The sequence below is a fragment of the Nonomuraea guangzhouensis genome (assembly GCF_019396345.1).
GTDB classification, from domain to species: Bacteria; Actinomycetota; Actinomycetes; order Streptosporangiales; family Streptosporangiaceae; genus Nonomuraea; species Nonomuraea guangzhouensis.
In genome coordinates this window covers 112,065-169,735 of record NZ_JAHKRM010000017.1, presented here as the reverse complement: position 1 = coordinate 169,735, position 57,671 = coordinate 112,065, and the positions used below count along the sequence as shown (strand labels likewise).

39 protein-coding genes and 1 pseudogene (2 of these 40 cut by a window edge) are annotated in these 57,671 nt (G+C 69.1%); 28 read left to right on the top strand and 12 right to left on the bottom strand.

Going from position 1 to position 57,671, the window contains the following annotated elements; translation table 11 throughout:
* The 3 genes from KME78_RS33045 to KME78_RS33035 form a co-directional block, all read left to right on the top strand.
* Positions 1-2,103: the 3' portion of a helix-turn-helix transcriptional regulator gene (locus KME78_RS33045; RefSeq protein WP_219533323.1), read on the top strand. Its footprint begins 753 nt before the window's first position; only the last 2,103 of its 2,856 coding nucleotides appear in the window; its start codon lies off the left edge, out of view; the stop codon is at positions 2,101-2,103.
* Positions 2,104-2,129: 26 nt separating this feature from the next.
* Positions 2,130-4,460 (top strand): FHA domain-containing protein, encoded by a 2,331-nt coding sequence (locus KME78_RS33040; protein ID WP_219533322.1) that lies wholly within the window; start codon positions 2,130-2,132, stop codon positions 4,458-4,460.
* 62 nt (positions 4,461-4,522) lie between these two features.
* A complete protein-coding gene (locus KME78_RS33035; protein WP_219533321.1) occupies positions 4,523-5,284 on the top strand; it encodes a peptidylprolyl isomerase in 762 nt (253 codons plus the stop codon).
* A gap of 192 nt (positions 5,285-5,476) precedes the next feature.
* Here the strand turns inward: KME78_RS33035 and KME78_RS33030 are convergent, their stop codons facing one another.
* Positions 5,477-7,390 carry a DUF8189 domain-containing protein gene (locus KME78_RS33030; protein ID WP_219533320.1) on the bottom strand — a complete coding sequence of 638 codons (1,914 nt, stop codon included), beginning with the start codon at positions 7,388-7,390 and terminating at the stop codon, positions 5,477-5,479.
* 626 nt (positions 7,391-8,016) lie between these two features.
* On the opposite strand from KME78_RS33030, the gene KME78_RS33025 reads away from it, so the two are divergent.
* Complete coding sequence (locus KME78_RS33025; RefSeq protein WP_219533319.1) at positions 8,017-9,036, top strand: LacI family DNA-binding transcriptional regulator; 1,020 nt, start codon at positions 8,017-8,019, stop codon at positions 9,034-9,036.
* Between the two features lie 41 nt (positions 9,037-9,077).
* Here the strand turns inward: KME78_RS33025 and KME78_RS33020 are convergent, their stop codons facing one another.
* The 3 genes from KME78_RS33020 to KME78_RS33010 form a co-directional block, all read right to left on the bottom strand.
* Complete coding sequence (locus KME78_RS33020; protein ID WP_219533318.1) at positions 9,078-9,911, bottom strand: carbohydrate ABC transporter permease; 834 nt, start codon at positions 9,909-9,911, stop codon at positions 9,078-9,080.
* On the bottom strand, positions 9,908-10,786 hold the full coding sequence (locus tag KME78_RS33015; RefSeq protein ID WP_219533317.1) for a carbohydrate ABC transporter permease: 879 nt from the start codon (positions 10,784-10,786) through the stop codon (positions 9,908-9,910). Before KME78_RS33015 ends, KME78_RS33020 begins: the two co-directional genes overlap by 4 nt.
* 66 nt (positions 10,787-10,852) lie before the next feature.
* Entirely contained in the window at positions 10,853-12,130 is a 1,278-nt protein-coding gene (locus KME78_RS33010) for an ABC transporter substrate-binding protein (protein ID WP_219533316.1), read from the bottom strand.
* 438 nt (positions 12,131-12,568) lie between these two features.
* Between KME78_RS33010 and KME78_RS33005 the strand changes: the two genes are divergently transcribed.
* From KME78_RS33005 to KME78_RS32990, 5 genes and pseudogenes are all read left to right on the top strand, one after another.
* Positions 12,569-13,747 (top strand): aldose epimerase family protein, encoded by a 1,179-nt coding sequence (locus tag KME78_RS33005; protein WP_219533315.1) that lies wholly within the window; start codon positions 12,569-12,571, stop codon positions 13,745-13,747.
* A gap of 41 nt (positions 13,748-13,788) precedes the next feature.
* The gene (locus KME78_RS33000; RefSeq protein WP_219533314.1) at positions 13,789-14,949 is read left to right on the top strand and encodes a sugar ABC transporter substrate-binding protein; all 1,161 of its coding nucleotides are present in this window, start codon (positions 13,789-13,791) and stop codon (positions 14,947-14,949) included.
* 1,037 nt (positions 14,950-15,986) lie between these two features.
* Positions 15,987-17,150, top strand: a pseudogene (locus KME78_RS68145) (golvesin C-terminal-like domain-containing protein); the annotation flags it as partial.
* A 483-nt stretch (positions 17,151-17,633) separates the two neighbouring features.
* A complete protein-coding gene (locus KME78_RS32995) occupies positions 17,634-24,125 on the top strand; it encodes a DNRLRE domain-containing protein (RefSeq protein WP_372454988.1) in 6,492 nt (2,163 codons plus the stop codon).
* 21 nt (positions 24,126-24,146) lie between these two features.
* Positions 24,147-24,518, top strand: coding sequence for a hypothetical protein (locus tag KME78_RS32990; RefSeq protein WP_219533312.1), 372 nt, complete (start codon positions 24,147-24,149; stop codon positions 24,516-24,518).
* A 3-nt stretch (positions 24,519-24,521) separates the two neighbouring features.
* Here KME78_RS32990 and KME78_RS32985 read toward each other — a convergent pair whose 3' ends face one another.
* The 3 genes from KME78_RS32985 to nac all read right to left on the bottom strand — a co-directional run bounded on the left by KME78_RS32985 (position 24,522) and on the right by nac (position 27,332).
* On the bottom strand, positions 24,522-25,550 hold the full coding sequence (locus KME78_RS32985) for an L-idonate 5-dehydrogenase (RefSeq protein WP_219533311.1): 1,029 nt from the start codon (positions 25,548-25,550) through the stop codon (positions 24,522-24,524).
* 10 nt (positions 25,551-25,560) lie between these two features.
* The gene (locus KME78_RS32980) at positions 25,561-26,328 is read right to left on the bottom strand and encodes an SDR family oxidoreductase (RefSeq protein ID WP_219533310.1); all 768 of its coding nucleotides are present in this window, start codon (positions 26,326-26,328) and stop codon (positions 25,561-25,563) included.
* Between the two features lie 86 nt (positions 26,329-26,414).
* Positions 26,415-27,332 carry a nitrogen assimilation transcriptional regulator NAC gene (nac, locus tag KME78_RS32975; protein ID WP_219533309.1) on the bottom strand — a complete coding sequence of 306 codons (918 nt, stop codon included), beginning with the start codon at positions 27,330-27,332 and terminating at the stop codon, positions 26,415-26,417.
* 261 nt (positions 27,333-27,593) lie between these two features.
* Between nac and KME78_RS32970 the strand changes: the two genes are divergently transcribed.
* The 8 genes from KME78_RS32970 to KME78_RS32935 all read left to right on the top strand — a co-directional run bounded on the left by KME78_RS32970 (position 27,594) and on the right by KME78_RS32935 (position 36,427).
* The gene (locus KME78_RS32970; RefSeq protein ID WP_219533308.1) at positions 27,594-28,400 is read left to right on the top strand and encodes a LamB/YcsF family protein; all 807 of its coding nucleotides are present in this window, start codon (positions 27,594-27,596) and stop codon (positions 28,398-28,400) included.
* Between the two features lies 1 nt (position 28,401).
* The gene (locus tag KME78_RS32965) at positions 28,402-29,121 is read left to right on the top strand and encodes a 5-oxoprolinase subunit B family protein (protein ID WP_219533307.1); all 720 of its coding nucleotides are present in this window, start codon (positions 28,402-28,404) and stop codon (positions 29,119-29,121) included.
* Positions 29,114-30,097 carry a 5-oxoprolinase subunit C family protein gene (locus KME78_RS32960; RefSeq protein ID WP_219533306.1) on the top strand — a complete coding sequence of 328 codons (984 nt, stop codon included), beginning with the start codon at positions 29,114-29,116 and terminating at the stop codon, positions 30,095-30,097. Before KME78_RS32965 ends, KME78_RS32960 begins: the two co-directional genes overlap by 8 nt.
* Positions 30,098-30,108: 11 nt before the next feature.
* The gene (locus KME78_RS32955) at positions 30,109-31,419 is read left to right on the top strand and encodes an MFS transporter (RefSeq protein WP_219533305.1); all 1,311 of its coding nucleotides are present in this window, start codon (positions 30,109-30,111) and stop codon (positions 31,417-31,419) included.
* A gap of 40 nt (positions 31,420-31,459) precedes the next feature.
* The gene (locus tag KME78_RS32950) at positions 31,460-32,203 is read left to right on the top strand and encodes an SDR family oxidoreductase (protein ID WP_219533304.1); all 744 of its coding nucleotides are present in this window, start codon (positions 31,460-31,462) and stop codon (positions 32,201-32,203) included.
* Position 32,204: 1 nt separating this feature from the next.
* Positions 32,205-33,404, top strand: coding sequence for an aspartate transaminase (locus KME78_RS32945; RefSeq protein WP_219533303.1), 1,200 nt, complete (start codon positions 32,205-32,207; stop codon positions 33,402-33,404).
* A 16-nt stretch (positions 33,405-33,420) separates the two neighbouring features.
* The gene (locus KME78_RS32940; RefSeq protein ID WP_219533302.1) at positions 33,421-34,095 is read left to right on the top strand and encodes a 4-carboxy-4-hydroxy-2-oxoadipate aldolase/oxaloacetate decarboxylase; all 675 of its coding nucleotides are present in this window, start codon (positions 33,421-33,423) and stop codon (positions 34,093-34,095) included.
* A gap of 91 nt (positions 34,096-34,186) precedes the next feature.
* Positions 34,187-36,427 (top strand): polysaccharide lyase 8 family protein, encoded by a 2,241-nt coding sequence (locus KME78_RS32935; protein ID WP_219533301.1) that lies wholly within the window; start codon positions 34,187-34,189, stop codon positions 36,425-36,427.
* Between the two features lie 8 nt (positions 36,428-36,435).
* Here KME78_RS32935 and KME78_RS32930 read toward each other — a convergent pair whose 3' ends face one another.
* Positions 36,436-37,014 carry a helix-turn-helix domain-containing protein gene (locus tag KME78_RS32930; protein ID WP_219533300.1) on the bottom strand — a complete coding sequence of 193 codons (579 nt, stop codon included), beginning with the start codon at positions 37,012-37,014 and terminating at the stop codon, positions 36,436-36,438.
* Positions 37,015-37,108: 94 nt separating this feature from the next.
* Here KME78_RS32930 and KME78_RS32925 point away from each other — a divergent pair, with 94 nt between their 5' ends.
* Both KME78_RS32925 and KME78_RS32920 read left to right on the top strand, forming a co-directional pair.
* On the top strand, positions 37,109-37,735 hold the full coding sequence (locus tag KME78_RS32925; protein ID WP_219533299.1) for a class I SAM-dependent methyltransferase: 627 nt from the start codon (positions 37,109-37,111) through the stop codon (positions 37,733-37,735).
* Between the two features lie 4 nt (positions 37,736-37,739).
* Positions 37,740-38,237 carry a DinB family protein gene (locus KME78_RS32920; RefSeq protein ID WP_219533298.1) on the top strand — a complete coding sequence of 166 codons (498 nt, stop codon included), beginning with the start codon at positions 37,740-37,742 and terminating at the stop codon, positions 38,235-38,237.
* Between the two features lie 9 nt (positions 38,238-38,246).
* On the opposite strand, the gene KME78_RS32915 is transcribed toward KME78_RS32920, so the two are convergent.
* Positions 38,247-39,977, bottom strand: a complete 1,731-nt coding sequence (locus KME78_RS32915) for an L-aspartate oxidase (protein ID WP_219533297.1) — start codon at positions 39,975-39,977, stop codon at positions 38,247-38,249.
* 80 nt (positions 39,978-40,057) lie between these two features.
* On the bottom strand, positions 40,058-41,233 hold the full coding sequence (locus KME78_RS32910) for a low temperature requirement protein A (RefSeq protein ID WP_246652511.1): 1,176 nt from the start codon (positions 41,231-41,233) through the stop codon (positions 40,058-40,060).
* A gap of 275 nt (positions 41,234-41,508) precedes the next feature.
* Here KME78_RS32910 and KME78_RS32905 point away from each other — a divergent pair, with 275 nt between their 5' ends.
* From KME78_RS32905 to KME78_RS32870, 8 genes are all read left to right on the top strand, one after another.
* A complete protein-coding gene (locus tag KME78_RS32905; RefSeq protein WP_219533295.1) occupies positions 41,509-42,150 on the top strand; it encodes a sigma-70 family RNA polymerase sigma factor in 642 nt (213 codons plus the stop codon).
* Between the two features lie 91 nt (positions 42,151-42,241).
* Positions 42,242-45,013 carry a helix-turn-helix transcriptional regulator gene (locus KME78_RS32900; protein WP_219533294.1) on the top strand — a complete coding sequence of 924 codons (2,772 nt, stop codon included), beginning with the start codon at positions 42,242-42,244 and terminating at the stop codon, positions 45,011-45,013.
* A gap of 215 nt (positions 45,014-45,228) precedes the next feature.
* Positions 45,229-46,854: an ABC-F family ATP-binding cassette domain-containing protein gene (locus KME78_RS32895; RefSeq protein ID WP_219533293.1), complete on the top strand. Its 1,626-nt coding sequence runs from the start codon at positions 45,229-45,231 to the stop codon at positions 46,852-46,854.
* Positions 46,855-47,127: 273 nt separating this feature from the next.
* Positions 47,128-48,621: a M20/M25/M40 family metallo-hydrolase gene (locus KME78_RS32890; protein WP_219533292.1), complete on the top strand. Its 1,494-nt coding sequence runs from the start codon at positions 47,128-47,130 to the stop codon at positions 48,619-48,621.
* 619 nt (positions 48,622-49,240) lie between these two features.
* The gene (locus KME78_RS32885) at positions 49,241-49,597 is read left to right on the top strand and encodes a hypothetical protein (RefSeq protein WP_219533291.1); all 357 of its coding nucleotides are present in this window, start codon (positions 49,241-49,243) and stop codon (positions 49,595-49,597) included.
* A 122-nt stretch (positions 49,598-49,719) separates the two neighbouring features.
* A complete protein-coding gene (locus KME78_RS32880) occupies positions 49,720-50,061 on the top strand; it encodes a hypothetical protein (RefSeq protein ID WP_219533290.1) in 342 nt (113 codons plus the stop codon).
* Positions 50,062-50,773: 712 nt separating this feature from the next.
* Positions 50,774-51,397, top strand: a complete 624-nt coding sequence (locus KME78_RS66445; protein WP_219533289.1) for a LuxR C-terminal-related transcriptional regulator — start codon at positions 50,774-50,776, stop codon at positions 51,395-51,397.
* Between the two features lie 466 nt (positions 51,398-51,863).
* Positions 51,864-53,570, top strand: a complete 1,707-nt coding sequence (locus tag KME78_RS32870) for an AfsR/SARP family transcriptional regulator (RefSeq protein WP_246652509.1) — start codon at positions 51,864-51,866, stop codon at positions 53,568-53,570.
* Positions 53,571-53,703: 133 nt separating this feature from the next.
* Here KME78_RS32870 and KME78_RS32865 read toward each other — a convergent pair whose 3' ends face one another.
* Both KME78_RS32865 and KME78_RS32860 read right to left on the bottom strand, forming a co-directional pair.
* A complete protein-coding gene (locus tag KME78_RS32865) occupies positions 53,704-53,862 on the bottom strand; it encodes a carbohydrate-binding protein (RefSeq protein ID WP_219533287.1) in 159 nt (52 codons plus the stop codon).
* 670 nt (positions 53,863-54,532) lie between these two features.
* Complete coding sequence (locus KME78_RS32860; protein WP_219533286.1) at positions 54,533-55,816, bottom strand: MFS transporter; 1,284 nt, start codon at positions 55,814-55,816, stop codon at positions 54,533-54,535.
* A gap of 233 nt (positions 55,817-56,049) precedes the next feature.
* Between KME78_RS32860 and KME78_RS32855 the strand changes: the two genes are divergently transcribed.
* Positions 56,050-57,671, top strand: the 5' portion of a protein-coding gene (locus KME78_RS32855; RefSeq protein WP_219533285.1) for an AfsR/SARP family transcriptional regulator. The gene runs 31 nt beyond the window's last position; the window shows 1,622 of its 1,653 coding nt (coding positions 1-1,622); the start codon lies at positions 56,050-56,052; its stop codon lies beyond the right edge, outside the window.

The following is a 57,671-nucleotide window of genomic DNA, read 5'->3' as shown; positions in this document are numbered from 1 at the left end:
GAGCGGACCCGCTTCCTCCTCCTGCTGGCCGCCACCGACCCCACGGCCTCCCTGCCCGAGCTACTCGCCGCCACCAAGACGATCCCGGCCGCGCACTCTGAGCCTTCCGCCGAGGCGATTCCGGCCTCGCACTCCGACCTTTTCGCCGCCGCCTCGGCGACCCCGGCTGATCTGGAGCCCGCCGAGACCGCCCGGCTGGTCGAGGTGCGGCAGGCCGGGCTCGTCCCTCGCCACCTGCTGATCCTGGTCGCCGCCTACCAGTCCGCGCCGGTCTCGGCCCGCATCGCCGCGCACCGAGCCCTGGCCGAGGTGTCGCCCGAGCGGCGGGTCTGGCATCTCGCCGCCGCCGCCGTACTGGGGCCGGACGAGGAGATCGCGCGCGACCTGGCAGCCATCGGGACGTCGTCGGCGTTGGAACGCGCGGCCGAGCTGACCTCAGACCCCCAGTCACGCGCCCGGCGCTATGCCGCCGCCGCGGTCGCCGCATGCGACGCCGGCCAGCTGCGCCGCGCGGCGGACCTGGCGACCCGCGCGACCGAGCTGACAGCCGAACCCTCGACGCTGGCCTCGGCCGCCCGCGTGCTGGCCACCGTGGAGTCCGAGATCGGCTCGCCGACCAAGGCCGCGCGGATGCTGCTCGACGCGGCGGCCAGGATCGGCGACGACGACCATGCCATGGCCATCGTGATGATCGCCGACGCGATCCGGCTGTTCGGCTACAGCGGCGACGAGGGCCTCGCCGCCCAGATCGCCGCCGCCGTCTGGGCGTCCAGCAGCGCGATCGAGGGCCGGGCGACTCCGGCGCCGGCGGCTTCGCAAGCCTCTTCGCAGGTCGAGCGATCACGAGCCTCTTCGCAGGTCGGGCGGTCGCGAGCCCAGCCCTCATGGTCCGCCCCGCTGGCCCGGTCGCTGCCCACGTTGGCGAAGATCATGGCCGGTGACCCGTTCAGCGGCTTCGCCGCCATCGGTGAGCTGGTCGAGCACACGCCCGCCCTGGCCACCCAGCAAGCCATCACCGCCACCTCGCTGGGCCTGATGGCCGCCGACGCCGGCTCGGCGCTGCGGCTGACCTCCACACTGGTGACCGACTGCCGTCACCAGGACCTGATGGGCCTCCTGCCGTACGCCCTGCAACTCCAGGCCCAGGCCCTCCTGCTGAGCGGCCGCACGGCCGAAGCGCTCACACAGGCCACCGAAGGGCTGAAGCTCGCCGGTGACCTCGGCCAGACCCACCGAGTCGGGCACCTGAGCGGCCTGCTCGCGCTGATCGCCGCGCTGAGCGGCGACGAGAAGCGCTGCCGGGCCTACGCCGAATCGAGCCTGGCCTACTGCGCCGACCACGACGCGCCGGCCAGCGCGGCACTGGCCACCTGGGCGCTCGGCCTGCTGGAGCTGGGACGGGGCCGGGCGGGTGCCGCGGCCGACCACCTCGCGCGCGTGGTCGCCGGCCCCGCGCACCACCCGGTGATCGCGGTCCACTGCGCGGCCGACCTGGTCGACGCGGCCGTCCAGGCCGACCTGCCCGGCGCCGCCGTCGAGCCGCTCGCCCTGCTGGAGCGGTGGGCGGGCGACACGCGCCAGCGCTGGGTGGGCGCGGTGGCGCTGCGGTGCCGGGCGCTGGTCGCGCCGGACGGCGAGGCCGAGCCGCTCTTCACCGGCGCGCTCGACCTGCACGGCCAGTCTCCGGCCTCCTTCCAGCGGGCCAGGACCGAGCTCGCCTACGGGCAGTGGCTCCGCCGGACCAGGCGCAGGTCCGAAGCCCGCGCTCATCTGCGGGCCGCGCGGGCCGCGTTCGAGCAGCTCGGCAGCACCCCCTGGGCGGAGCGCGCCGCGGCCGAGCTGAGCGCGACGGGGGAGGCGAGCCCGGCGGAGCCGCTGCCGGAGGCACTGCGCGGGCTGACGCCGCAGGAGCGGCACGTGGTGTCCCTCGCCGCGCAGGGATCGTCCAACCGGGACATCGCCGCCAAACTCTTCCTCAGCCCGCGGACCGTCGGCTACCACCTCTACCGTGCCTTCCCCAAGCTGGGCATCACCTCCCGAACCGAGCTGGCGGACTTGCTGCGGCAAGCCGGCACCGGCTTTGGGACGGTCACGCCGGCGTAGGACCCTCTGTTGAGAAAGGCGGTCTCGTGACGCAGCTCGTCGTCGAAGGCCCTGGCGTATCGGTGACCCTCGATCCAGGCCGTTCGTACCGGTTAGGCCGTGACCCGGGCGCGGACATCGTCGTCGGCGCCGACCGCGTCTCGCGTACGCACGCCGTGCTGCGGTTCGAGGGCGGACAGTGGATCCTGGAGGACGCGGGCAGCAGCAACGGCACGTACGAGAACGGCCGCCGCGTCCAGCGGGTCGTCGTCGGACCGGGCACCAGGATCCACCTCGGCGACCCGGCGGAGGGCGCGCTCATCGGCTTCCGGGCGGCCGCGGCCCAGGCGCCCCAGGCTCCGGAGATGCCGGCGGCGACGCCCACGGTCCGCTTCCCGCGCACCGGGCAGTGGCGTGAGCCGGCCGCCGTCAGGAGCCTCGGCGACGCGCAGGTCGTACGCATCGGCCGGGCGCCGGACAACGACATGGTCGTCACCGATCTGCGGGTGTCCCGGCGACATGCCGAGCTCCGGATCACCGGCGGCGTCCACGAGATCGTCGACGTGGGCAGCAGCATGGGCACCTATGTCAACGGCCGGCGCGTGCGGCGCGCCCAGATCTCCCCGGACGATCTCATCGGCATCGGGCCGTCGACGTTCCAGCTCGTGGGCGGCACGCTCATGGAGTACGCCGACACGGGCGAGGTCTGCCTGCAGGCGCACGACCTCACCGTCACGGTGGGAGGCGGCAAGGTGCTCCTGGACCATGTGTCGTTCCCGGTCGGTGAGAAGTGCCTGCTGGCGATCGTCGGCCCCAGCGGCTCGGGCAAGTCCACCCTGCTGCGCGCACTCACCGGGTTGCGCCCCGCCGACCAGGGCGTCGTCACGTACGACGGACGCGATCTCTACCGCGACTACGCCGAACTGCGCTCGCGGGTCGGCCTGGTGCCGCAGGACGACATCCTGCACAGCCAGCTCACCGTACGCCGCGCCCTCATCTACGCCGCGGAGCTGCGCTTCCCCGACGACACCCGGCAGCATGAGCGGAAGGCGCGGGTCGACGAGGTGCTCCAGCAGCTCGGGCTGGACAACCGCAAGGACAACCGCATCTCCTCGCTGTCCGGCGGTCAGCGCAAGCGCGTCAGCGTCGCACTGGAGCTGCTGACCAAGCCGTCTCTGCTGTTCCTCGACGAGCCGACCTCCGGACTGGACCCGGGGCTGGACAAGTCGGTGATGCAGATGCTGCGGGGCCTGGCCGACGACGGCCGTACCGTCGCCGTCGTCACGCACAGCGTCGCCAACCTGGACATCTGCGACCGGCTCCTGGTGATGGCGCCGGGCGGGAAGATCGCCTACTTCGGGCCGCCTGACGAGGCGCTGCCGTTCCTCGGCTTCACCGACTGGGCGGATGTGTTCCTGGCGTTCGACGACCAGAGCAGGGACTGGGCCGGCGAGTACGCGCGATCTCCGCTGCACCGCAAGTACATCGCGGCCGACCTGATCGCGCCCGTCTCGCCGCGACCCGCCGCACAGCGCGAGATACCGCCGAAACCGCAGAGCTGGCCGGAGCAGCTCAGTACGCTGGTGCGCCGCTACTGCCGGGGCATCGTGGCCGACCGGTTGTTCCTCGGCATCACCATCGCCCTGCCCATCGTGATGGGCCTGCTGGCCCGCGTCGTCCCGACCGGCGACCTGAAGGGCCCCCCGAACAGCAACGGCAACGCGGCGAACCTGCTGCTGATCCTGTGCATCGGCGGCTGCCTGACCGGCGCCGCGAACGCGGTGCGCGAACTGGTCAAGGAACGCGCCATCTATCAGCGAGAACGGGCGGTCGGGCTGTCCAGATCGGCCTATCTCTGCTCCAAGCTGCTCGTCCTCGGCCTGATCACCGTGGCACAGGGCGTCGTGCTGACCTATGTGGCGATGCTGAACGTCGAGACGTACGACAAGGGGGTGTTCACCGCGCCGCTGACCGAGCTGTCGATCGCCGTCGCGCTGCTGTCGTTCACCGCGATGACCGTGGGCCTGCTCATCTCGGCGCTGGCCAAGACCAGCGAGATGACCATGCCGCTGCTCGTGCTCGTCACCCTGATCCAGCTCGTCTTCTGCGGGGCGTTGGTACACCTGGACGGCAAGCCGGTGATGGAGCAGATCTCCTGGCTCGTACCGGCTCGCTGGGCGCTGGCCGCGTTGGCGGGTACGCTCGACGTGGGCCAGCTCATCCCGCATGTCCAGGATCCGCCGGACCCCTTGTGGAGCCAGGACTTCGGCACCTGGATCCTGGACATGAGCGTCCTGGCCGTTCTCGCGGCCGGCTTCGCTTTCCTGGTGGCCCGCGGGCTGCGCCGCCATGAGCCGGCGGTGATGCGCGGCAAGTAACCTCGGACACCCCGCGCTCACTGATGGTTGACGAGACGGTCGAGATCGACTAAACGGGTGTCATGATCCGTAGAGCATGGTTACCACTGGCGGTGGCGGCGAGCTGTCTGGTGGCGTTCGCGCCGCCCGCGTCCGCGGAGCCGGACGAGCCCACGACGGCCGCGGCCCCCACCACGAACGGGGCCCGGCCGCCGAAGGTGACCAAGGGCCCGTGCCAGTACACCGAGACGCCCGACGACCCCGCCGTACGCGACGTGCCGCTGCCGCCCGACCCGCGCCGCACCCCCACCCGGCCGGTCTCCGCCGTGCTGAAGACGAACCACGGAGACATCGGGCTCACCCTCGACCCGGCCAAGGCGCCGTGCACCGTGCAGAGCTTCGTCCACCTGATCCGGCACCGGTTCTACGACGTGACCTCATGCCACCGGCTGACCGCCTACGACCGGTTGAAGGTGCTGCAGTGCGGTGACCCCAGCTTCACCGGCGAGGGTGGGCCGGGCTATCGCTACAAGGACGAGCTGCCCACCGACCTGCCGTCGTGGCCGGGGGATCCGACCGGGGAGCGGAAGACGTACGCGCGCGCTGTGCTGGCCATGGCGAACGCGGGGCCGGACACGAACGGCAGCCAGTTCTTCCTGGTGTACGGGGATTCGGGGCTGCGGCCGAACTACACCATCTTCGGCACCGTGGACGCCGCCGGGCTGGCCGTGCTGGACCGGATCGCCGCGGGTGGCATCCAGCCGACGCCCGGGGATCCGGCGCCGCCGGTGGACGGCAAGCCGGTGCTGCCGGCGAACATCGAGCGGGCCCGCGTCTGCCGCTAGGTCCCGTGCGCCTCAGCCCAGCGGGCGGACGCCCTGGCTTTCAGCCGGCCGGCCGCTGGGCCAAGATCGCCATGCGTGCCGGCTCCGCGGGTTCATCGGGCCCACCGGGGCGCCGCCCGCCAGCCGATGCAGCGCCGCCGTCAATTCCGCGGTTTCGACCAGGTCTGCAGAGGTCCGGCAACCTCCGGTGAATCAGGGCAGAGCCTCCCAGTCCCCGAACGGACTGTCGGCTCCCGGCGCCGATTGCTTGCGGGCATGAACCACGCCATCGGTCCCGATGGCGAACATCACGGCAGCCCCACTCGCATCAAGAGTGGCCGCCGGATAATCGACAATGGTTCCACTGAGGTCGGTCCACGCGCCATAACCGCTGCCGTTCGCGATCAACTGCTTGGTCATGCTGACCCCGGTCCCGGCGTTGCGCTCGAACATCAGGATCCGCGCGGCCGGACCAGCCGGTGTGGTGACGAGAGCGGGCTCACCGACCCCCGCGTGTCCCCCGATCACGGCGGGCGTAGTGCTCCAGGCAGCACCGGCGACGAGCTGGTAGCTGACGACCATCTCGGCGGTGCCGGCGCGGCGGTAGGCCACGTGCAGACGCCCGTCCTGGGACAGAGCGATCGAGGGCGGGCTGGCCGGGGTCATCGACGGGACGGCGGTGGAGTAAGTGAAACTGCCATTGGGTGTGGACTGATACCAGCGCAGCAGTCGAGTCCTGGAACTGGCGAACACCTCGATGAGACCCAGTGGCGTGGTAACGGCGGTGAGGCCGTCCTGCACGTCGGTGCCGCCCCGGTTCTGCCACGCGCCCCAGCCGCCGTTGGCCGCGGTCTGGACACGGCTGCTGACCCCGCCGTTGCCGTTCTTGACGAACATCTGCATCCGGCCGTTGGCGTTGGAGGCGACCACGGGCAGGCCGATCTGTTCTTGGATTTCCCAGTCCGTGTGGGGATTGCCGAGGTCGGTCCAGCTGCCTGTCCAGGCGCCATTGGCCGCGGTCTGGGACATGGTGACGATGTGGTGGTCGGTCATTCGCCTGGCGAAGATCGCCAACCGGCCGTCGGCCTGCTTGCCCACGCTGATCGCGGGCGCCAAGGCGCCGCCCGCGCCGGCCAGCGCGTGCGGGCCGTCCCACGCTCCCAGCGGGGTCTGCCCGTAGGTGTTCACCACACCGTTGCGCACCACGAAGATCTGGGGTCGGCCATCAGCGTTCCGGCCTGCCCAATGGGTTCCCCTGGCCCAGCGGTAGTACATCCGGGTAGGCCACACGTTCGGGTCGAACGCGTGGTCGTACTGGATGTAGTGATCGATGATCGCGCTCTTGCGGGCGCTGATCGCGGTCGTCAGGTTCATCGGCGCGTCGGCGATGTTGTAGTCGCGGTAGTTCACCAGCAGGATCGGCAGGCCTGACGCCTGGGCCGCGTCCCCGGCCAACCGTCCCGCGGCCACATGGTCGCCGTGGCCCGGGTCGTAGCGGTTGTCGACGATGGGGTCTTGGGCGCGCAGCACGTTGGGCTGGTAGTGGTTCATCAACCCCGCCAGGACGGCGATCACGTCAGCGCGCTCGTACGTGTACGACTCGCTCACCAGGCCGTCCTCGGGGATGATCGTGTGATCGACGAAGTCGTCCACCCAGTTGAACCAGCCGATCTCGTTGTCCCGCATGTTCATGAACACCAGCTGGATCTGCGGATGGTCCGTGAGCGTGTACCGTTCGACCTGCCGATCCGCGATCGTCCAGGCCACCCCGGTCCACTCCTCCTGGGCGGCCGGATTCACATCCGGCACCCCTGTCATCCGGGCGTAGGCGTCCAGCATGCCGCGCTGCCGATTACGGGCCCGCTGCTCGTCGGTATCACCGTCTCCGGTGACCTGCCCCGCGGTCAGGAAGACCGTGACGTTCGCCGCCCCCGACTGGATCGAGTCGTCGATATCGGGGTTCATGAACAAGATGTCGTCGTCCTCATGCGCGACGATCTGCATGAACGAGCCGGGTGCGATGGTGGGCGTGGCGCCGGCCACTCCACCCATCGGCACCAACACGACAAGCGCTGCGAGCGCGGCTAACAGCCGCACCCATAACGACGTGGCCCTGCCTCCGCGCATGTGCTTCCCCCCACGCAGGCCGTACCGAACAAAAGATTTCCTGGCCCAAAGTCGAATAGTGAATAGTCTGCAACCCGGGGGCAAGGGGAAGCCTGATAACAACTGCGTAACACACTTCGAAAAGGAAGATCATTTCGCTGGCTTGACGGCTTTGAGCTGGGAATATGTGCTGGCTGAGGTCGTAGCTCGACCGTTCCGGCAGCCTTCGGCGTGAACGGGCAGGTGCGCCTGGCGTATGACGACGGGCTCGCTTTGGCGGTTGAATGAACGGCGAGCATAAATTAAAAATAAAATCCATTTCGCTGTTGATGTGAATTTGACGGTGGGTCAGAAATCCGACGACATCCGGTGTCGCGTGAGGTCTCCCGGATGTAACCCTGCAAATGGTGACACGGCATCCGCGACTGGTCGCGGCTGTACTCGACGACCTCGGCATGCGCAATGGAGGGAGTTTCGGCAGGTGCTGAGTCGAGAGCCGGGATTGGCCTCGGACGCCCGCCCCGACGAACCTTGTCGCTCATGGCCACGACCGCCTCCTGGGTGGGCGAAATCGTATGCCTGCATTGTGATGCGGTAATCTCGTCTGGATGTCTAAAGACCGGTCGGCCAGGCGGTCAGTGCCTACCATGCGGGACATCGCCGCTGCGGCTGCCGTCTCGCAGAGCACCGTGTCCCGTGTCCTCAGCGGCGCGCCCACCACCGTGCCCATCGCGGCGGAGACTCGCCAGCGGGTGCTGCGGACCGCCCGGGAGCTGGGCTATCGGCCCAACCCGCTGGCTCGCGGGCTGCGCGGCGCGTCGACGAACCTCATCGGTGCGGTGGTGCGCGACTTCAGCGATCTCTTCTTCGCCGGGGCGATCGAGGCGCTCGTGGTCGAGTCGATGGCGCACGGCTACAACGTCGTTCTGGGCCACGTGCCGGGCCGGGCGGGCGATGAGGCGCTCTCGCTGACCACCGTGCTGGAGACCCGGCACACCGATGCGGTGGTGCTGCTCGGTGACATGCAGCAGCATCCGCAGTTCCTGGCCGACCTGCGCAACTCGATCGTGCCGGTGGTCGCGCTCTGGCCGGGTACGAGCCCGCGCGAGTTCCCGACCGTCGACGCCGACGACCGGGCCGGCATCCGGGCCGGCCTGAGCCATCTGGTGTCCCTGGGGCACAAGAGGATCGCCTACATCAACGCTGAGCTTCCCAATGAATATCGGGCGCGGGAGGATGCCTTCCTCGACTTCATGCGTGAGCGGTTCGGCGCCGTGCCGCCGGGCTATGCCGAGCGCAGCCTGAGCACGCTGGCCGGCGGCGATGCCGCGCTGCGGCGCCTGATGGACCGGCCCGACCCGCCCACGGCGATCGCCGCCTCGACCGATGTGGTGGCCGTGGGCGTGCTGCATGCCGCGCACAGCTTGGGCGTGACAGTGCCGGATCGCCTGTCGGTCGTCGGCTTCGACGACATTGCCATCGCGGCGCACACCGTGCCGGCCCTGACCACCGTGCGGATGCCGATATCGGAGATCGTCGGCTACGCCGTCACGCAGGCGGTCAGGCTGGCTCGCGAACCGGCCGACGTCCAGCGCCTGCCGGCTCTGGAGATTTTCCAGCCGGCATTGATAGTGCGGGATTCGACCGCACCTCCGGCGCCGAGGTGAAACCGATCATGCCCGGATCCAGACCCACACGCTCCCTACGTTCATTTGATCGCTCCGCTCATCAGACCCGACACGTAATACCGCTGAAGCAGGAAATAGAAGAGAACACACGGGACGATCGAGATGGTGACGCCGGCCTGCAGCATGCCCCAGTCCGTGCCGCCGAGGCTGGTCTCCGTCCTCGATGTGGCGAGGATCAGCGGCAGGGTGAACGTGGAGCTGCGGCTCATCATCACCAGCGCGCCAAGGAATTCGTTCCACGACGTGATGAAGGCGAAGAGCGCGGTGGTGACGATCGCGGGCACGGCAGCGGGGATGAAGACCCAGCGCAACGCCGCCCACGACGAGGAACCGTCCATGACGGCCGCTTCCTCCAGTTCCCTCGGTACGGCGCTGAAGCTGTTGCGCAGCACGTACAGGCTGAACGGCAATTGGATGGCGGTGTGCAGGATCGCGAGGCCGAGCAGCGAGTTGGTCAGGCCGATCTTCGCGAACATGAGGAACATCGGCGTGAGCAGAGCCTGGTAAGGAATGATCAGCGCGAGCAGCAACACCACGAAGATCACCTCTTTGCCCGGGACGGGGAAACGCGCCAGCGCGTAAGCCGCGGGAACGGTCAGCAGCAGCGTGAGCACAATGGTCAGCAACGCCGTGCCCAGACTGTTGGCGAGGTAGACCGGCAGGCCCTCCTGGTAATTCCACAGCCGCATATAGCTGTCGAAGCTGAGCCCGTGCGGGAAGTAGGTCGGGGGAGAGGCGGCCGCCTCTTCGGTCGGCTTCACCGAGGCGAGGAACGACATCGCCAGCGGCATCAGCATGACGGTGCAGACGGCGATGCAACACGCCGCCACCAGGTGCCTTCCGCGTCCCTTCACTGATGGCTCCGGCGGCTCAGCAGCAGCTGGATCACGGTGAAGACGAGGATCGTGAAGGCCAGAATCATCGACAGGGCGGCACCGTACCCGAGTTTCAGGTAGGGGAAGGAATTCAGATAGATGTAGAAGACCGAGGTCGCCGTCTCATTGCCCGGCTGACCGGCGGTCATGATGTAGAACTGGTCGAAGGCGAGCAGTGAGCCGATCACACTCACCAGGGTCACCAGCAGGACGGTGCGCAGGGTCAGCGGCAGGATCACCCGGGCGACCCGCTGCCGGTGGCTCGCCCCGTCGACGAGGGCGGCTTCGACCACGTCCGCCGGTACGGCCTGGATCGCGGCGACGAAAAGGATCATCCCGAAGCCGATCACCTTCCAGACCACGGAGGCGCTGATCGCGAAGTTGGAGACGCCGGCGTCCACGCCCAGCCACAGCACGGGCTTGTCGATGATCCCCAGATCGAGCAGCGCCCGGTTCACCAGGCCGAAATCGGTGCTGAAAAGCCAGTACCACAGCAGGCTCGACACCCCGAGACCGATCACCACCGGGATGAAGACCACCGTCCGGGTGACCCGGCGCAGGGCGGTGTTCCGGGCGGTGAGCAGCGCCAGCAGATAGCCGCCGATGATGAGGAACGGAGTGATGAGCGCGGTGTAGAGCAGGGTGAAGCGGAAGGAGACCCAGAACTGGGTGTCGTTGAATGCCCGCTCGTAGTTCGCCGTCCCGACGAATCTCGGCGGGGACAGCAGGGACCAGTTGTGCAACGACATCCACGCCATCTGCACCAGGGGATAGGCGGTGAAGGCGAGCACGAAGAGTAAGGCCGGTGCCAGATAGGCGAATCCGACCAGACGGCGCCGTGAGCCGTGGCGCATGACAGCTCCTCCTGGCGAGTAAGGCGTCCACCGGGCGACGGGCCGCCCGGTGGAAACGGCTCTCATCTACGACCGGCCGGCGATGGCCTTCATTTCCTTCTTGGCATCGGCGATGACGGTGTCGAGGCCGTCGTTGCCGTAATAGGCGCGCTGCAACATCTTCAGCCACGGTCCCTGCGGCGAGTTGATCTGCTCGAAGAACGTGACCGTGTACGGCGTGCGGCCCACCGTGAGCGCTTTGGCCACGTCGCGAACCAGCGGCTCGGCCTGGAAATACTTGTTCTCCACCATGTCGGTTCGCGTGGTGAGGTTGAGCGCCTTGGCATAGACCTCGACCTGTACCTCGTCGGAGAGCAGGAACTTCATCACGTTGACCGCGTCGTCGACCCGCTTGCTGCCTTTGGGCACCACGACCAGGTCGCCGCCGATGAAGGAGGCCGAGGAATTCGGCGTCACCCCGGGCAACAGGGCGATGCCGAACTTCATCCCCGGATTCTGCTGGCGCGCCAATGTGATGTTGAAATTGCCGGTGCCCATCATGCCCACTTTGCCGGAGCCGAACTGGAGATGGAATGTCTCGCCGTTCTCCGTGCGGCTTCCGTCGGGGACGTTGCCGGCCTTGACCATGTCGCGGGTGAACTGCAGCACCTGCTTGACGCCATCGCCGACCAGCGGCTCGTCTCCCGGGCCTTTCGCCTCGATGGTGGCCCCGGAGGCCCACATCAGCGGACCGACGGTGAAGATGTTGCAGCCGGCGCAGTTGCCGGGCAGGTAGTAGCCCTTGACGCCACCGCCCAGCGCGGTGATCTTGTCGGCGTAGCTACGCAGCTCGGCCAGGCTCGTGGGCGGCTTGTTCGGGTCGAGCCCGGCCCGCGTGAAAAGATCCTTGTTGTAGAAGAGGGCGGACACGTCCGCATAAAGGGGCACACCGAAGAGTCGATTCTGGTACGTCGCCACGGTCATGTGGCCTTTGCTGGCGGTCTTCAGTTCCGGCCAATTCTTGGCCCGGTCGGTGATGTCGACCAGCTGCTGTTCCTTTTCGAACTGCGGGGCGTAGATCAGGTCCATGCCCATCAGGTCGGGCACGTCGCCCGAGGCGACACCCTGGGCGATCTTCCCCACCATCTCGGTGTGGGGAATGTAGGTTAAATTGATCTTGCAGTCGGGGTTCTTGGTGTTCCATGCCTCGACCAGCATGTCCACCATCTGCTTGTTGCCGCCTGAGCGCTCCCACATCGTCAGGGCGCCCTTGCCGGCACATGCCGTCGTCGCGGTCTGCGCTTGGCCGGCCGAGGGGGGCGACTCCGCCTCCTGGCCGCAGGCGGCGGCTGCGAGCAACAGCACGGCTGCGGCCGCTCGGACAGGCCACCTGGGATGGGTCCTCATGTGCCAGGCTCCTCTCTTCGGAGTGGACCGGTGTTGACACGACCCCCTGCTGATGGGAACGTAACCGATGATGAATACGATTGCATTCAATCGTTTTCATTTTGTGATTCGGGAGTCACCGGCTCACCGGTGGAGCCAGGTGTGGTCATATTGCGCCTCCCCTCTGGCGGCCTCTTGGTTCTGCGAGGTCGCGACGGCATTGCTGGAGCACCACGCAATTCCCGCGCGTTCACGTGATCTCCGCGGCCGCGGCAGGGTTGCCGCGCTCAACCGCTCGCCGGGCGAACTGTTAACGCAACCACGGCCAATCGTCAGGTGACATATGACCCAAGGCACCCTGGGGTCCGCGACTTACCGACGATGACGAAGATCAGCGCATCTGAAGGGAGATCGTCCATGCCCAGCAGCGCCCGCATCCGAAACAGACTCGCCACCGCCGTCAGGGCCGTCCTCGTGGCCGTCCTCGCCCTGGCGCTGAACCTGGCGGCCGTGCCCCCGGCGCAGGCCGCCGGCGGGCCGAGCATCACCAAGAAGCGGTTCGGGATCCTGCCCAACGGCGAGAAGGTCGACAGCTACACGCTGCGGAACTCCAACGGGATGCGGGTGAAGATCCTCACCTACGGCGGCATCCTTCAGTCGATCGAGGTCCCCGACAGCGGGGGCACGTTCGCTAACGTGGCGCTCGGATTCGACAACCTTTCCGATTACGTGAAGAAGAGTCCGTACTTCGGGTCCATCACCGGCCGGTACGCCAACCGCGTCGCCAAGGGGCGGTTCACCCTGGACGGCAAGACGTACCAGCTGGCCACCAACGACGGCCCCAACCACCTGCATGGCGGCAACAAGGGCTTCGACAAGCGGGTCTGGAAGGCCCACCCGTTCAAGCGGCACAACAGCGTGGGGCTCGTGCTGACCTATACCAGCCCGAACGGTGAGGAGAGCTACCCGGGGACGCTGCGTACCAAGGTCGTCTACACGTTGACCGACGACAATCAGATCCGGATGGACTACCGAGCCACCACCAGCAGGCCCACGATCGTCAACCTCACCAACCACGCGTACTTCAACCTGCGCGGTGAGGGCAACGGCACGATCCTCGGCCACGAGCTGCAGATCAACGCCTCCCGCTACACGCCGGTCGACAAGACGCTCATCCCCACCGGAAAGATCGCCCGGCTGGGCGGGACGCCGCTGGACTTCCGCCGGCCCACCGCTGTCGGTGACCGCATCAACAGCGAGAACCAGCAGATCGTACGAGGCGGCGGGTACGACCACAACTACGTCCTCCAGAGCCGCGGGCGGGGCCTTCAGCCGGCGGCCAGGGTCGTCGAGCCGGACAGCGGGCGCGTGCTCGAGGTCATCACCGACCAGCCGGGCCTGCAGTTCTACTCGGGCAACTTCCTGGACGGCACGCTGCGTGGCACCAGCGGCCGCCTCTACCCGAAGCGGTCCGGGTTCGCTCTGGAGTCGCAGCACTTCCCGGACTCGCCCAACCACGAGAACTTCCCCTCGACCGTCCTGCGGCCGGGCGAGGTCTACCGGACCACGACGATCTACGCGTTCTCCACGGTGTGACAACCGCGTGAAATCCGCCAGTGATCTTATGAGGCAGGATCATGAAAGACATCCATCCGAAGGTCGAGGAGGCCCTCGACACACTCAACCTGAACCGGGTCGCGCGCCGTCGCCTCCTGTCCGGGGCGGGCCTGGTCAGCGCCTCGGCCGCCGCGGCCGCGCTGCTCAGCGCCTGCACCAGTGACTCGGGCGGGAACAGGCCCGCCGCCGCAGGCGGCACCGCGGCGGCGGCCGGCGCCGGGGACTTCCCGTCCACGCCCAAGTGGAAGTTCGTCTTCGTCTGCCACGTCACCACCAACCCGTTCTTCACCCCCACCCAGTACGGCGCCCAGGACGCGTGCGCGCTGCTCGGCACCGAGTTCCAGTGGGCCGGGTCGAAGGACTCGATCGTGGCCGAGATGGTCAACGCGACCAACACCGCCATCTCGGCCAAGGCCGATGGGCTGGGGGTGGCCGTCGTGGACAAGGCGGCCTTCAAGGAGCCCGTGAACCGTGCCCTGGACGCGGGTATCCCGGTGGTGTCCTACAACGCCGACGGCGCCCGTGACGACAAGGGGACCAGCCGGCTGGCGTACATCGGGCAGGGGCTCTACGAATCCGGGTACGCCCTGGGCCGGCGGGCCCTTCAGCAGGTGGACTCCGGCGACGTGGTGGGGTTCATCGCCACCCCGGGCGCTCTGAACATCCAGCCCAGGATCGACGGCGCCGCGCAGGCGGTCAAGGACTCGGGCAAGGCGATCACGTTCGAGCCGGTCGGGACGAACGCCGACATCACCAAGGGGCTGTCGATCATCGACGCGTATGCCCAGGGGCACCCGAACCTGGCCGGGATGCTCGCTGTCGACGCCGGATCGACGCAGTCGATCGGGCAGGTCGTCAAGAAGTACGACATGCGATCGAAGAAGCTCAAGGTGGCCGGCGGCTTCGACCTGGTGCCCGAGACGCTGACGGCCATCAAGAACGGCGATCTGGACTACACCATCGACCAGCAGCCGTACCTGCAGGGATTCCTGCCGGTGCTCTACCTCTACCTGTACAAGCTCTCCGGCGGGCTGCTGTTCCCGTCGGAGACCAACACCGGTCTGCTCTTCGTGACCAAGGACACCGTGGGGCCGTACCAGACCACCAGAACCCGCTTCGAGGGCTCGGACACCGCTCAGAAGCTGGTCGAACGGTCCGGCGCCATCGCTCACGCCTCCTAGAGGCGTTGATCGGGGTTCGAGACGTACGGCTTGCGTCCGGGGAATGCGCGGGGCGCAAGCCGTACACCCGTGATCCGAGCCCGGTCGGGCGCGGCGATCTTCCTGAGAACGGCGACGGCGCCCCGATCCAGCCCACTGACCCCGGCGGCTGAGACCACGGGGTCGTGGAGCGTTCCATAAGGCCGTGATAAAAATGTTATACGTGCACCATGTGCCGATCATTGCCCAGTAAAATGCTCTGACTAAGATCATTTCCCCGCTTGACAACACTGTCGATTCGGGATGATGCTCCCCTCGGGAATTTCAGCAAAGCGTTCACGGGGCGCGATCCGGGGGCAACGGGGCTGCGTCCAGCAAGCCATCAGATTTCCCGCGTACCAGGCTATTCATCTCTCTACCTGAACCACGGCGTTTTCTGCCGGGGCGTCTCGGCACGCCCCGGTGCGGTTCAACGCTGCCATTTTCGTGCCGCCTTGTTTGGAGGACGGACAGTGCGCAGAAAGAGGAACTCAGGTAAATTACCCCGACCGCTGACCGTATTTCTCGTGCTCACCCTGGCGGTGGGAACCGTCCAGCCGCCCGCGCTGGCGACCACGCCTGCTCCAGCCGCCCCGCAGGACGTTCGCGGCGACTGGAGGCCGGAGAGCGAGCGTGGCTGGGTCGACGACGTCAAGGACTGGTTCGCCGGTAAGGAGAGCACGCCGCAGCCCCGCGAGCTGGGCATCGCGGCAGTGCCCCGGCGCGACCCGGCGCCCGAGGGCAAGGCCCTGCCGCCGGCCCGGCGCGTCAAGGAGCTGACCGCCGAGCGCAGCGCGTACGGCAAGGTGTTCCTGCTCGCCGACGGGCGTCGGCAGGCCGAGGTGTCGGCCGAGCCCCTGCACTATCGCGACGGGGACGGAACCTGGCAGCCGGTCAAGACCGCGATCGCGGCGTCGGAGCGCGCCGGGTTCCCGTACGCCAACCGGATCAACGGCTTCGTCAGCTCCTTCGGTGACGAGCCCGGCGCGGTGCTCCGCCTGGAGGCGGACGGCGCGGCCATGACGCTCGGCGCGGACGGCGTGCGGGCAGGCAGGCCGCGGGTGAGCGGAGACACCGCCACGTACGCGTACGGCGACGGCGCCAAGCTGGAATACCAGGTGCGCCCGTCAGGGGTCGAGCAGCGGCTCGTGCTGACGTCCGCGCCGCGGAGCGCGAGCTACGGCTTCACGGTCCGGGCCGAAGGGTTGCGGGCCTGGCAGCGGCCGGACGGGTCGATCGCGCTCTATCGGGGCGAGTTCGACGGTCGCCCGGTCATGGAGATCCCCAAGCCGTCCCTGACCGACGCACGCGACGACGACGCCTCCCCCTACGGAAAGGCGTTCAGCGACAAGGCGACGCAGAGCATGCGGTGGGACGCGGCGGCCGGGCTGCTGCGGGTCACCGTGACCGTGGACCAGGCGTGGACGGCCGACCCGGCCCGCCGGTACCCGGTGACGCTCAGCCGGCTCGTCAAGGCGTCGTCCGGCGAGGCTCAGGACACGACGATCGTCTCCGACGCCCCTGACACGACCTACGACACCAGCCGGTATCTGTCGACCGGCCCGTCGGCGTCCGGCGTCGCGCGTTCGCTGCTGCGCTTCCCGCTGGCCGGGGTGCCGGCCGGCACGCGCATCGACGCGGCGCAGCTCCGCGTCCACTACGACCGGCCGATCCCGGGCGGTGACGTCACGCTGGAGGCGCACCGGGCGAGCGGCGCGTGGGACGAGGCGACCGCCACCTGGCGCACGGCCTCCGGACTCACCGGCGAGCTGGGCGGCAACACCGAGGTCGTGGACGACGGCGACGCGGGCAAGACCGCCGCCACCGGCGCGTGGGCCGCCGCGGCCGACGGCTCCGCGGCCAAGGCGGGCGGCGGGGACTACCTGCTCCACCAGGACGCCACCGCGGGCGACGGCTACACCTGGGTGCCGAGCCTGACCGAGGACGGCGACTACCGGGTGGACGTCCACTACGTCGAGGCCGCCGACCGGGCGGACAACACGCCCTACACGGTCACCTTCGCGGGTGGCAGCAAGACGTACGAGGTCAGCCAGCAGGGCGACGAGGCCAAGGGCGTGTGGAAGACGCTGGGTACCCACCGCTTCACCGCCGGCACCGGAGGCCGGATCGTGCTCGGCGACCGCGCGGCCTCGGCCGACACCGCCGTGGCCGCCGACTCCGTACGGCTGACCCGGCCCGCCACGCAGGTCAGGCGGGCCGCCGACAACGGCGGGAGCTGGCACGCGTTCCCCGTCCGCGACATCGTGCAGTCGTGGCTCGACGGCGCGGGCCCCAATCACGGGTTCGTGCTGAAGGCGGCCGACGAGACGCTCGGCAAGGGCGGCGTGCGGTACGCGGGCGGTCCCGCCGCGACCCGGCCGCTGCTGGTCGTGACGTACGGCCGTCAGGGTGTCGCCGTCGCCGAGCCCACCACGATCCACGCCACCGGCGCGGAGCTGTCCTGGCCCGCCTACCGGGACCCGTCGCCGGAGAAGGCCGACGACATCGTGGAGTACCAGGTGCACCGGAGCACCGGCGCGACGTTCACCCCGTCGGCCGCCACGCTCGTCGCGCCGCTGCCGAAGACGGCGACGTCGTTCACCGACTCGACGGCTCAGCCCACCCCGATCACGTCCGCCGACCCGTTCGCCCGGGTCTACCACTACATGGTCGCGGTGAAGACCAAGGACGGGCAGCTCGTCGCCGGTCCCACCGTGAGCGCGGCGCTGCCGAAGGCCGGCCGCACGGTCAAGGTCTTCCAGGGCGGCGACCCGGACACGACGCTGACCAGCGGCCGGAACACCCCTGACGGCGCGTCCTGGCTGTCGGTCGGCACCGGAGCGGAGGGGGAGACGCGCGCCCTGCTGGCCTTCCCCGGCGTCTCCTCGATCCCGACCGCGGCTCGCGTGCTCGACGCGCGCCTCGACCTCTGGCCGGTGAGCGGGACCGGCACCGGCCCGTACGAGCTGCGCCCCCTGACCCGTGACTTCGACGAGAAGACCGCGACCTGGACCGACGCCGCGGCCGGGACGAAATGGACGGCGGCCGGCGGCGACGCCGCGGCCGGGGTCCCCGGCGGCGCGTTCGCCGGCACCCAGCGCCTGAGCAGCCTGAACGCGACCCCGATCGTACGGAGCTGGGTCGCCGACAGGAAGGCGAACCACGGCCTGCTGGTCACGTGGACCGGAACGGCCGGGCGCAGCACGTTCCAGTCCGGCGAGGCCGAGGACCCGCACAAGAGGCCCAAGCTGCTCGTCACCTACACCGAGAAGACGGCCGAGGACACCTACTACGCGCCCGACACCCCGGGCCGGATGGACGAGGGCCGGCAGGCGAGCACCGAGGTGACGCTCACCAACACCACCGACGAGACCTGGCAGACCGCCCGGCACGCGCTGTCGTACCGGTGGACGCTGCCCGACGGCACCGACGTGACCAACGCCGAGAACCAGCTGCGCACCACCCTGCCGAAGGACGTGCCGCCGGGCGAGTCCGTCACGGTGGCGGCGCAGGTCAAGGCGCCGGTGACCGGCGAGGACGGCAACCAGCGCACGGAGTACGTGCTGCGTACCGAGCTGTACGACTACCAGGCCCAAGCGTGGTTGTCGGCCGGCGCGGGTGTCGAGGCGCTCGCCCAGGCGGTGGCGGTGGACAAGCCCACCTCCGACGAGCTCGGCACGGAGGCGTTCTACAAGTACGCCGGCGTGGACACCGGGGCGGGCGGCGCCGCGCAGACCAACCTGCACGCCGGCAACGGGGTGTGGACGTACGCCCCCTGGTCGCACCCGTCGCGCGGCGACTTCTCCACTTTCGTCAACCTGACCTACAACGCCGGCGACACCTCGGGCAGCTCGATGGGGTTCGGCTGGTCGCTGCGGGCCTCGTCGGTGACGCGGCTCGGTTCGCCGCTGGACTTCCAGCCCGACCTGAACCCGACCACGGTCGTCCTGACCGACGGAGACGGCACCAGCCACACCTTCTCGTGGGACGCCGCCACGTCGCAGTGGATCAGCCCCAAGGGCGTGCACCTGTACCTGCAGCGGCTGGTGACCTGCGACCGGCAGACCGTGGCCGAGCAGGCGTGGGTCATGACCCGGCCGGACCGCACCCAGTTCTACTTCGACTGCGCCGGCTACCTGACCTCGACGCAGGACCGCAACGGCATGGTCAACCGCGCGACGTTCACGTACACCTCGCGTACGTCGGGTGGCCGGCCGGTCAGGTTCCTGAGGTACATCACCGACCCGGCGCGCAGGGAGACGCTGACCGTCGAGTACTACGCGCGCGGCGAGAACTACACGTGGATCAACGACGACGGCGAGGAGGTCGATTGGGCCAACCTCGTCAACCCCCTGATCATCGACCGCGTCAAGTCCATCACCGACATCGAGGGCAGGAAGCTCACCTTCCTGTACACGAGCTGGGGCCTGATGGCCAAGATGATCGACGGTGACGGCAGCGACAACGCCAAGACGTTCCGCTTCGCCTACGACATGTCCCAGGGCAACAGGAACGCCAAGCTGGTGCGGGTCACCGACCCGCGCGGGCGCAACACCGCGATCGCCTACAACTTCCCGTTCGGTAACCCGCGCTACCACTGGTGGGTCCGGAGCATCACCGACCGGCTCAGCGGACGGATGAACTTCGCCTACAGCGACCCCGACGGCTCGTCCGGCTCGGCCATGAACACGGTCGTCACCGACGCGGAGAACCACAACACCGCCTTCCGTCTGGACGGGTACGGCCGGACCACCCAGATCACCGACGCCAGGAACCAGGTGACGAAGCTCGGCTGGGACAACGACCACAACGTGGTCCGCGTCGAGGAGAACAACGGGGCGGTCACGACGGCGGCCTATGACCCGCTCACCGGCTACCCGCTGGCCACCACCGACGCCGAGGCGACGAAGAACGGCACCCCGAGCACGGTGTTCACCTACCAGTCGGGGTTCAACGGGCACATCGCCGATCTGATCGCCAAGTCGAGCCCTGAGGGACGCCGCTACACCTTCACCTATGACGCGTGGGGCAACGTGACGTCCGTGACCGACCCGGCGGGCAACGCCAGCGAGGCGCCGGACGACTTCACCACCAAGTACGTCTACGACATCTACGGTCAGGCCACGCAGAGCACCGACCCGAACGGCAACACCACCACGTACGGCGACTACGATCCGACCGGCCAGCCGCAGACGATCAACGACCCGTACGGCAACGCCAACCGGGTCACCTATGACTGGCGCGGCCTGCCGCTCGCGGTCAGCAACGCCGCGGGCGCGTCGAGCCACCGCTCCTACGACCTGTTCGGCCGCATCCTGACCACCACGATCCGCAAGGACCAGGCGGTCAGCATCGTCACACCGGCGCCCATCTACGACGCCAACGACAACATCACCCGCTCCACCGCGCCGAACGGGGCGGTCTCGACCGCGACGTACGACGCCAACGACCAGCTCACCTCGACCCTCAAACCCAAGGACGACCAGGCGGGCGGCCAGGAGCGTAAGACCACCTTCACCTACGACCGGGTCGGCAACCGGCTGACGGGCACCGAACCCAACGGCAACCTGACCCCCGCCGCCGGCGACTTCACCACGACCAGCGCCTACGACGAGATCTACCGGCTCACCTCGGTCACCGACGCCAAGGGCTTCCGGAGCCGCTATTTCTACGACAACGCCGGCAACCTGGCCACGCTGATCGACGCGCGCAAGAACGCGACGCCGGACCAGCTCGACTACACCGCCAAGTTCGGCTACGACCAGAACCACCAGCTCACCTCGGTGACCGACGCCGGCGGATACGTCACCAAGGCCGGCTACGACCGCGACGGCCTGCGCACCACGACCACCGACCAGAACAACCGGGTCTCCACGACGGTGTACGACCCGCGCGGCAAGGTGGTCGAGACCCGCGTACCGCACGAGGTGGTGGACGGCACCGTCAAGGAGACGATCCGCCGCTTCGAGTACGACCAGGCCGGCAACCGCACCAAGGAGATCACCCCGCGGGGTGTGGAGACCACGGACGACCCGTCGGACTTCCTCACCGAGACCCGCTACGACAAGCTGAACCGGCCGGTCGAGCAGGTCTACCCGTTCGACAAGGACGACAACCAGCACGCGCCCGACTATCCGTACCGCAAGGCGCACAGTGTGCTGTACTCCTACGACGCGGCCTCGAGGCTGACGTCGGTCGCGCTGCCTGAGCCGGACCCCGACCACCTGCCCGAGGGCGCGCCCACCGGGCGCATCACCAGCACGACGGAGTACTACGACAACGGGTGGATCAAGAAGTCCACCGATCCGTTCGGCGTCTCCGTCAGCTACGACTACAACCCGCTCGGTCAGCAGACCAAGCGGACCGTGGCCGCCGCGGGCGGGGGCGTGCTTCGGGAACTGGCCTGGGACTACTTCCCTGACGGCAAGCTGAAGCACCACGACGACGGGGGCGGCGCGTCGGCCCCACCGTTCCCGCAGACCACCGCGTTCGACTACCGCTATGACGCCAACGGCAATCTCAAGCAGATCAAGCACAGCGGCAGTGACGCCCCGATCGACCAGTGGGACCTCGACTACACAGCACTCAACCAGGCCGAGAAGGTCACCGAGAGCCTGCTGGGCACGGTCAAGAACACCACCACCTACGCCTACAACGAGAACGGGGGCCTGACCCGCCGCGCCCATGACAAGACCATCGCCGACTACACCTACGACGCGCGCGACCTGCTCGAATCGGTACGCAACGCGAGCAGCGCGACCGACTCCAGCCCGAGGCTGACGCGCTACTCGTACACGCCCCGGGGCGAGCGGGCCGGCGAGACCAAGTCGAACGGCAACGTCGCGACGTACGAATACTTCCTGGACGGGCTGCTGCGGCACTCGGTCGAGAAGAAGCGAGACGGGGCCGTGCAGGCCGAGCACACCCTGCAGTACCAGGCCAACCTCCAGGTCTCCCGCGACGAGGCCAAGCTGCAGTGCGTGGAGTTCCGCTGCCTGTACCCGCAGGTGACCAAGAACTACACCTACGACCCGCGTGACCGGGTCAACAAGGTGGAGTACGACCGGCCCGGATGGGGCGAGGAGTACGAGTACGACGCGAACTCCAACGTCCTGCGGCAGGTCGTCGTGGACAAGATCTCCTTCATGTTCTACGACCGGAACCGCCTGGCTCAGACCTTCGCGCCGGCCGGCCAGGACCCGACGGAGTACATCTACGATCCGTCCGGCCGGTTGCAGAAGGTCAACGCCGGTGAGGAGAAGAAGACCGCGGCCGAGTACACCTACGACGCTTTCGACCAGATCACTCGCACCCAGCTGGTGGGCGTGGACGGCGTCACCCGCAACACCTCCTACACCTACGATCCGCTGGGCCGTACCTCGTCCACGACCGACAACGACGGCAAGAAGACCATCTTCTCCTACCTCGGCATGTCGGGCGAGGTGCTGGACGAGGAGGTCAACGGCGCGGTCACCCGTTCGTTCGAGTACTCCGCCTGGGACGAGCGGCTGAGCATGGCACGGCAAGGAGCCGACGGCTCGACCGAGCGCAGCGTCTACGGGTATGACGCGGCCGGCAACGTGGAGATCATCACCAACGACGCCGGCGACAACCGGTCCACCTACGGGTACAGCATCTACGGCTCGCTCGTGCCGGGGTCGGTTTCCGGGGTGGACACCCCGGACGAGACCAATCCGTACAAGGAGCCGTACAACCCGTACTGGTTCAACGCCCGGCGCTACGACCAGCTGTCGGACACGTACCAGATGGGGTCGCGGAACTACCGGGCGACCAGCCACCAGTTCCTCACCCCTGCCACCCGCATGGACTCGGGCGCGGACCTCGGCCTGAACCTGCACCCCTCCACCACCAACCGCTACGGCTACGCCGCCGGGCTGTCCATCAACAACCTGCGTTACTCGCCGCCGACGGACTGGAAGCGGGAACTCGCCTCCTTCGGCAGCGGGCTGCTGGTCGGCATCGGTGTCGGCGCGCTCGCGGCGCTCTGCCCCGAGACCGGGGTGACCTGCGGCCTCGCGGTCGCCGCCGCGGCCGGCGCGGCGGGGGCCGCGACCAGTTACGGCGTGAACGTGGCGCTGGACCCCAACCGCACCTTCCACGCGGGCGAGTTCACCCTGGAGACGCTCTCAGGAGCCGGACTGGGCGCGCTCGGTTTCGGGGTCGGCAGGGTGTTCTCGGCGGCGGCCGATCCGGCCGAGCGCGGGCTGCTCGGGCGCTTCGCCGACCGGGTCCGGGGGTGCGCGCCCAACAGCTTCGTCCCCGGCACCAAGGTGCAGCTGGCCGACGGCACGGTCAAGGACATCGAGAAGGTCAAGCCCGGGGACAAGGTGCTCGCCACCGACCCCGAGACGGGCAAGACCGAGGCCAAGCCGGTCAGCGCGCTGATCAAGGGCAAGGGGGAGAAGAAGCTCGTCCGGATCACGATCGCGGCGGCCGGGAAGGACGGTAAGGCCGCCGAGGTCACCGCCACTGACGCGCATCCCTTCTGGGTACGCGACGCGGGCAGGTGGGTCCCCGCCAAGGACCTTCGGCCCGGCATGTGGCTGCGTACGTCGTCCGGCACGTACGTGCAGATCAAGGCGGTCGCGAAGCGCACCGCGCAGGACCAGACGGTGCACAACCTGACCGTCGCCGACCTGCACACCTACTACGTGCTGGCCGGGGTCACGCCGGTCCTCGTCCACAACGCCTGCCCGAACGGCGAAGCGCAGCGGGACCTCGCCCAGATGCGCCAGGACATGGGCATGCTCACTCCCGCTCAGGAGGACGCGCTGGCCGCGGCCAACCCGAAGCTGAAGGGGATCAAGAACACGATCGGCAGGATGGACTTCGACGGTACGCGTCCATCCATCTACGGTCAGAACGGCAGGCTGCCCCGCCCGGTCGCGTTCCCCGGCAAGGGCAACGGCATCGCGGCCAAGTCCTACCTGGACGATGCCGAGGGGGACATGGTCTCCCAGGCGCTCAAGCGGGGTTACTCCGGCGGTAACGCCACCATCTTCACCGATCGCATCACCTGTCCCTGGTGCGCCAACTCCATGGCAGGCTATGCGAGAGCGCTTAACCTCGAAACACTGACCGTCTATGGGCCCAACGGCCTGGTCGGCATCTGGAACCAGGCCGGCAAGATCGGCTGAACCGGCGGGGAGGAGACACACGTGGACGTGCTGCTGGAGCTCTGGTCACCTGAGCACACCGCGCGTGCCGTCCTCCGGGACGACCTCCCCGCCGTCTACCGAGAGCTGTCGGGCGACCAGTCGCCGACGCTGACGTGGAACGACGGCGGAGACGATCAGGTGCTGATCGTCTCCGTCGCCGACGACTTCTCCACCGTCTCCATGCTCAACGACCGCACCTGGTACTACCTGGAGACGTCGCCGGAGGAGGAGCTGGTCGAGATCGACCTCGGCGGGGACGACGCGTACGTCCCGAAGGGCGTGCTCGTGCCGCGCGAGGTCGGTCTCGACGTGCTGCTCCGGGCCGACGACTTTCCGTACCTGCTCACGGAGTACATGTGGCGCGAGCAGTGACAGTCATTCGCCGCCCAGATCGAGCAGGACCTTCGACGCCACGGCGCGATCGCCGGCCAGGTCGAACGCTTCGACCGCCCGGGCCAGCGGGAGCGTGTGGCTGATCACCGGCTGGACGTCCAGGCCCGTGGCCAGCAGCGACAGCGCGTCGTCGAACTCGTGGTCGAAGCGGAAGGCCCCCCGCATGGTGATCTCCCGGGTGACCACCACGTTGCCGAGGAACCCGGTCTCGCCGGGTGGGAGCAGGCCGAGGAGGACGACGGTGCCGCCGCGGCGCACTCGCTGGACGCAGGTGCCGAGGCCCGCCCCGGAGCCGGACGCCTCGATGGCGACGTCGACGTCGTCCGGCCACGCCGGGTCGTCGGGGTGGTCGGCCCGGACGGTGGCCGTGGCACCGACCCTCCTGGCGATGTCCAGCGGGGCGTCCAGCAGATCACTGACGGTCACCTCGGCGGCTCCCGCGTGCCGCGACGCGGCGACCACCAGGGCACCGATGGGACCGGCGCCCGTGACCAGCACGCGCTTCCCGGCCACCTCCCCGGCCCGGCGGACCGCGTGCAGAGCGACGGACAGCGGCTCGGCCAGGACGGCCCGGCGCGGGTCGAGCCCGGCCGGCAGCGCCCGGACCTGATCGGCGGGGACGATCAGGCGCTGGGCGAAACCACCCTGGACGTGGGGCATCCGGGCGGCGCTGCCGAGATAGCGGGTCTGACCGCACACGTTCCGCCGGTCGCCCCCGCACTCCGGGCACGCGCCGCACGGGGTGGCCGGGTGGATCGCCACCGGGGTGCCGGCGGCCGGGCCGTCCGTGCCGGGGCCGAGCGCGTGGACCCGGCCGACGACCTCGTGGCCGAGCACCAGGGGCTCGCGGACCTGGAAGTCACCGACCGAGCCGCGATGGTAGTAGTGCAGGTCGGAGCCGCAGATGCCGCCGAGGGTGCCGGCCACCAGAACCTCCCCGGAGCGGGGAAGGCCGGGATCCCACTCCTCGACCCGGAGATCGCCCGCCTTGTGGACGACGCAGGCACGCATATGTGCTCCTTCAGAGAACGGACAGCATTCCGCCGTCGACGTACAGCACCTGCCCGCTGACGAAGTCGGACGCGGGTGACGCCAGGAAGATCAGGGCACCGATCAGGTCGGAGACCTCGCCCCATCTGCCGGCCGGGGTGCGTCCCCGTACCCATGCGCTGAACTCTTCGTCCGCGACGAGCGCCTCGGTGAGCTCGGTCGCGAAATATCCCGGTCCCAGGCCGTTGACCTGGATGCCTGACGGGCCGAGGTCCGCGCACATGCCCTTGGTCAGCAGCTTCAGCCCGCCCTTGGTGGCCGCGTAGGGGGCGATGCCGGGCCGTACCGTCTCACTCTGCACCGAGCAGATGTTGATGATCTTGCCGCGGCGGCGCGGGACCATGCGGCGGGCGACTTCGCGGCCCATCAGGAAGGCGCTGGTGAGGTTGGTGCCGATCAGCCGGTGCCAGTCCTCGTCGGGGAAGTCCACCAGCGGCGCGCGGTGTTGCGTCCCGGTGTTGTTGACCAGGATGTCGATCGGTCCCACCTCGTCCTCGATCGCGGCGACGTGGGCGGCCACGGCCGCGGAGTCGGTCACGTCGAAGGCCCGGGCGAAGACCTTGCCGATCGGGCCCAGTTCGGCGTGGGCCCGCGCGAGAACCGCCTCGTCACGGCCGTTGAGCACCACCGTGCACCCGGCTTCCAGCAGCCCTTGGGCCAGCGCACGGCCGATGCCCCGGCTGGAGCCGGTGATCAGCGCGATGCGCCCCTCGATGTCGAACAATGGGCTGCTTGTCACGCCGATACCGCTTTCATCCACTTGTCTGGCCCCGAGAACGCTAGTCAGAGCTCCGCGGGTTTGACCAATACCTAGTGTGTGTGACGTCATCGGCCGCCCGAATTCTTGCCGAATTCGAGGATCAGCTCGTGAAAGAGATCGTGTACCGCGAGGGCGGGCTCCGACAGCGGTTGATGGTGGGAGGTGCACAGCGAGAGCTTGACCTCGATCGTGGGGTCGACGATCCGCCGCATCACCAGATTCCGCACGTCGAGGATGGCCTGCGCCGCCGACCAGGGCAGCACCGTGGCACCGAGACCGGCGCTGATGGCGCTGACCAGGGTCAGCACCGACTCGATCTCGCCGACGACCTTCGGCTCGAGTGAGGCATGGCGGAAGGCGGCGTCCACGACCTGGCGGATGGTGTGAATGCGGCTCGGCAGCAACAGGCCCACGTCGGCCAGTTCGGCTATGGAGATGCTGTCCCCTTCTGACGCCGGCCCGGTTCCCGGGGCGGCGACCAGGTAGAGCTCCTCGGTGCGCATCGGCTCGAACTGGACGCCGCGGATGGGGCCGGCGTCGTAGATGTACGCCATGTCCATGCGGCCGGTCATGATCGCTTCGCTGATGACGCCGCCGAAGTTCTCGTTGATGTGCAGCAGGATGTCGGGGTAGCGCTCCCGCACCGCCCGCAGCAGCGGCAGGGCCAGTGCCGCGCCCGTGCTGTACGGAGCCAGGCCGACCGAGACGCCTCCGGCGGGTGCCCGGCCGGAGACGTCGATCGCCGCCTGCGCGTGTTCGAGCTGGCGCAGGATCAGCTGGGCATGGCGGTAGAGGGCGCGACCGGCCTCGGTCGGCGCCACCCCGCGCTTGCTCCTGATCAGCAGTTGCTGCTTGAACTGGCTCTCCAGCATGGAGATCTGATGGCTCAGCGCGGGCTGCGCGATGTGCAGGATGTCGGCGGCGCGCGTGATGCTCCCGGCGTCGACGACCTTGACGAACGAGTAGAGACGCCTGGTGTCCATCGGCTACCTCCAGCCTTTGCCAGGGGCTCATCGTACGGGCCGGGCACAGAGCCGGAGCAGGTGCGCGGTCATAGCGGGGGCCTATCACGTCACACGCAATGTGTATTTGATGTGCCCATCCACCCGGATTACGGTCACCAAAACGGTAATTCAGGCCTGACCGGCAACTCCCGGCGGGATCCTCACAGCCGCGCTCAAACCGCTTCGCGCGCTGCCGCATCCCTCTTTCTGACCTCTCTGACCTCTTGAGCGGAGGACGACATGGCACACACGGTCGATCTGGTGGCCGACCTCGGTGAGGGGTTCGGCGCCTACACCATGGGTGACGACGAGGCGCTGCTGGATGTCCTCACCTCGGCCAACGTCGCGTGCGGCTTCCACGCGGGCGACCCGCGGATCATGGACGCCACCGTACGCCACTGCGTCGAACGCGGTGTCGCCGTCGGCGCGCACCCCAGCTTTCCCGACCTGGTCGGGTTCGGCCGCCGCGCGATGGACCTGTCACCGGACGAGGTCCGCACCGACGTGCTCTACCAGGTGGGAGCCCTGCAGGCGTTCGCCGCCGCGCACGGCACCCGCGTACGCCACGTGGCACCGCACGGCCGGCTCGGCAACCTGGTCGCGACCAGGCGGGACTACGCGGCCGCCGTGGCCGACGCGGTCGCCTCCCTCGACCCCTCGCTGATCGTCCTGGCGCAGGACGGGGAGCTCGCCGAGGCCGCCCGCGCGCGTGGCCTGCGGGTCGGCATCGTCGGGATCGCCGACCGGGCCTACCTCGACGACGGCACCCTGGTGCCGAGGAGCGAACCCGGCGCGGTCATCCATGACGAGCGGGAGATCAGTGAGCGGACGGTCCGGCTGGTCACCGAAGGGGTGATCCGCAGCGCCGGCGGCCGGGACATCCCGGTCGAGTGCGACACCGTCCTGCTGCACAGCGACACCCCAGGCGCCATCGCTCTCGCCCACCTCATCCGCAAGGAACTCGTCGCGGCGGGCGTGACGATCGCCCCGCTGACCGACGTCCTCGACGCCAGAGACGGCGTCCGAGATGCCAGGTACGGCGTCTGAGATGGACCACGGCATCCACATCGCGGACTGCGGCGACTCGGCCGTCGTGGTCAAGGCCACCGGCGACGGCGATCGTGCCTGGCAGGTCGTGCACGCCCTGGCCGACGCGATCGAGGCGGTCCGGCTCCACGGGGTGCACGGCGTCGTCCCCACCTACGACTCGTTGCTCGTCGAGTTCGACTGCTCCGCCACGGATCACGACACGGTCCACCGCGCCCTGTGGGACGCGGCCGGGCGGCTCACCGACAGCCCGGCCCCGGCGCGCTCGCCCAGGCGGTTCACCGTCCCGGTGGTGTACGGCGGTGAGTACGGCCCCGACCTGCCCGTGGTGGCCGAGCAACTGGGCCTGACCGAGCGGGAGATCGTCGACCTGCACACCGCCCGGGACCTGACGGTGCGCTGCCTCGGCGCGCCGGTGGGAGCCCCGATGATGGACGGCCCCGCGTTCCCGAAACCGGTCCCGAGGCTGGCCTCCCCGCGTACCAGCGTCCCGCCCGGGTCGATCGCCGTCGCGGGCAGGCAGGCGGTGATCTGCCCCATGCGTTCGCCGGGCGGGTGGCCGCTTCTGGGACGCACCCCGCTGCGGGTCCTCGACCTCGACGCCGAGCCGCTGACCCCGTACCGGCCCGGTGACACCTTCCGGTTCGTACCGATCACTCCGGAGGAATGGCCCGACCACGACGGCGCGATGCTCACGGCTGAGGCGGTGGCCCGTGGCTGACACCCTCACCGTCCACCGCGCCGGACTCTCGGTGGTGCAGGACCTCGGGCGGCTCGGCCGCTCCCGCTACGGCCTGCCGGTCAACGGAGCGCTCGACCAGTACTCCGCCCGCGTCGCCAACGTCCTGACCGGCAACGACGAAGGTGCGCCGCTGCTGGAGATCACGGCACTGGGCTTCGCCTGCACACCCTCGGCCGAGGTGCTCATCGCGGTGACCGGCGCCCCCGCCGAGATCACTGTCGATGACGTCCCGCGCCCCCGGTGGGAGCCGGTCGTGGTCCGGGCGGGCGAGACGATCCGCGTCACGCGCATCAGGCACGGGCTCCGCGTCTACCTCGCCGTGCACGGGTCGGTGGAGTCGCCGTACCTGCTGGGCAGCTGCGCACCCGACACGATCCTCGGGTTCGGGCGCACGCTGCGTGACGGCGATCAGCTCGCCATACGTACGCCCTTTCCGCCGGTCGATCATCCGTTCTCCGACATTCCGCTGTTCCGGTTGAACGCTCCCGTACCGCGCTTCGGCGAATCGTGGACGATCGACGTCACCGACGGCCCGGATCTGGCGGAGTTCGGTGACTCCGCGGAGCGGCTGTTCCGGTCGGAGTTCACCGTCACCCCCCAGAGCAACCACATCGGCCTGCGGATGCGCGGCGACGTGCCGCGCCGGACGGCGACCGGCGAGGTGCTCTCCCGTGGTGTGCCCGTCGGCGCGGTCGAGGTGCCGGCCGGGGACGAACTGCTCGTCCTGCACCGTGGCCGCGGTGTCACCGCAGGCTATCCCGTTCTCGCGGTCGTCACCTCGACCGGCCTGTCCGCACTGGGGCAGGCACGTCCCGGCCAGTCCGTCCGGTTCCGCCGCCGGACGGTGGCCGAGGCCGTGGCCGCGTACCGGACACAACGCGCCGACATAGACTCCCTGCGCACTCGCGTACGCACGGTGTTCGACGCACTCACCCCCCACCCTGCAAGCGAGTGAAGGAGACAGCCATGGCCACCGTGGCCGCACAACCGACACCCAACACCGTCGATCCCAGAACCGCCCGCAAGATCACCCTGGCCGGGTGCGTCGGGATCTTCGCCGAGCTCTACGACAACGGCATCTTCGGCTTCATGGCCGGCACGCTGGGCACGGTCTTCTTCCCGGACTCGGCCAACGCCATCCAGCTCGTCTTCCTCGGCTACGCCGTCTCGTTCTTCTTCCGGCCCCTCGGCGGCATCATCTGCGGTCACCTCGGCGACCGCATCGGACGGCAGCGGATGCTCGTCTTCGTCATCCTGCTGATCAGCGTCGCGACGGCGGCCATCGGCGTGCTGCCGACCTACGCCAGCATCGGCATCGCGGCACCCGTCCTGCTCATCCTGATGCGCGTCATGCAGGGCTTCTCGGTCGGTGGTGAGGCGTCCGGCGCGATGAGCTTCCTCGCCGAGCACGCACCCGAGGGCAAGCGCGGTCTCTACACCAGCTACGCGCAGATCGCCTCCTTCCTCTCCCTGCTCACCGGCACGCTGATCGCCGCCGCCCTGACCAGCGGCCTCGGCCCGGATCGCATGGAGGCCTACGGCTGGCGGATCCCGTTCCTGCTGGCCATCCCGCTCGGTCTCACCGGCATCTACATCCGCAAGCGCATCAGCGACACCCCGAACTTCACCCGCCTCCAGGAGAGCGGCGGCCTGGCGAAGAACCCGCTGAAGGAGGCCTTCTCCTCCGCCGAGCACCGCCGCGCGATGCTGCTCGCCCTGTTCATCCCGCTGATGAATGGCTCTGGCTACTACGTGCTGTTCACCTACATGCCGACGTTCATGAACACCCAGCTGCACTTCAGCAAGGTCCAGGCCCTGCTCGTCACCGCGACCAGCCTGGTGGCCATCTGTATCGCCATCCCCTACATGGGCCGGCTGTCCGACCGGGTCGGGCGCAAGCGGGTCCTCGCGGGTGCCGCCATCGCCATGGCGATCGCCGGGATCCCTTGCTACCTGCTCATCGGCACCGGCAGCCTGCCGCTCGCCATCCTGGGCGCGTGCGTCATGGCGATCATCTTCGCGGGCCACACGGGCGTCATCCACATCCTGCTCGTCGAACTCTTCCCGACCCGGGTGCGCTACTCCGCCTACGGGCTCGGGTACAACCTCTCGGCCGCGCTCTTCGGCGGCACCGCGCCGCTGCTGATGACCTTCCTCATCGCCAAGACCGGCAACACCGGCATGCCCGCCTTCTACGCGGTCCTCACCGCGCTCGGCACGCTCATCGCCGTGTCCCGGGTGAAGGACAGGGCACACCAGCCGCTGCGCGACGCGTAGCACCCCACCGCACCACTCATCCTCACGCGGAGAGATTCACATGCCCTTCTCGGACTACAAGACCGCTCTGGTGACCGGCGCCTCCACCGGAATCGGGGCGGTGGTCGTCGAGCGCCTGACGAAGCGGGGGCTCGAGGTCCACGCCGTGGCCCGCGACGCCGAGCGGCTCGGCGACCTGGCCCGGCGTACGGGATGCACGCCGCACGCCGTCGACATCACGGACACCGCCGCGCTGGCCGAAGCTCTGCGGGGGATCGAGGTCGACGTCCTCGTCAACAACGCGGGGGTCTCCCGCCCGGGGAACATCCTGTCGGCCGACGAGTTCGCCATCGACGAGCAGGTGGCGGTCAACATCCAGGCGGTGCTGCACCTCGTACGCCTGATCATGCCGGGCATGGTGGAACGCGATCTCGGGCACATCGTCAACATCAGCTCGATCGCCGCCGTCTACAACTTCGGCGGCAACACGATCTACCACGCCACGAAGGCGGCCGTGCACACCCTGTCCCGTCAGCTCCGCGTCGACGGGTACGGCCACCGGATCCGGGTCACCGAGATCTGCCCCGGCCGGGTGGAGACGGAGATCTTCGGCCGGCTGCTCGGCGACATGGAAGCGGCGCAGCGCCTGTACTACGACGGGTACGAGTCGCTCAAGCCGGAGGACATCGCCGACGCGATCGACTACGCCATCGGCTCGCCGCGCCACGTGAACATCGGGCATCTGGAGATCATGCCGACCTTCCAGGTGCCCGGCGGCCTCAACTTCGAAAGGCGGGCCGACTGACATGGCACTGGCGCAGCGGGTGAACCGCATCAAGCCCTCGCCCAGCACGGCCGCCGCCCAGCGCGTACGCGAACTCAAGGCGCGGGGCCTCGAGATCCTCGACCTCACGGTGGGCGAGCCCGACTTCGACACCCCCGACCACGTCAAGGCCGCCGCGATCGAGGCGATCGGGCGGGGCGAGACCAAGTACACCCCCGTCAACGGAACCCCGCAGCTCAGGGCGGCCATCGCCGACAAGCTCGCCCGGCGGCACGGACTGCGTTACCCCAACGACCGGATCACCGTGGGCGGCGGGGCGAAGCAGATCATCTTCCTCGCCCTGGCGGCCACGCTGAACGCGGGCGACGAGGTCATCGTCCCGGCACCGTACTGGGTCTCCTACCCGGACATGGTGCTGGCCAACGACGGCACACCCGTCGTGGTCCCGTGCCCGGAGGCCGACGGCTTCAAGCTGACACCCCAGCGGCTGGAATCCGCGATCACCGACGCGACCCGCTGGGTCATCCTCAACGCCCCGAACAACCCCACGGGCGCCGCCTACACCACCGGCGAACTCCGCGCACTCGCCGACGTGCTGCTCGCCCACCCGCACGTCATGGTGCTGACCGACGAGATCTACGACGAGATCTGGTACGAGCCGGGGCTGCCCAGCACCATCGCCGCGGTCGAACCGCGGCTGGCGGACCAGGTGTTCCTCACGAACGGCGTCTCCAAGTCCTATGCCATGACCGGCTGGCGGATCGGCTACGGCGTGGGGTCGGCGGAGCTGGTCGGGGCGGTCAACAAGCTGCAGTCGCAGATCTCCTCGTGCCCCTCGTCGATCAGCCAGGCGGCCGCCACCGCCGCGCTCACCGGCGACCAGAGCTTCATCGGCGACTGCGTCGCCGTCTACCGGGCCCGGCGCGATGAGACGGTGAAGATGCTGACCGGCGTCCCCGGCCTGACCTGCACCGCGCCGAGCGGCGGCTTCTACGTGCTCGTGGGATGCGCCGCGCTGCTCGGCCGTCGGACCCCGGCCGGTGAAGAGATCCACACGGACGAGGAGTTCGCCCGCTACCTGCTGGAGTCGCAGCAGGTGGCGGTGATCCACGGATCCGCATACGGAGCGCCAGGCTACTTCCGCGTCTCCTTCGCGACGTCGAGCTCCGTCCTGACCGAGGGCTGCGAGCGCATCGCCCGCGCCTGCGCCGACCTTTCCTGATCCTGGAGTGAGACCTTTGCCGCGTGTCAACACGAAGTTCGACCGTCCCGATCCGGCGCTGGTCGAGCGGCTGAGCGCGTATTCGTCGGCCACCATTCACGAGGCGCAGGGCCGGCTCGGCGCCCTGAGCTCGACGATCAAGCCGGTCGACGACGCCATGTCGCTCTGCGGACCCGCCTTCACCGTGCGCTGCGCCCCCCGGGACAACATCATGCTCCAGGCCGCCATCGCGCACGCTCAGCCCGGCGACGTCGTCGTGGTGTCCGCCGGCGAATACGCGGAGGCCGGCTCGTTCGGCGACGTGCTGGCCAACGCCTGCGTGGCCAAGGGCCTGGGCGGGCTGATCACCGACACCGGCGTCCGCGACACCCGGGAGCTGCGCGAACTGGGCTTCCCGGTGTTCTCCTTCAGCGTCTCCATCAAGGGCACGGTCAAGGAGACCGTCGGTCCCATGGCGGAGCCCGTACTGATCGGCGGTGAGATCGTCCGTCCGGGCGACGTGGTGCGAGGTGACGCCGACGGCGTCGTGGTCGTACGGCGCGAAGACGTGGACGACGTGGTGCGCAAGTCGCAGGAGCGCGTCGACGCCGAGGCCGGGTACATCGCCGCCTACCGTGCCGGAAAGAGTGTCATCGAGGTCAGTAACCTCGCCGCCGTCCTCGAAGCGAAGGGACTGGTCATCGACGATTAGGATCTTTTCGTATGATTTTTGCCCGACTGTCGGAAAGGCCGCAATGATCCACCCCCTCAGTCGGCGGTCCGCTCTGTTAGGCGCCGCGGCCGTGGCCGGCCTGGCCCTGTGGGAGAGACCGGCGGAGGCGGCCGGCACCGCCGCGTTCGACGCCGCGCGTGAACGGTGGGTGAGCCTGCTGGCCGGTGGGTCGTACAACGCCGCCTACACCGACAGGACGCAGGCGGTCGAGGGCTCGGCCAGCGCGGTGCTGCGTAAGCTGAAGCCCGCGCCCGACCGCCCGAGCCTGTGGCCCGACCTGCCGCTCGACAATCCCCGGACGGGCAACTTCAACCGCGCCTACAACCGCATGCGTACATTGGCGCTGGGCTGGGCCACGCCGGGCACCGTCATGCACCGCGACAGCGGGGTCGCCGAGACCGCGGTCATGGCGCTGGACTTCCTGTACGAGCACGCCTACCACGAGGGGCTCAAGCGGCGGGACAGCAACTGGTACTGGTGGGAGATCGGCGTCCCCCGCGCGCTGACCGACACCTGCGCCCTGCTGTACGACGGCCTGCCCAAGGACCACCTCGAGCGCTGGCTGCGCCCCTTGCACCGCTGGTGCCCCGACCCGGAGCGCCGCGTCAGCCACCCCGGCGTCGTCGAGACCGGCGCCAACCGGGCCGGCAAGGCCACGGCGGTGGCGATTCGCGGATTGCTTACCCACGACGCACGCCTGATCAAGCGGGCCCGGGACGCGGTCTCCGACCTGCTGCGGCCGACCAAGGGCTCAGGCGACGGCTTCCACCGTGACGGGTCGTTCATCCAGCACGACGTGTACGCCTACACCGGCAGCTACGGCGTGGACTACCTGGAGAGCGTGGCCAAGCTGATCGCCGTGCTCGCGAGATCACCGTGGGAGATCACCGGCATCGGGAACGTCTACGACATCGTGGATCGCTCGTTCGCGCCGTTCATCTTCGACGGGCTGATGATGGACTGCGTACGCGGCCGGCAGATCTCGGTGCAGGGCCACCGCGACTACCACTCGGGGCAGAAGGCGGTCGAGTCCATCCTCACCTTGCTGGAGACGGCGCCCGAACGCCATGCCCGGCGCTGGCGACCGATGGTGAAGGGCTGGCTCACCCGCAACCAGATCAGCCCCGTCGGCACGCTCGCCCCGCTGGCGAGCATGGCGGGGGCCAAGGCCCTGCTGGAGGACCTGTCGGTGCCGGTCGGCCCGCGCACGACGGGCACGTACGTCTTCGCCGACATGGACCGCGTCGTGCACCGCCGCCCCACCTGGGCCTACGCGATCGCGATGAGCTCAGAGCGCATCGGCGCGGCCGAGGCCATGAATCAGGAGAACCTGCGCGGCTGGTACACCGGTGACGGCATGACCTACCTCTACACCGCCGACCTGACCCACTGGAACGACGACCTGTGGCCCACGATCGACCCGTACCGGCTGCCGGGCACGACGGTCGACACCCGCAAGCGCGCCGATCTCCCGTACGGCAAGCGCCGCCTGCCACCCACCCCGTGGGCGGGCGGCGTGGCACTCGACGGCGAGTACGGCGTGGCGGCCATGAAGCTGATCGCCGACGGCTCCTCGCTGCGGGCCAAGAAGGCGTGGTTCCTCCTCGATGACGCGGTGATCGCCCTCGGCACCGGCATCGCCGCCTCCGATGGCCGCCGCATCGAGACCATCGTGGAGAACCGCAACACCCACGACCGGCATCCGCCGCTGACCCGGGGCGACGGCTGGGTCCACCTGTCCGGTGCGGCCGGCTACGTGCTGCTCGACGGCGCCGACGCGAAGGTGATCCGCGAGCAGCGCACCGGCCACTGGCGGGACATCGACAAGGGCGCCACCACCGGGGGCGACAACACCCCCGTGACCAGGCACTACACGACGATCCTCGTGGACCACGGCGTCGATCCGCGCAAGGCGCGCTATGCCTATGCCGTGCTGCCCGACGCCTCCATCGCGCAGACCGCGGCTTTCGGCGGGCGGATCGAGATCCTCGCCAACTCCAGAGGGGTGCAGGCCATCTCCCGCGACGACCTGCTCGCCGCCGTCTTCTGGCGCGCGGGGGTCGTCGAGACCGCGTACGGACCGCTCGCCGCCGACGGCCCCTGCACGCTGCTGATCCGCCGCGACCACAAGGGAGTGCGGCTCGCGGTCTCCGACCCGTCCAGAACCGCCGACGAGGTGCGGATCAAGCTGCCCTGGCCGGTGAAGTCGGTCAAGGAGAGCGACCGCGGCGTGCGCAAGGCCAAGCGCGCGATCAAGGTGGACGTCGGCGGCAGCCGCGGCCACGCCCGCACCGCTGTGGTGCGTGTCTGAACCTCCATTCAGTGCCTGGACGGTGCCAGATGGGCGCGCTCTCCCTGCGCGCCGAACAGGGTGAGCAGCTCCGCGGGCTGGTCGACGGCGCTGCCGATCCAGTGCGGTACACGGGTGTCGAACTCGGCGGCCTCGCCGACGCCGAGCCGGAACTCCTGCTCGCCGAGCACGAACCTGACGTGCCCGTTGAGGACGTAGAACCACTCGTATCCCTCGTGGGTCCGCATGCGCATCGTGGGCGCCGGGTCGGCGGGTGGATAGATCACCTTGTACGCCTGGATGCCGCCGGCCCGCCTGGTCAGCGGCACCATCACCAGCCCGGCTCGCCGCACCGGCCGCAGGTGGATGCGCGGGTCGCCGGTGGGCGGCGCCGCGACGAGATCATCGAGCGGGACGCCGTGCGCCCGGGCCAGCGGCAGGAGCTGCTCCAGCGTGGGGCGGAGCTTGCCGTTCTCGAGACGGGACAGGGTGCTCGCGGTGAGGCCGGTCTCGGTCGCCAGCGCCGCCAGCGTGGCGTTCCGCGCCCGCCGCAGGGCACGCAACCGCGGCCCGACTCCGGCCAAGACATCTTCTGCTGGGTGGTCCATGTTCCCGATAATGCGGATCCGCAACTTTCCTTGCAAGAGGGGAACGGCGGCGGCGAAGCTCTTCCCACATCACCGGCATCGAGGGACAACTCACATGGAAAACGCCGAACTGTTCTGGGAGCGGCACTACCGCACCCGGCGTACCTGGGACGCGCACGTCAACCCGCTACTCGCCGAGACCGCCACGCCACTGCCTCCCGGCGCCGCCCTGGATCTGGGCTGCGGCGCCGGCGGCGACACCATCTGGCTCGCCCGGCGGGGCTGGCACGTCACCGCCGTGGACATCTCCACCACCGCCGTCGAACAGGTGCGCGAACGCGCCCGCGAGCTCGGCTTCGCGGACCGGGTCGCCACCGAACAGCATGATCTGTCCAGAAGCTTCCCGGACGGCGAGTTCGATCTCATCTCCGCCCAGTACTTCCAGACCCCGTTCCCGCTGCTCCGCGACCAGGTCCTGCGCACCGCCGCACGGGCACTGCGCCCCGGCGGGCTGCTGCTGATCGTCGACCACGGCTCCACCGCCCCCTGGTCGTGGAACCAGGACCCCGACATCCACTTCCCCACACCCACCGAGATCGCCGCCGAACTCGATCTCGACCCCGAGCGCTGGCCGGTCCTGCGCGCCGACATGCCTCACCGCCTGGCCACCGGACCCGCCGGTGAGACCGCCACCGTGATCGACAACGTCCTGATCGTCCAGCGAACCGCCGGAACGGAGTGACTCGATGCCGGAAAACCACGCGCGACGGAAGAAGGACACCACGCCTCCGCGGACCGGCGCCGACGAGAAGGCCACCCTGCGGGGCTTCCTCGACTACCTGCGGAGCGCGATCGCGGACAAGGTAGCGGGCGTGCCGGAACCGCAGGTCCGAACGGGCGGCGTGCCCTCGGGCACCAACCTGCTCGGGCTGGTCAAGCATCTGGCGTACGTCGAACGGTTCTACTTCCTCGGTGAGGATGCCGGCGACTGGGGCGCGACCATGCGGCCGTCCGCGGCGGACACCGTCGACGGCGTGCTCGCCGACTACCGGAAGACCGTCGAGCGCGCGAACCAGGTCATCGACGCCTGCCCGGACCTGGCCCTGCCCGCCCCGCGAACCCCGCGCCCGGGTCCGGCACCATCGATGCGCTGGGTCCTGGCGCACATGATCGAGGAGACCGGCCGGCACGCAGGCCACGCCGACATCCTCCGCGAGCAGATCGACGGATCCACCGGCCGGTGACCAGCCGGTCTACTCGACGAGTTTTCCGGTGGTCGAAACCTCGCGCATGAGCGCCTTGATCTCGCCGGGAATCGGCGGGATGGCCTCCCGCTCCACCGATCCGGGACCGGACCACACGAGGTTGACCCGCAGCGCGGGGTCGAGCTTGGGGTAGTCGGAGCGGTTGTGGCAGCCGCGGGTCTCGCGACGCTCCAGCGCGGTCTCGATCGTCGCCTGGGCGGCCAGCGCGGCGGACTTCAGGTCGAAGGCGTGCGCCAGGTCCTGGAAACCGGCGAGGTCCGGGTGCACGCCGACGTCGGCGATGCGCGCCCGCACCGCGGCGAGTTCGGCGAGGCCCTTGCGCAGGCCGCCCTCGTCGCGCACCACGCCGGCGTACTCGGTCATGATGTCGCGGAGGGAGCGCTGCAGTGAGCGCACGTTCTCGGGGCCGTCGGCGGTGAGGAGATCGTCCACCTCCGCCCGCGCCAGGTCGAGCGCCTCGGCCGAGCGGCGCTGGGCGTCGAGGGCCGCGGAATACTCGGCCGCCGCCTGCCCGACGATGCGGCCGAAGACGAGCAGTTCGATCAGTGAGTTGCCGCCGAGGCGGTTGGCGCCGTGCAGGCCGCTGGCCGCCTCTCCGATCGCGTACAGGCCGTCGACGTCCGTGCTGTGGTCCTCCGGCCGTACCCAGACTCCGCCCATCGAATAGTGCGCGGTCGGGGCGATCTCGATCGGCTCCTTGGTGATGTCGAGCATCTGCAGTTCCAGGAGCGTCTGGTAGACGCGTGGCAACCGCGTCATGATCGTCTCGCGCGGCAGGTGGGACACGTCCAGCCAGACGCCGCCGTTCGGGGTGCCGCGGCCTTCCTTGATCTCGGTGTAGGCGGCCAGTGAGACGCGGTCGCGCGTGGACAACTCCATCCGCTTAGGGTCGTACTGTGACATGAAGCGCTCGCCGAGCCGGTTGCGCAAGATCCCGCCCTCGCCCCGGGCCGCTTCGGACACCAGGGTGCCCGCCGCGTTCTCGGGCGCGATGAGACCGGACGGGTGGAACTGCACCAGCTCGGCGTCGCGGATGCGGCAGCCGGCCAGGACGGCGAGGCGGAAGGAGTCGCCGGTGTTCTCGTCCCGCCGGGAGGAGGTGCGCCGCCAGATCCGGGTGTGGCCACCGGCGGCCAGGATCACCGCGTCGGCATGGATCACATAGCGGCTGCCGTCGGTCAGGTCGAACCCGTACGCGCCGAAGACGACGTTGTCGCGGACGAGAATACGCGTGATGTACACGGAGTCGAGGACAGGGACCTCCAGCTGCGCCGCCCGGTTGATGAGGGTGCGCTGGATCTCCAGCCCGGTGTAGTCGCCGGCGAAGGCGGTGCGCCGGTAGGTGTGGGCGCCGAAGAAGCGCTGCGAGATCCGCCCGTCCTGCTCACGGGCGAACGGCATGCCCCAGCGCTGGAGGTCTTCGATACCCCGCGCGGCCCCCTGGGTGACGATCCGCACCGTGCGCGGGTCGGCGAGGAGGTAGCTCTCCTTGAGGGTGTCGGCCGCGTGCTGTTGCCAGCTGTCCTGGGGGTCCATCGTGGCGAGCGCCGCGTTGATGCCACCCGCCGCGAGCGAGGTGTGCGCGTCCGCCTTCGGCCGCTTGCCCACGGCGAGGACGTCGACCCCGCGCTCGGCGAGCTCGATGGCGGCCCGCAGCCCGGCTCCTCCCGTGCCGATGACCAGGACTGATGTTGCGATCCGGTGCTCTGGCGAGTGCATGGTGCTCCTCTGACCACATCGAAGAGAACGATTCCTGAAACAAGACCGGGTAGCGGTGCGGTTTGTGACGTCCATGCGGTCTACTGCGCGGAAGTCCCAGCGCGGGCCGCGCCCCAGATCGTGACCGCGACCAGCACGACGCAGATGGCCGCGATCAGCGCGACCACGGCGGCCACCCCGATCCAGGGCGTCGCCAGCGGTAGCGACAGGACGACCGCGGCGCAGCCCAGAGCCGCGACGGGAAAGATGACGGGCTCCGCGACGACAAGAGAGTGGACCGCCCACAGCAGCGCGACATACACCCCGACCGGGATGGCGACCGCGTAGCCGAGCGCCAGAGGAGATGCCGCGACGTCGTGCCCGGTCTGCTCCACCGCCACTTCGAGCCCCGCGCCCAGCGCCGCCAGGGCCGCGAAGATGCCGTAGTGGCCGTACCCCCACAGGTACGACCGATGACGGTGGTCACTGAGACCTTCCCCCGCCTCCACGAGGAAGTACAGCCACCAAAGAGCGAACAACAGGACGAGACCGGAGCCGGCGATCACGATGAAGGGACCGCTGATCTCACCCGCTTCGAGCGCCCCCTCGACCCCTCTGCTCGCAGCCAGGACACTCTCACCGAGCAGAATGATCGTGAACAGGCCGTAGCGCTCGGCGATGTGATGCGGATGCCAGTTGGTAGCCCTGGCCCGCTCCGCCCACCGGGGCACCGCGAGTTCCAGGACGACCAGGCAGACGAAGAACGGCAGCTGGAAGGCCGAGGGCAGGATGCCCGCCTCCACGAGGACCAGCCACAGCAGCCAACCCAGCTGCGCGAAGCTGATGCCGGCGGCGTAGCGCAGTGCGGTACGGCGGCGCGCCGGGTCTTCGACACCGGCTCGCAACCACTGGGTGACGAGTCCCATCCTCATGATCAGGTAGCCCAGGGCGATGATCCGGTAGTCGGAGTGCCCGGCCGCGGCGGGCACACCGGCGGCGAGCACCAGCACGCCGGCCATCTGCACCATGGTCAGCAGCCGGTACGCGACATCGTCGGTGTCATAGGACGAGGCGAACCAGGTGAAGTTCATCCACGCCCACCAGATCGCGAAGAACACCTGCAGGAACGGGACCAGCCCGGCCAGGCCATGACCATCGGCGATGCCGTGCGCGAGCTGCGCGGTGACGGCCGCGACCGCGATCACGAAGGTGAGATCGAACAGGAGTTCGAGCGGACTGGAAACGCGATGCGGCTCATCGATGGCACGAGCGCTCATCCGGACCCGGATCCGGATGATGGTGCTGGCTGGTGGCATACCTGAAGGACAGGGCAGCACCCCGATTTGTGACAACGCGGTTTTGTGACAACGCGGCGCAGGTCACGTTCCGGAGGGCTGCCCGGCCGAGCCGTGAGTGCTTCGCCAGGGACACGACCGGGCTTTCTACGGGCGCGATCGAAACCCGGGCCGGACGAGCGTGGCTATGTCACTGGAGCCGGTCCCGGCGGTCCAGGTCACCGTGAGGGGTGAAGATCGTCATGTGCTTGTCCAGCGTGGACGTCGTGTCGGAATCAGGCTCGTCGTCGGCGGACTTCGAAAGCCTCCGTTCTCGACTGTTCGGGATCGCGTACCAGCTGCTGGGCCGGGCGGCCGACGCCGAGGACGTCGTTCAGGACGTCTGGGTCCGCTGGCAAGGCGCGGACCGGGCACGGGTCCGGGATCGGGTCGCGTTCCTCGTGACCGTCACGACGCGGGTGGCGCTCAACGCGGTGACCTCGGCCCGCGCTCGTCGCGAGATCAGCGTGGGGGAATGGCGCCCGAAGCGTGATCTCGCATCCGTCGATCCCGTGCTGGAAGCAGAACGCGGCGAGGCGGTCGAGCTCGCGGTACAGCTCCTGATGGAACGGCTGTCTCCCGTCGAACGCGCCGTCTACGTGCTGCGGGAGGCGTTCGACTATCCGTTCCGCGAGATCGCCGAAGTACTCGAACTCAGCGAGGCCAACGCGCGGCAACTGGCGCGCCGGGCGCGCCAGCATCTCGCCGAACGACCGCGTAACCCGGTCGATCCGTCGGAGCGAGATGGGCTGTTCGACGCCTTTCTCGGTGCGGCGCGAGCCGGCGACATGCCGCGCCTCATCGGCCTGCTCACCCAGGCTCAGCTTTCCATCCGCCCCCAGCGGGGATGGGCCGCATAGCCGAATTGTCCGGACCGTGCCCATGCAGGGCATAATTGGGCTGACCTAATCGACCCGGGTCTGGCCCACTTGACCTGCACGGTGGTGGTGAATGTCGAGCAGCGCTCCTCGGCGCGGTCTGCGTGGCAGGCGTAGCGAGTGCGAAGCGCTGGATCGGCTGGTCGCGAGCGCCAAGGCGGGTCAGAGCCAGATTCTGGTGCTGCGCGGCGAGGCGGGAGTCGGCAAGTCCGCCTTGGTGGAGTACCTGGTGGGAAGCGCGACGGGGTGTCAGGTCCTGCGGGCCGCCGGTGTCGAGTCCGAGATGGAGCTGGCGTTCGCCGGGTTGCACCAGCTGTGCGCGCCGATGATGGGGCGTCTCGATCGCCTCCCCGGACCGCAGCGTGATGCCTTGGCCATCGCGTTCGGCCTGAGTGCGGGGAGCGCGCCGGACCGTTTCCTGGTCGGGTTGGCGGTGCTCAGCCTGCTGGCCGAGGCGGCGGAGGAGCAGCCACTCCTCTGCGTGGTGGACGATGCTCAGTGGCTCGATCGGGTCTCCGCGCAGACGCTGGCCTTCGTCGCGCGCCGGCTGCTCGCGGAGCGGGTGGCGGTGGTGTTCGCCGCGCGTGCGCCGGCGGCCGATCCGGGCGATGATCAGTTGCAGGGGCTGCCGGAGCTCGTGCTCCGGGGCCTGCGCGACGACGATGCGCGCGCGCTGCTGGACTCGGTGGTCCCCGGCCGGCTGGACGACCGGGTCAGGGACCGGATCGTCGCCGAGACCCGCGGCAACCCGCTGGCCCTGCTGGAGTTGCCGCGGGGCCTGACGGCGGCCGAGCTGGCCGGGGGGTTCGGGCGCCCTGACGCGCGGCCCCTGGCGAGTCAGATCGAGCAGAGTTTCCTGCGGCGTATCGGGTCGCTTCCGGGTGCGACGCAACGGCTCCTGCTGGCGGCGGCCGCCGAGCCGGTGGGGGACGTGTCCTTGCTGAGGCGGGTGGCCGAGCGGCTCGACATCGGGGCGGACGCCGCGGCGGTGGCCCAGGCGGCGGGGCTGATCGAGTTCGGGACGCCGGTGCGGTTCCGTCACCCGCTGGTGCGCTCGGCGGCTTATCGCGCGGCGGATCCCGGGGAACGCCAGGACGTCCATCGTGCGCTGGCCGAGGCGACCGATCCCGCGTCCGACCCGGATCGCCGAGCCTGGCATCGCGCCCACGCGGCGGTCGAACCCGACGAGGCCGTGGCCGGCGAGCTGGAGCGCTCGGCCGACCGGGCCCAGGCACGCGGCGGTATCGCGGCGGCGGCCGCGTTCTTGAAGCGGGCGACCGAGCTGACGCCTGATCCGGCCAGACGCGGGGCCAGGGCGGTGGCCGCGGCGCAGGCCACCTTCGAGGCCGGCGCACCGGATGCGGCGCTCGAGCTCCTCGCCGCCGCGGAGATGGGCCCGTTGGACGAACTCCAGCGCGGGCGGCTGGCCCGGCTCCGCGCCCAGATCGTCTTCGCGCGCAGACGCGGCGGCGATGCTCTGCCGTTGCTGCTCGACGCGGCCGGTCGGCTGGAACGCGTCGACGACGGACAGGCCCGTGAGGCGTACCTCGAAGCAGTCGGAGCGGCGATCTTCGCCGGCCGCCTCAACGGACGCGGCGGAGTGCGGCAGGTGGCCGAGGCCGCCCGCGCCGCACCGTGGGGACCGCGACCACCACGGCCGGCGGACGTACTGCTCGATGGCCTGGCGACGTGGTTCGCCGAGGGTTACGTCGAGGGTGCGCCGCTGTTGAAGCGCGCTCTGCGGGCGTTCCGGCAGGATGCCGGACGCAACGGGGACGAGATCATGCGCTGGCTCTGGCTGACCTGGCTGGTCGCCGCCGACATGTGGGACGACGAGACGTGGCACGAACTGACCACGCACGCGGTCCGGACGGCTCGCGAGGCCGGCGCGCTCAATTTCCTGCCCCTGGCCCTGACCTACCGCGCTTCCGTGCACGTGCACGCCGGAGAGTTCGACGTGGCCTCGGCGTTGATCGAGGAGTCCAACGCGATCACGGAGGCGACCCGCAACTCGCCTCTTGCTTACTCTTCGCTACTGCTCGTCGCCTGGCGTGGCCAGGATGCCCAGGCGGCGGCGCTGATCCAGGCCAACGCCCGAGACGCGGCCGCCTGGGGTGAGGGGCGAGCGATCGGTCTGGGCGCGTACCTGATCGCGGTGCTGTACAACGGCCTTGGCCAGTACCAGGCCGCCCTGGCCGGCGCGGAACAGGCGTGCGAGCACGAGGACCTGGGGGTCTACGGTTTCGCCCTCGTCGAGCTCGTCGAGGCGGCCGCCCGCTGCGGTGCCCCCGAGGCCCTCGCGGCTGCCGCAGCCGCCCTGCGACAGATCGAGGAACGGACCAGCGCCGGCGGCACGGACTGGGCACTCGGCGTCCTGGCCCGATCTCGGGCGCTGCTCAGTGAGGGCCGGGCCGCCGACCTGCTGTACCGCGAGGCCATCGAGCACCTCGAGCGCAGCCGGATCGCCGTGCACCTCGCCCGCACCCATCTGGTGTACGGCGAGTGGCTTCGCCGCGAGAACCGGCGCCTCGACGCGCGCGAGCACCTGCGAACCGCCTACGAGATGCTGAACCGTTTCGGCGCCCAGGCCTTCGCCGAGCGCGCCCGCCGCGAACTCCTCGCCACCGGCGAGACGGTACGCCAGCGCGCGATGGAGGTCCGTCAGGACCTCACGGCGCAGGAAGCCCAGATCGCCCGGCTCGCCGCCGACGGAAAGTCGAACTCCGAGATCGGCGCCGAGCTGTTCATCAGCCCGCGCACGGTCGAATGGCACCTGGGCAAGGTGTTCACCAAGCTCGACGTCAACTCGCGGAACAAGCTCCGCGGCGTGCTGGCCGGCGCCTGACGGGCGGCTGCTATCGTGTGGACAGTTCGTGATCAGAGCTAGGAGACCAGACATGGCAGGCGACGACGACATCTCCGGGTGAGCCCGGAGGTTGACCGGCCCCGGCAGGCGCCAATGATCGCCGCCGATGTGGCCTTGGTCGTCGTTCCCCGAATCCCTGTCCCTTTGCCGGGCGGCTTCGGCGCGCCCCGGATCACGTACGTACGAGGTCTCGCATGTCCGATGCGTTCATCATCTGTGCAAACCTGTCCTTCTCCTGGCCTGACGACACACCTGTCTTCAGCGAGCTCTCCTTCACCGTGGGCGCCGGCCGTACGGGCCTGGTCGCCCCGAACGGCGCGGGCAAGAGCACGCTGCTCAAGCTGATCGCCGGCGAGTGCCGGCCCGGCGGCGGCAGCGTGTCCGTCGACGGCGTGCTCGGCTACCTGCCCCAGAGCCTGCCGCTGGCCGGCGACCTGACCGTGGCCGAGGTCCTGGGCATCGCTCCCGTGATCGCCGCGCTGGACGCCATCGAGTCCGGGGACGCGCGCGAGCAGCACTTCACCACGATCGGCAACGACTGGGACATCGAGGAGCGCACCCGGGCTCAGCTCGACCGGCTCGGGCTCGGCGACCTGGAGTTCGCGCGCACGCTGCGTACGCTGAGCGGCGGCCAGGTCGTCTCGCTCGGCCTGGCCGCGCAACTTCTCAAACGGCCCGACGTCCTGCTGCTCGACGAGCCGACGAACAACCTCGACCTCGACGCGCGCCGCGGCCTCTACGACGTGCTCGGCGACTGGAACGGCTGCCTGCTCGTGGTCAGTCACGACCGGGCCCTGCTCGACCGCATGGACCGCATCGCCGAGCTGGAGCGGGGCGAGGTCCGCTTCTACGGCGGCGACTTCACCGCGTACGAGGAGGCCGTACGCACCGAGCAGGAGGCCGCCCAGCGCACCGTGCGCAGCGCCGAGCAGGAGCTCAAGCGCGAGAAGCGGGAGATGCAGCAGGCTCGTGAGCGGGCCGAGCGCCGGGCGAGCAACGCCGCGCGCAACCTCAAGAACGCCGGCCTGCCGCGGATCTTCGCCGGGAACATGAAACGCGGCGCCCAGGAGTCCGCCGGGCGGGCGGGTCAGACGCACGCGGCTCGCGTCGGAGACGCCCGGGCCCGGCTCGACGAGGCGGAGCGCGCCCTGCGTGACGACCAGAAGATCGTCCTGAACCTGCCCGGGACCAACGTCCCCGCCGGGCGCACGGTCTTCCTCGGCGAACACCTGCGGGCCCGCGCGCTGTTCGCCGAGCCCGGCCTCGACCTGACGATCCGCGGACCCGAGCGCATCGCGCTGACCGGCCCCAACGGCGCGGGCAAGTCCACCCTGCTCCGCCTGATCAGCGGCGACCTGGAGCCCGACGGCGGCACGACCAGGCGGGCCGACGGCCGGGTGGCCTACCTGTCGCAGCGGCTGGACCTGCTCGACGTCGGGCGCACCGTGGCGGAGAACCTGGCCGCGTTCGCCCCCGGCATGCCTGCGGCGGAGCGGATGAACCTGCTGGCCCGCTTCCTGTTCCGGGGCACCCGCGCCCACCTGCCTGTCGGGGTGCTGTCGGGCGGCGAACGGTTGCGCGCCACGCTGGCCTGCGCGCTCTGCGCCGAGCCGGCGCCGCAGCTGCTGCTGCTCGACGAGCCCACCAACAACCTCGACCTGGTCAGCGTGGGGCAGTTGGAGAGCGCGCTCGGCGCGTACGAAGGGGCGTTCGTGGTGGTCAGCCACGACGAACGGTTCCTCGCGGAGATCAAGGTGAACCGGCGGCTGGAGCTGTCCGGCGGGCGGCTGCTGGAGACCGGAGGCATCGCCGGTGAGTGACGCACTGCTCGCCCACGATCTCGTACGGACGCTGGGCACGCGGCGCGTACTCGACGGCGTCTCACTCACCGGCGCGCCCGGCCACCGGATCGGGCTGACATTTCCCTGCATGCCCCACCGTACGGAAGTGGAGCGGAAGAGGAGCGGAAGGCGAACGGAAGCACAGTCTCGTATACCTGCAAGCCTGGGATATCAGCAGCAACTATCACGAAGACCCCTACGCGGATCTTGACTCGGATTCGCGTTCTCAGCCATGCATTCAGGAGACTACACGTGCGCAAAATAGCCATCGGCACCTTGATCGGCTTAGTGGCGACCCTCGGCGCGGCGCCGTCCGCGAACGCCAGTATTCCGAGCCTGGCCGACCTGGTCCAGCTCAAAGATATCCGGGCACACCAGCTGGCATTCCAGCAGATCGCCGGCAACAATGGCGGCAACCGGGCTTCGGGCGAGCCCGGCTTTGAGAAGTCGGTAAATTACGTTGTGGCCAAGCTCGCGCTGGCCGGATACAAGCCAACAATTCAGCGCTTCGCTTTCCCCTATTACAAAGAGGCCACACCCTCGGTCTTCGCCCAGACCGCTCCGTCCCCCACCTCGTACACCCATGGCACCGACTACCGCACCCTCGACTACTCGGGCGCCGGCGACGTCACGGCCACCGCGTTGGCCGTGGATCCCGACGCGACCGGACTGGGCAGCGGCTGTGAGGCCGACGACTTCGCCGGTTTCACCGCCGGCAGTATCGCGCTGATCCGCCGGGGCGGCTGCACCTTCGAGGTCAAGACGGACAACGCCCAGAAGGCCGGCGCCAGCGCGGTCGCCTACTATCAGCGTCCTGACGTCCCCGACACGCCAGTGGAGGGTACGGCGCTGCGTCCGTTCACCATCCCGCTGATCGGCTTCACCAACAAGCTGGGCGTCGAACTGGTTCAGGCGGCGAAGGCGGGCGACCTGAAGCTCCGCATCAAGACCGACACCATCAGCGAGCAGCGCACGACGTCCAACATCGTGGCCGAGACCCCGTACGGAAACCCGGATCACGTCGTTGCCGTCGGCGGCCACCTCGACAGCGTAGGCGCGGGTCCCGGCATCAACGACAACGGCAGCGGGGCGGGGACGGTCCTCGCCATCGCCCAGAAGATCGGCCAGATTCGCGGCGTTGTCAACAACCGGGTCCGCTTCACCTTCTGGGGCGCCGAGGAGGGTGGTGACCTTGGCTCCAAGTACTACGTGGCGAACCTCAGCGCCGAAGAGAAGGCCAAGATCGCGCTCTACCTGAACTTCGACATGATCGGCTCCCCGAACGGGGTCCGCGGCGTCCTGGACGGTGACGACTCACTCGGCACCAACAGCTCCAAGCCGCCCACAGGCTCGGACGCGATCGAGAAGGTCTTCACCGACTACTACGCCGGGCGCAAGCTCGCGCTCAAGCAGGACGCGTTCACCGGCAGCTCCGACTACCAGCCGTTCATGGACGCGGGCATCCCGGCGGGCGGCGTACGCTCCGGCACCGACCCCGTCAAGACCGCCGAGGAGGCCGCCGTCTTCGGTGGCACGGCCGGCGTGCCCTATGACCCCTGCTACCACCAGGCCTGCGACACCTACAACAACGTCAACACGACCCTCCTCGACCAGCTCGCGGACGGCGCCGCCCACGCGACCGAGACGTTCGCCAAGAGCGTGCCGACGATGAGGACCGGCAACATGGAAACACCTGCCGCCAAGAAGGCCACCAGAACCGGCGAGGGCCACACCCCCGCCAGCTGATGCCAGGTCAGCCCGGGGGTCTTCCCCCGGGCTACCCCCGACCGGGGCCCGCTCTTCACACCGCCCGCACCAGCCTCGACAACACGGCGCGGCGCCCCAAGGACCGGTCGAGCTGTCCCTCTGGACCGGATTCACCGGGGGCGACGCGCTCGGCTACGAACAGATCGTGAAGGACTTCAACGCCTCGCAGAGCCGGATCAAAGTCACCAGGTCGGCCGAGCCGTGGGACACGATCCAGCAGTAGCTGCCCTCCGCCCGTCCGCCGCAGTGCCGCGCTCCGAGGAACTCCCGTCGACAGGGCTATGGTGAGCGGAGACAGATGCCGCTCTCATCACCGCAACCCCCTCCGGTATGGGCACACCCTCAGACGATCGATGGTCAGCGTGTCACGCGAACGCGTGTCATGCGTCGTCCGGCCGACCCGCATAGCCTTCATCGCAGTAGGCGGTCCCACCCACGCGATCGCCACGGCTTCGCCGCCGGGGAGCTCCCACGAATTGCGGTGGCTGCTTCACCCAGGCCGCCCCGACGCCCAATCGCGATTGTGGGGTCGAAACGTCACCGGACAAAGATTGGGGAACATCGGATGAGACGCTTCAAAACGTCGTGGCGTATAACGATGCTGACGCTTCTCGCCACGCTCTTACCCGTGCCGGCGATCGTCGTCGGAGCCACCTCGGCCAGCGCGGATCCGGCATGCACCGGCAGAATCGAAGTTTACGGGGACAGCAGGTTCAACGCGTACGTCGGCGTGTTCTTCCGTAACGGCGGCAACGTCGCCATCACGCGCGGACAACTGAAAGGAGGCACTGAGGCCGATCCCGTCGTCAGATTCTCGACCCCGCTCGATCGCGCGTTTCAGGTTGTGTACCACGACCTGCACTACCCTTACCCCCGCCTCCGCACTGACACCCTGGATCGAGGCGGCACCTTCAACATCGATCCCTGTCATTGGGGGAAGGTGCGCATCTACTGACGCCTGGTCCGAAGCGGGCATTCTCGGGATGCCCGCCCTCCGACGGCGCCTCAGTACGTGAGATGCCCGTCCGCTGCTCTCTGCCGAAATTCCAGATTTGTTGTACTCACGAAGGAGAGAACGTGAACAGGATGCTTCGATCCTTACTCCTGACCATAACGGCGATCTTCCTGGCGATCGGCGCCTTTACCGGCACGCAGACAGCCGCCAACTCGTCCACCACCATCACGCAGGCCGTCGCCAGCTCGTCCACCGGCACTTCCGCCGCAGTCCTGAGTTGTAATGCCAGGGATAATCTTTCGGCTATAGCCAACGACTTCATCTCGAAGTGCCGGAAGGCGTCGATTCGCCAAGAGTTCCCGTCGGAGTTTCTCCCGGACACCCTCGGCACGATCCAGAAGATTAAGACCGCCAGGGGAAAAACGGCATGGAAACTTCTGAACGACAACCGTTTCAAGAGATAGTGCCTTCAGTGGGCCGAACCCACCCTCCACGCCCGGCCACCCTGCGACCAGCGGGTCCCTGACCCGGCCCACGGTGCGGCAAGCCACCTGGTGACTGCCGCACAACCCCACCACCCTCACCGCTGACGAACAGCGACATCTGGACGCGCTCACCACCGCCTGCCCGGCTCTACGACCACGTCCGCACCTTCGCCGACATGATGGTCAACCGGCACGGCCACCACCTGCTCGAAACCCCACCGCCGGTGGTGGAACCCCGTGTGATGGTCGCCTTTCGTCATTCCTGTCGTCGTTTTCCCCAAAGGGCGCTGAGTCGTCTTATGAAAGAGAATCGACGGGAAGGGCGTGCTCCCCGGGGTTGCGGGCGGCGCGCGGCTACCTGTCCACGGCCGCAGAGCATCGAGCCGATGTCATCGGCGCGATCCCCGACGCCCCGCTCGGCAGGCGCCGGATGCCACACCCGGCCGAGTTGCCGACAAGCACAATCGGTAATCGCTCCCGCCCAACGATCAGCACGCACCCCGATCGTTCATGCCTGACATGCCGGCGGCAATGCGTACACGTAACCAGGTCTTTCACCGGGGCATGACCTCGTTATCACCCGTCGGCGCAGTGTTGACCCGTGTCGGTGGGCAGGCGGATCGAACGGATGCGCTCGGCCCACCGGCAAGCGGACCAGATCCCGTCAGGCGGAAACGAGGTTCGAGTCATCGTGACGGACGGGGCGCCGATTCCCATTCGCGTGGGTGTGGCGGAGATGCTGCCGGTCGTGGCGGAGGGACTACGGGCATGGCTGGTCGCCGATCCACGGCTGGTGATGGTCGAGGCCGCCGTGCCGCCGAGCGACGCGGACGTGCTCGTGCTCGATCCTGGTCGACCCCGCGATGGCGCCCTGACCGATATCGCGGCGCTCGCCTCGGCCGGCGCACGTGTCGTCGCGTTCTCCCAGCCCACGTCGCGGGACGTCGTACGGGCGATTCTGGAGGCGGGCGCCCAGGCATTCGTCCCCCTGAGTCAGGATCGGCGGCGCCTGATCGGCGCGATCGTCGCGGTGGCGAGGCATCGGCCCGTCGAGGCGGTCACGGGCAGCCGGTCGGCCGGCGGCGCGCCGCGATGGCACGTCCCGCAGCTCTCCGAACAGGAACACACCGCCTTGAGGTGGTGGCTGCGGTCGATGACGAAAGCGTCAGTGGCCCGCCGCATGGGGATCTCACCGCACACGGTCGACATGTACATCAGGCGAATTCGTGCGAAGTACGCACAGGTCGGCCGGCCCGTTCCGACCAAGGCTGACCTGCTCCTCCGCGCGATCGAGGACGGGCTTTTCGCACCATAGAACGGCTCCACCGGCGTCGATCCGGCTTCCATGAATGAACGGTCTGACGCAACGCGCTGGCTTATTCAAAAGCTTTTACCCGGCCCTCGGCAATTCGCATCACCTTGATATCCGGAAGCGCCATTTCGATGCGGGCCGACGGGCTGTTCAACGGAGTCGGCGCCCGCGTAGGCCCGGCGTGGCGCGATGATCTCCACTATGCTGGGGCGGAGACTATCTTCGATAGCCGGAGGCAGGCGTGCCCGAGCCATATGGCCGACCGACGCCGATCTTCGCGGCCCTTGGCCCATTGGCAGTGATCGGTCCGGACGGGCACATGGTGCCTCTGCCTCCCGGTAAGCGTCGAGATCTGCTGGCCGCACTTCTGCGCCGTCGAAATGACTGGGTGCATCTCGACGTACTCGCCGAAACCCTCTGGGGCGGAGCGAAATACCCGAGTTCGACAAGCGGCAGCATCAAAACGTACATGCACCAGCTACGCAAGATGCTGCCACCGAGTGAGGACGGTCAGCGGCTCGCCGGGCAGGGCGGCGCTTATCGGCTCACCGTCGATTCCGGCGAGCTCGACATCGACATTTTCGAGTCGCTCGTCAGCGCCGGCGTCGACGCCCTGGCGGCAGGAGAATCCGCCGAGGCGATCCGGCTGCAACGCGAGGCTCTGACGCTCTGGCGGGATACGCCCGAGGAGGACGCGACGGACCCGGTGTTCATCCGGCACCTGGACGAACTACGTTGGACGGCTCGCTACTGCCTGACCGATGGGTTGCGCGTCACCGGTGAGGTCATGGAGGGCATCACCGTGCTGCGGGCCATGCTCTCCGAGGACCCCCTGCGTGAGCCCACCTGGGAACGCCTGATCATGGCGCAGCGGGCGGCGGGCTGGCAGGTGGACGCGCTCGCCAGCTATGAGCAGGTGCGCACGATCCTGCTGGACGAGTTCGGCGCCGCACCCGGCAGCCAGTTACAGGGCATCTACCGGGCTCTGCTGGCGGAGACGACCGACGCCGTGCCGCCGCCCAGGCTCGCGCCCGTGCCGCTGTCCAGGGCCGCGCCCGCGCCCGTGCCGCCGCGGCCACCGGCGAGGCCCGTGGCAGCCGTTCCTCCGGCGCCGCGCCGGAGGGCACGTACGGTGACGGCCCCGCTGACGCTGATGTTGATCGGTGCGCTGCTGCTGGTGAGCGGTTCTTCGATGGCGCACCAGGCAACGTGGTCGGCACTGCCGCGCGCCGCTGACGTCGGCCGGACGTCATCACAGGATCGGGCGGCGACCAAAGGGGCGGCCCAGCCGAAGATCCTTTTCGGCCTCGGGCCGGACGCGGTGAAGGCCACCGGCTCGCCGCTCATGGCCTCGGGCATCGGGATGATCACGACCTGGTACCACGGGCCCGACCAGCTCAGCCAGTTCGAAGGCTGGCGCTCGGACGTCATCCCGAAGATCTACCGTTCCGGGCGAGCGGTGCACGTGGTCGTGGCAACCTGGCAGGACGGTACGTCGATCAAGACGCGATTCGGGCGGGCCTGCGGGCAGCCCTACCCGCTTTCCGATGAGTTCGTCGACGACATGCGCCGCCTGGCCGCGGCCTTCGCCGGCCGGGCCGACGGGCCGCCGCTGTACATCTCCATGTTCCACGGCCTGCAGAAACTCGCCTGCGCCAACTCGGGCTACCTGGCCGACCGCGCGACAACGAACTACTACCTGGCCCTCAAGGAACGCTACGCCGACATCATGAAGACAATGCGCCAGCAGGCCCCCAACGCCCGGATCGCGCTCAACTGGGATGGCTGGACCGCCTCCCACGACGACCCTCGGACCGGTGCCGGTAGATCGATGTTCCGCTACTTCGCGGAGGCGATGAGGGCCTCGGACTTCCAAAGCTTCAGCCTCTTCGAACCCGACGGCAACGCTGAGGAATTGCGGCGCATGGTCAAGGCCCTGGGAACGCGTGGCCCGGTCATGGTCGCCTACTACGGACCGCACGAGGATCCGGTCGATGTGTACCAGGACGACCTGCGCCGGACCTTCACTCCCGAAACCGTGTCCCAACTGGTCGCCGACGGCCTGTTCGCCTTCAGCTTCCGCGACGACGACCTGCTGCGCATGTCACCGGAGACCATGACCCTCGCCTCCCAGATCATCCGGGACTACGGGCACCCGCAGCCGGCCGTGCGGTAGGGCGAGCTGTGGAGCGACGCTCCGGCCGGAGGCGGCCGGGGTGAGGGGGAGGCTGAGCTGGTGCTCCGACCAGGTGTCCCAGTTGTCCAGGGTGGGAGCGTTAGCTGGATGGGCTGGGTACCGCCGTTGAGGGTCATCGTCTGGGGGCGCCTATGGCGTTGGCGTAGCGGAGACGGAGGGTGCAGAGGCCGCCGATGGTGACCGGGGCGTTGAACCGTACGCCGCTGTCCTTGGTCTTCATGCAGGCCACGAAGCCGGTGCCGGTGTAGCCGGTGTGTCGGTACGCAGGCACGCGCCGCCGATGAGCTGCGCGGACTCCGCCTCGATCCTGCGGGCCCGGTGGCGAGCACTCCGCTGAGGGCCAGCAGGTCGGCCGCGACGTCCGCTGGGACCGGTCCGGCCGAGACCAGGGCCGTGAACCGGTGGAGCGCCTCCCTCATCCCGGCCGGGTCGCTCGCGGCCGCCGCGGCGATCGAGGTTCTGACCTCGGCGCCGAGCCTGCCGGACAGCGCCGGGTCGAAGGCTCCCGCGTCGGTTGCGAGCCGCACCTTCAGCGCGAGGCAGAAGAGCGCCCGCGGTGGGCCGAGCGGAGCGGCGAGCCGGTCGTCGATCGCGGTCCGGGCCTGCGCGGTGCGCCACGGGGCCGCCTCGCTCATGCTCGCCGCCGGAGTCGATCTGAAGGTCGCGCAGGAGACACTCGGCCACGTTTCGTCCACCTTCACTCGCGACACTGGTCAGGAACGGCCTGGTGGGGCGACCATCGAGCGACCAACCATTTTCTGTCGCTCTGACCGTGACTGCCCCTGCCGACGTGCCGGACTGTGACAATGCCTGACGCGCCGTACCGCATGCGCACGAGCAACCAGCGAGCAATCACACGTCCTTGACCTCCTCCGGTCCCGCGCCGAGCCCGGCACCCACGCCTGCATCACCCACCGCATCTCCGAGGCAAGCCCCGGTCATCACGCCGGCGCGGCCGATGCCTTGCGGTTGAGCTTCGCGACTCGTGCGATCTCCGCGCTGATGGCATCGCCGCGTGGCCAGGCCTTGACCGGAACCCCCGCCCACGCAAGGCCGCAGACGGCCCACGTCCCGACCACGACCGGCACGGACAGCGTTTCGGCCAGCGCGCCCGCGGTGAGCACGGCGACCGCGAGCGTCATCTGGATGCCTCCTTGCATGATCCCGAAAGCACGGGCCCGGAAGTCGCCAGGGAGCACGCTGACGAACAGCCCGTTCAGCGGCACGATGACCGTGTTGGCGACACCGGCACCGACCATCAGGAAGAACACCACCACCAACGGCGGCCGAAGCAGCGCAGGCACAAGAAGCAGAGGGGTCGCCAAGAGGAGCGGCTTGATCAGCTTCAGCCGTCGCTCCGGGCTCGTTACCCGCGTCAGGACGGCGCCGATGACATTGCCGACGGGTATGGCGGCCATCAACAGGCCCGCAGTCCGAGAATCCCCTCCCTGCTCGGCCGACCAGGCAGCGGCCAGCGCTTCCGGGACGATCACGATCGCGACGAGACCGAACACCACGAGGGCGATCGGCCGCATGATCGGGTGCCCGAAGACCAGCCTCAGACCGTCACCGGTCTCCTTCAGGAGGGAGCGGTGCCGTTCCCTGAGCGTTGCGGCCGGACGAGGCCGTACTCCGCGCCACAGCAGCAGTGCCGAAGCAGCGAACGTCGCTGCGTTGATGAGCAGCGCACCACGCGGGTCGACGGCGGCGATCACTCCTCCCAGCGCGTAGCCCGCAACCTGCGCGGCCTGGCCTGCCATGTTCTGCAGCGAAAGGCCCAGCACGTAGCGATCTCCTGTCAGTATCTGCGCCACCATGGCCGAACGAGCCGCCTCGAACGGCGGTGTGAGCACGCTGGAGACCGCCAGCAGGAGAAGCAGGACGGGCAACGGCGCCCAGGGCACAGAGACCAGTGCCACCAGAGCCGCTCGAGTCAGATCACAAATGATCATGACGCGTTGGTACGGGTACCGCTCCGCGAGAGCGGCGAGGACGGGGCCTCCCATCACCCAGGGTAGGTAGCTGACGGCGAAGCCCGCGGCGGACAGCAGCACGGAGCCGGTGTCGTTGAAGATCAGAACTGTTACCGCGACCTTGGCGAAGTAGTCGCCGATCCAGGACAGCACCGTCGCCGCGAACAGAGAGCGATACTCCGTGACGGCGAGGACCTCCCGAAAGGTGGCGGGCCGGTCAGGCACAGGGCCTTCGGCATCCTGCTCGTCCACGAGCGCTCCGTTCCTCATGTCTCATCGCGGCATAAATAGGTGTGGTCCGGCTTTCCAGCCGGACCACGCTCACATACTCCCTGGACTAGCCCCAGCTCGGTTCACGCTTCATCCCGATCACCCCCATCCGGACGGTTGTTGTCGCACGTCGCAGCTTTGTCCGCCCGCCATGACATTTCCTTGCCATCTCTTGGACAACTGGGCGCGTGCGAGGCGCCGGTAGCCTCTGCGGTGTGGAGTTCAGGCTTCTGGGTGCGGTGGAGATTCACTCCGCCCGTGGCGAGGTGTTTCGCCTACGACGGCGTCAAGAACGCCTCGCCCTGGCGGTACTGCTGCTGGAGCCGCAACGGGTTGTCACCGCCGAGCGACTCATCGAACTGCTGTGGGATCAGGCTCCACCGGCGACGGCCAGGTCGACGCTGCAGACCTTGATGTCCCGCATTCGGACCACCCTGCGATCGGCCATGGGTGGCGACACCGGTGAGCCGGTGCGGCTGCTGGCCCTCGGCGGGGGCTACCGCCTGCAGCTCCAGCCGGAATCGGTTGACATGCACCGGTTCGGCATGCTGATCGATGGAGCGCGGGCGATCAAGGATCCGAACGTGCGCGCGGCCAGGCTCGCCGAGGCGCTCGCGCTGTGGCAAGGGCCGGCGCTCGCTGACGCCGCGACCGGCTCCATGCGCGAACGGTTGTGCGGCAGTCTGGAGGAGGCACGGTTCGCCGCGATCACAGACTGGATCGACGCGGAACTCGCAGCGGGCCGGCATGGCGAACTGGTCGGCGAGCTGTCCAGGCTGATCGACGAACACCCGCTGCGAGAGCGGCTGCACGGCCAGTTGATGATCGCCTTGTACCGGTGTGGCCGCCGTGCCGACGCCCTTGAGGCCTACCAGCGAGCCCGCCGCCTGGTCGCCGAACTCGGCCTGGAGCCCGGCCCGCAGCTACGCGAACTGGAGGCGTCGATCATCGCCGATACCGCGCGGACCGGCGCGGCCATCGACCAGCAGACAGCGCGTACGGCGGAGCCTATGGTGCCGGTGCAACTTCCACCGGGCGTCGCCGATTTCGTCGGCCGTACCTCACACCTGCGCCGACTCGACGCGCTGTTAGGCCCTGAGGCCCGTGCCACGGCCACGGTGCTTGCGGTGATCACCGGGACTGCCGGGGTGGGTAAGACCAGCCTGGCAGTGCACTGGGCTCGCCGAGTCAGCGAGCGGTTTCCGGATGGACAGCTCTTCGTGGACATGCGTGGCTTCCACACCGGGCCGCCCATGTCGCCCGTCGAGGCGCTGGCTCTGTCGTTGGGTGCTTTGGGAGTGGCCGCCGAACGCATCCCGATCAGCGTGGAAGGCCAGACCGCCCTGTACCGGTCGATACTGGCGGGCCGGCGGGTGCTGGTCGTCCTGGACAATGTCGCGGACGCGGATCAGGTACGTCCACTACTGCCGGGTGATCCCGGGTGTCTGATGTTGGTGACCAGCCGAGATCGGCTCAGCGGCCTGGTGGCGTTGGACGGCGCCCACCGGCTCAAGCTCGATGTCCTGCCCGCCGCCGACGCCGTCGACGTGCTCGCTCACGCGGCTGGCGCGGACCGGATCGGCGTCGACCGGGACAGCGCGGTCGAACTGGCGAATCTCTGCGGTCACCTGCCACTGGCTCTTCGTATCGCCGGGGCTCGCCTGGCGGACCGGCCTCACCTGGGTATACGGCGGCACGTCGAGGAGTTCGCGAAGCAAGAAGCGCAGGCCGTCTACCCGCGCCCCCACGTCCATCGGCGGGCCACCATCGGCTTGTTCGACGTGGCGTGGTCCACGGTCGGGAATGTGGCCGCAGGATGCGGCCGTGGTCAGCCTGC

Coding starts and splice junctions, on each gene's coding strand:
- KME78_RS32870 (WP_246652509.1), top strand. CDS start 51,864: ATGCACCAGCTACGCAAGATGCTGCCACCGAGTGAGGACGGTCAGCGG.
- KME78_RS32925 (WP_219533299.1), top strand. CDS start 37,109: ATGGAAAACGCCGAACTGTTCTGGGAGCGGCACTACCGCACCCGGCGT.
- KME78_RS32985 (WP_219533311.1), bottom strand. CDS start 25,550: ATGCGTGCCTGCGTCGTCCACAAGGCGGGCGATCTCCGGGTCGAGGAG.
- KME78_RS32920 (WP_219533298.1), top strand. CDS start 37,740: ATGCCGGAAAACCACGCGCGACGGAAGAAGGACACCACGCCTCCGCGG.
- KME78_RS32910 (WP_246652511.1), bottom strand. CDS start 41,233: ATGAGCGCTCGTGCCATCGATGAGCCGCATCGCGTTTCCAGTCCGCTC.
- KME78_RS33030 (WP_219533320.1), bottom strand. CDS start 7,390: ATGCGCGGAGGCAGGGCCACGTCGTTATGGGTGCGGCTGTTAGCCGCG.
- KME78_RS33000 (WP_219533314.1), top strand. CDS start 13,789: ATGAAAGACATCCATCCGAAGGTCGAGGAGGCCCTCGACACACTCAAC.
- KME78_RS32900 (WP_219533294.1), top strand. CDS start 42,242: ATGTCGAGCAGCGCTCCTCGGCGCGGTCTGCGTGGCAGGCGTAGCGAG.
- KME78_RS32930 (WP_219533300.1), bottom strand. CDS start 37,014: ATGGACCACCCAGCAGAAGATGTCTTGGCCGGAGTCGGGCCGCGGTTG.
- KME78_RS32950 (WP_219533304.1), top strand. CDS start 31,460: ATGCCCTTCTCGGACTACAAGACCGCTCTGGTGACCGGCGCCTCCACC.
- KME78_RS32915 (WP_219533297.1), bottom strand. CDS start 39,977: ATGCACTCGCCAGAGCACCGGATCGCAACATCAGTCCTGGTCATCGGC.
- KME78_RS33005 (WP_219533315.1), top strand. CDS start 12,569: ATGCCCAGCAGCGCCCGCATCCGAAACAGACTCGCCACCGCCGTCAGG.
- KME78_RS33025 (WP_219533319.1), top strand. CDS start 8,017: ATGCGGGACATCGCCGCTGCGGCTGCCGTCTCGCAGAGCACCGTGTCC.
- KME78_RS32955 (WP_219533305.1), top strand. CDS start 30,109: ATGGCCACCGTGGCCGCACAACCGACACCCAACACCGTCGATCCCAGA.
- KME78_RS32995 (WP_372454988.1), top strand. CDS start 17,634: ATGGTCGCGGTGAAGACCAAGGACGGGCAGCTCGTCGCCGGTCCCACC.
- KME78_RS32945 (WP_219533303.1), top strand. CDS start 32,205: ATGGCACTGGCGCAGCGGGTGAACCGCATCAAGCCCTCGCCCAGCACG.
- nac (WP_219533309.1), bottom strand. CDS start 27,332: ATGGACACCAGGCGTCTCTACTCGTTCGTCAAGGTCGTCGACGCCGGG.
- KME78_RS32885 (WP_219533291.1), top strand. CDS start 49,241: ATGCTGACGCTTCTCGCCACGCTCTTACCCGTGCCGGCGATCGTCGTC.
- KME78_RS32895 (WP_219533293.1), top strand. CDS start 45,229: ATGTCCGATGCGTTCATCATCTGTGCAAACCTGTCCTTCTCCTGGCCT.
- KME78_RS32965 (WP_219533307.1), top strand. CDS start 28,402: ATGGACCACGGCATCCACATCGCGGACTGCGGCGACTCGGCCGTCGTG.
- KME78_RS33015 (WP_219533317.1), bottom strand. CDS start 10,786: ATGCGCCACGGCTCACGGCGCCGTCTGGTCGGATTCGCCTATCTGGCA.
- KME78_RS32970 (WP_219533308.1), top strand. CDS start 27,594: ATGGCACACACGGTCGATCTGGTGGCCGACCTCGGTGAGGGGTTCGGC.
- KME78_RS33035 (WP_219533321.1), top strand. CDS start 4,523: ATGATCCGTAGAGCATGGTTACCACTGGCGGTGGCGGCGAGCTGTCTG.